This is a genomic window from Paucibacter aquatile (genome assembly GCF_002885975.1).
Classification (GTDB): Bacteria; Pseudomonadota; Gammaproteobacteria; order Burkholderiales; family Burkholderiaceae_C; genus Paucibacter_A; species Paucibacter_A aquatilis.
The window spans coordinates 114808-171207 of the sequence record NZ_POSP01000003.1 but is presented as its reverse complement, the minus strand read 5'-3'; the positions used below and the strand labels follow the sequence as shown (position 1 = coordinate 171207).

Genomic DNA, 56400 nt, shown 5'->3' with positions numbered 1-56400 from the left:
TTTGAGGGCCTCGTCTTGAGCGGACTCGTACATGCGACCGAGCATGAAATCCGGTGTAGGACCTTGAAGAAGAAATCGAACTCCGATGGGTACTTCTGAAGAGACATCTTTACGATCAATCTTTTGTGCTTGGAGCGCAGTTATGAACGCGAGACCATCTTTGTAGCCAGCATTGAACAGGCGCTCTTGCTCCTGGGGGTCTTTCATCTGTGAGGCGAGCGATGAGCACTCGAACGCGGACCAAGCGGAGCGGCCCATTACTGCGTACTCCTTAGACGTTTGTGCGCCACAAGAAGCGGCAGCGAACAGCGCTGCAGCGCATAGGAGCCTTCTATCGATTCGCATGGGAGGTTCCTTCTTGGTGAGGCCTAACGTTGGAGCTGAGGGGCCGAAACCGGCTGGCCGCGCGAAGCGATGATCAACTGCTGAGCGCAGCGCGGCCAGCCGGTTGAGGTCCACTCGAGCGACTGGTTAGACGTCACCGCTGGGCAGACCTTTGTCCGAGTGTGGGGGGTGTGGAAACAATTCGACCAACTCAAGTGGCTCCCGAGATTCCGCATAGATGAACTTGGTGCCCTTCTCTGCGAGGTAACCAAGCAGTTGGTGCTGCAAGTTGAAAGCGAGCTGGATAGCTTGCCATGCGTCAACACCATGGATTGGTCCCAGGTTCTCGTGATACCCATCCATCGTGCACGCGCAGACCCATTCATCTGGAGAGACTTCGAGCGGGATCCCGACACGAAGCGTGATCATCCGCTCCGTGCCGTTTGGCTCGATAGCGATGATGGTCCGGGCAGCGAGCCACTGTGGCCTAGTATTCATGGGGTCAACGTGAGGTGGCCGAAGTCTGTGACGTCTAACGTTGAAGCTGAGCCGCGAGCGGCGGCCCGCCGACGCGAGTCGGCTCGAGCGAATGGTTAGAGTTCACTTTCGCACCCCGCGCTCATAGGTGTGATTGAGACAAAAGGCCGACTTAAGAAGCACCGGGGCCGAGCAACCAGCACAGATACATTCTTCGGCCCCGACGCCGCCACGGCGCTCCAGTAGAAGCTCCTTTTCGAGCGCGGAAGAGTCGAATGAATCCCAGCTGCCAGTGTCATCAATTTGGACGAGGTAGCGCTGCTGAAACTTGTCTTCAGTGTCAAGCCGCCAGTGTGTTCCATCTTCGATCCGGCGATAGAGTTCGTACCAGTTCTTGCGATCGAGCAGCTCAAGCTCGCCCATCACCTCTCTGGCCGCGGCAGTGCCTGAGTTGAAGTAGCTGACGGTTGGCCAAGTGCGCGGCATGTGATCTCTAACGTTGAAGCTGAGCCGCGAGTGGCGGCTTGCCGACGCGAGTCGGCTCGAGCGGAATGCGAAGGGACTTCCCACCTTCAGGCAACGGCGTCAAGGCGCCAAGATTGGTGGTGTTGGTCATCAATCTGCAGCCATTTCGAAAGGGGAAGTCCATGGACAAGAATACCCAAGTTCCAGCGGTGCGCGTAGGCGTGGATCTCTCTAAGCGAGTCATCCAAGTGCACGCCGTTGACGGCGGTGGCCGCGTGCTGACGAACCGGGCGCTGGCCCGCGACAAGTTCCTGGCTTGGTGTGCGCTGTTGCAGGTCGGCTGCATGGTGGTGATGGAGGTCAGCTCCAGCGCACATCACTGGGCCCGGGCCCTGCGCGCGATGGGGCTGGATGCTCGCATCATCTCGGCTCACCTGGCCGCCCCCTATCGCGCCGAGGGCCACTGCGGCAAGAACGACGCCAACGACGCTGCGGCCATCTGCGAGGCGGCGAGCCGCCCTCACATGCGCTTTGTTCCGGTCAAGAGCGTCGAGCAGCAGAGCTTGCTGTGCGTGCATCGCTTGCGCGAAGGCCTCAAGGCGGACCGCACGGCCTGCATCAATCGCATTCGCGGCCTGCTGCTGGAGTTCGGTGTCGCCGTGCCCAATGGATCCAGAGCCCTGCGCCTGGTGCTGGACGAGCTGCTGGAGGACGGCGCCAACGAGATGAATGGCTTGGCCCGCATGACGCTTCGCCGGGCGCAGGCGCAGTGGCGTGAGCTGGACGAGCACCTAGCCTGGTGCGACGAGCGACTGGCCGCGCATGAGCAGGAGAACCCGGAGGTGCGTCGCGCCGGGCAGCTCATGGGCATCGGCCCCGTTGGCGCATCAGCGGCCGTCGCCACAGTCGGGGACTTCAGACAATTCAAGAGTGGAGCCCAGTTCAGCGCCTGGCTGGGTCTAGTGCCCAAGCAGCACTCCAGCGGTGGCAAGCCTCACCTGGGCACCATCACCAAGCGCGGCGATGCCTATCTGAGGACCTTGCTGATCCAGGGCGCCAAATCCGTGGTCAACACCGCCCACACGCGTAGCGATCCGATCTCGCGTTGGGTCTTGGCCCTCAAGGAGCGCTCGGGCTGGCAGAAGGCGGTCGTCGCCCTGGCCAACAAGAACGCCCGCATCCTCTGGGCCGTCATGACCCGCGGCGAGCGCTTCGATCCCCATCACATCAGCCTCAAGCCCGGCGCCACCATGCCGAGCTGAGTCTCCAACTTCCATGCACGACGACACACAGAAGATGCACTGACAGGTCAGACCGGCAGCAGGCAAGCTCGACTAACCAGTGGTGGCGCGCGGTCTTCGGACCCAGTCCACGCGAATGGAATGGAGCCCTGCTGAGCGGTTCGTATCTGGGTCCGCAGCGCCAGGGCACCTGCCAGCGACTGCAACAAGGCCGTCTGTAGAGTGGCAGTCTGTTCTCTGTTCAGCCCTTCGTCCGAGTCGGCGTGTGCAATCCAGATCAATCGGGGTCAGGTCTTGCGGGGGGATTCAATGAGACGGTGTTGACGCGGTGGGAAGTCCCTGTAACTGGTTAGGCCTATGCGCGCGAGAGCGAAATGGCTTACGCATGGACTGCATCAAGTACCCGCTCAAGCTCGAAGCAAGCGCTCATGAGGATATGTGCTTCGGGGATTGAAGAATGGTAGTCGTACTGTCGAAGGGCGGCGAGACCTACTCGGTATTGCGGCAGGTCAACGAGGCTTAGGACCTCGACTGCGCGGGAGACCTTCGGCAAGTACTCGAATTGCAACCAACTCTCGAAGGTGGCGCCACCGTAGAGTTCGTTTGGGTTGAATTCGGGACACGGCTCGGCGGACCAATAGCCAACTCGCTTCATCTCCTCCTCGACCACCCGGGCGGCAAGAGCGATCTTCTCAAAAGGTTGTGAAGTCATTGGATGAGGCGACGGGAGGATTATTTCGATCGAAGGCAAGCGAAAAGATTCCGATAGGCCTAACGTTGAAGCTGAGGGGCCGGAGCCAGTTGGCCGCGCGGAGCTGAAAATATACAGGCAGCGTAGTGCGGCCAACTGGCGCAGGTCCACTCGAGCGACCAGTTAGAGCGCATGCCACTATCTTTTCGTGCCAGCATTGTTTGCATCGTGCACATATCTAAGGGAAAGGCTCTCGAGGTCAGGCCCCTCCGCGAAAACCAAGCCGTTGTTTCTGCGGACAAAGCGCCAGTTGGCGAGCAGTTGGCCCGACTTCGAGAAATCAACATAAAAGTCGCCCGACCTTTGCCACGTGCCCGCGCCAGCAAGAGATCCGCACTCCTTCCCTGAGCAAACGTATTCGCCATTGGATTTGAGCGAGAGTATCGAATCGCCCTCGCGCCAGTTACCTTCAAGTTCTTCGCTTGTACGGACCAGTGGATTCCAATCCGTTTCACGCAGGTCTGCAAGCATCCAGGACGCCAACATTGCGGCAATTGCCCCGCCACAGATCAGCTTCAATCGGCTCGAGATAGCCATTACTACTAGTGCGCTCTAACGTTCGAGCTGAGGGGCCGCAGCCAGCTGGCCGCGCGGAGCTGAAAATATACAGGCAGCACAGCGCGGCCAGCTGGCGGAGGTCCACTCGAGCGCTGGGTTAGGCTGCGATTTTTCAGTGCTTTGGCTGTGCAAGGAGTTTCTCCGCCACCAGGGCTACGGCGCTGACGATGCCGCCAACGAATTGAAGTTCCTTATACACAGCACAACTAACACTTGGAAAGTCTCGTTCGATGGCGGCTGCAGTGTAGTAACGGACCCAAGGAACCGGATGCTCCCGGGCGAGCCGAAGTACACGATCTTCGCCGTCGGGCAGCATCTTGCGAAGCACATTGACGAGCGCCATGCACTCCGGACCGATAAGGTCGCGAATCTCGTAGCGACCAGAATCCTCTAGATACCCAACGCACGAAGCGCAAAGCACCAACTGCGATTCGATTTTTTCAGCGGTAAGCAGGACAGGATCTTCCAAAAGCGGCCTAACGTGAAAGTGAGCGGACGCCGAAGGCGGTCCGCTCGAATGGCAGGTTGTGCAGAGCCACTTCGGAGGCACTGCCGTCGAACTGGCCCACAGCATATCGAAGCGGTACCCACGCGGCGAACGCCCGAGGCGCCAAGCGCCTTGTTCGCCTGTCCGCTGGCGGCGCAGGACGAAACGGAACACAAGCGGCCTTGCTCAGCCAGGCAACATCACGGCGGCCAGGGACTGACAGAGCTTGAACTGCGACCGACTCGAACAAGCGCGATGAGGATTCCCCCGCGAGACCGCGGCGAACGACGGACCGAAGGCGAATCTTCATGCGTTGCTTAGCTTGCTGCACAACGTTTGAGCTCATCGGTCGGCGAAGCCGTCCGATGCAGCGAAGGGTTGAACCGCATCCGGCCACAACTCAGCCGCGCGATCAAGTTCACCTTCATGCGCAACGTACAGTTTGTGATCACGAACTTCTGCGAAGAACGCAGCGATAGCGGCCTTCTGCGCCGAGTCGAAGAGGCCGAAGCGATTACTGAAATACTCGGGCGTGGCATTCACGCTCTTCTTGCTTGGCGTTAGGTGAATCACGGCGAACTCCAAGACGTTGCTGTCCGGGTTCTCCAAAGCGTACGCAAGGAATGCCGGCAGGTAGTAGTGAAATCCCAACGGTCCCAACAGGGGGAGATCGCCGAAGTGGGCCTCAACGAGTTCGCCGGGAACCTCGCGGAAACAGTACGGCAAAAGGTCCGCTGCTAGTTCTTCGCATTCGGGGCACTCGTGGGGCGCTAATGATCGAGCGTTCACTGGCTTGGCCACGTTCGAAAAGGCTCTCTCGATGATCTCGACAGTGCTGCTCATGAGGTTCAACGTTCGCGGTAAGCGGACCAGCCAGCGTAGCTGGCGCAGGTCCGCTTGACCAAAAGGTTAAAGCACATTCCCGCGACTCCAACAAATGAACTTGGCGTTGCTTGTACTTCCCATCGCTTGGATCACAGACTCATTGTTGAACCCAGGCAACTGCTGAAGGCGTGTCAACAATTCCTTCATTCCAGCCGACTCGCTCGGTACAGCACAACCCCGGCCATTGCCGCTTAGGACCCAGAAAACATCGTCTTCGAATGGCCCCTCGCCGGTCGTAACGATTATGACTTCCTGGAGTTCATGCCAGGAGACGGCCTCTACCCGCCCATCTGGCATGTTGCGTGTAACGCCATGCTCATCGAATGAAACGAGGCTCTTGAATCGCCCCGGGTTCCGAGGAGGCCTGTTGGTTTAAGTCAGGCGGTCGCGGCCTGACCAGCGCGGTGACGATGGTAATTGGCTTCGAACTCAGCAGGCGGCACATGGCCCAGTGGGCCCATCAGCCGGTGATGGTTGAACCAGGCGACCCATTCCAGGGTCGCCAGTTCCACCGCCTGCTTGGTCTTCCAAGGCCCGCGCCGGTGAATGACCTCGGCCTTGTACAGCCCGTTGATGGTCTCGGCCAGTGCGTTGTCGTAGCTGTCGCCCTTGGAGCCCACTGAGGGCTCGATTCCGGCCTCGGCCAATCGCTCGCTGTACCGGATTGACAGGTATTGCGAGCCGCGGTCGGAGTGATGCACCAGGCCATCGGACGGCTTGCGGTCGTACAGCGCCTGCTCCAATGCGTCGAGTACGAACTCGGTGTGCATCGAACTGCTCTGACGCCAACCCACGATGCGCCGGCTGAACACGTCGATGACGAACGCTACATACACCCAGCCCTGCCAGGTTGAGACATAGGTGAAGTCCGAGACCCACAGCTGGTTCGGCCGCTCGGCCCGGAACTGCCGATTGACGCGGTCCAACGGGCATGGCGCCTTGGGATCGGGAATGGTGGTGCGCACGGCCTTGCCTCGGCGCACACCCTGCAGCCCGAGCTGGCGCATCAGCCGCTCGACGGTGCAGCGCGCCACGGCGACGCCTTCGCGGTTGAGCTGGCGCCAGACCTTCTCGGCGCCGTAGACCTGATGGTTGGCCTGCCAGACGCGCTGCACCTGCGGTAGCAGTTGCACATCGCGCTGGGCTCGCAAAGAGCGCAAGGCCGGGCTGCGCTGACAAGCGACGTGGCGCCAGTAAGCCGATGGGGCAATCTGCAGGACGCGGCAGATCGGCTCGACCCCAAGCTGCTGGCGGTGCTGGTCGATGAACGCCTTCAGGACTTGATGCGGCGGTCGAGCTCCGCCTGGGCGAAAAACGCGCTGGCCAGCTTCAGAATCTCGTTGGCCTTGCGCAGCTCGCGCACCTCTCGTTCCAGTTCCTTGATGCGCTGAGCCTCCGCAGTCGAGACACCGTCTCGCTGGCCGGCATCGACCTCGTGCTGCTTGACCCAGGTGTGCAAGGTCTGCGGCACGCAGCCGATCTTGTCGGCGATGGATTCGATGGCCGCCCACTGCGACGGATGTTCTGCTCGGTGCTCCAGCACCATGCGCACGGCACGCTCACGCACCTCGGGCGAAAACTTCGGGGACTTCTTCATGGCTCCATTCTCCAGAGTTGGAGCCTCCTCAAAACCCGGGGCGATTCATCTTGCCGCCGAGATTCTGTGGTGGCTTACGTCCGAAGATGCGGGAAAGGAAACTCATGCGCTTTAACGTTTGAGCTAACCGGACCGCTACGGCAGGACGACTTGGCCCGGTTGGCGAAAATAGTGTGAGTGCAGCCGACCGGGCCAAGGCGGCCTGCCGTAGCGGGTCCGGTTGAGCGAGGGGTTAGGCGTCACCGCGGTTCCTGGGCCAGACTGGCCATAGCTTGCCGAACAATGCGCGGCGGCGAATATTGACGATGTCTGACGACTGGAAGGGTAACGGACCCTCGCCGTTCGGATCTTGGTCTCGACCAGTAAGATAAGTGCCCCCTCGCAGCACAACATTCGTCAAGCAGCGGCCGTCCTTAAGTTTCACGTCTACCCAGTGGACGTCCATCTTCATTTCCGGTCCCAGGTTGCTGAGTAGGTGTGCTGGCACGGGTAGCTTGCTCATGAGATCGTGTCGTGGTCGGCTGTTCCGACTGGCTTCATGTTTGTGTGAATCAGTTCAGTAGGTTCGGAATCACCAACGCGCCAACAATGGCGAGAAGAAGGATCACTGCGGGAATGAGAGCCATCAGAATGGCTTCTTTCTTGAAGTGCTTCACGAGTCGCAACTCGGTTCGTTTGTGACGCCTAACGTGAAAGTGAGCGGACGCCGAAGGCGGTCCGCTCGAATGACAGGTTGTGCAGAGCCACTTCGAAGGCACTGCCGTGGAACTGCCCAAGAGCATACCGAAGCGGTACCCACGGGGCGAAGGCCCGAGGCGCCAAGCGCTTTGTCCGCCTGCCCGTTGACGGCGAAAGACGAAAAGGAAGCCAAGCGGCCGCGCCCAAGCAGGCAAGATCACGGCAACCTGAAGCTGGCCACCTTCGCCGGCCACCCGACTCGAACGCGCGCAACGAAACTTGATCCTCGAGATCGCGGCGATCGCCGAACCGAAAACGGATCTTCATGCGTGGCCTAGCTTGCTGCACAACGTTTGAAATCACCGGCCGCCGGAGGCGGTCCGGTGGAATGAATGGTTAAGCCGCACTTTGCTCAAATTCCGCGACTAGGGCCTGAAGATTGACGAGCTCTTCAGCCGACAAGTTGCTCGCGGTGTCAGCGACGAGAGCGACTGCGAGGTAATACTCAACCTCTCCACGTATGCGCCCGCGTTTCAGAATGGCGGCAAGACGTGTTGAGTAACGTCGGCGGATTTCAGACAAGGTGACGATGCCAGCTTTGCGGAGGGCGGCATCCATGCTCATAACCTGATCGGCTGACCAGTGGCTCGACATTTCAATGCAATCGTTGACTGCCATTCGCCAGCCTTTAAGTGCGGTCTTCGGCGCGCGCAGTTCGCTCTCATCGAGTTCTGTGCACGGTGCAAAAGTCAGCTCCTCGACTTTCGAACCAGCAGAGGACATCACCGCCAAGGCGAACGATTTGAGCTCTAACAGTTGTTCGCGGACTGAGGTGGCCATGGTAGCTGGATGACTGTGCGGCTTAACGTGAAAGTGAGCGGACGCCGAAGGCGGTCCGCTCCAATGACAGGTTGTGCAGAGCCACATCGGAGGCACTGCGGTGGAGCAAGCCGGCAGCATAACGAAGCGGTACCCACGTGGCGAACGCCCGAGGCGCCAAGCGCCTTGTCCGCCTGCCCGCTGGCGGCGCAAGACGAAATGGAAGAGAAACGGCCGCGTTCAACCCGGCAAGATCAATGTAGCCGGACGTTGTCTGCCCACGAACAAAGCCCGACTCGAACAAGCGCGATGCGGATTGCTCCGCGAGATCGCGGCGAACGACGAACCGAAGGCGGATCTTCATGCGCTGACTAGCTTGCTGCACAACGTTCGAGGTAAGCGGGCGACGACGGCAGGACGCCAAGCCCGTGCGATGCAGGATAAACCACAGCAGCGCGCGGGCTTGGTGGCCTGCCGGCGGCGGTCTACACCCAGTGATTGCACGTCTCTATCAAGTGCGGAAAGCGGCAACACATCACTTCCCCCTCTCAATCATGGCTTCTGGGAGAAATCTTCCTGATGACTTTCACCTCGGGAACATGAAAGGAGAAGGCGAACCCTTGCTTGCGCTATGCCGCGAGGCGCTTGCCGTTATCAAGCAGGTTCAAACCGAACTCGACACATGACCACGACCCAAACGGCGACGCCTAACCCATCGGTCAAGCGGAGCGCCAGTCTTGACGTAGTACGGCTTCTTCTCGTTCTGAAAAACTCGTACGTAGTTGCGCAACGTCTCAACTGCCTCGGTGTCTTCGATCGGTTCTCCACTTTCTGGATCAGTGAACGCTACGGCAGCGTAGAGAGCAGTCGTCTCGAAGTAGCTGTAGACGGCGTTCAGATACGCGCTGATCAGCCACCGAAAACGACTGAGGTCAGATTCATCGGATGCGAGGGCAAGGAAAAACTCGCACTCGCGAATCTTGTCGCCGGGGTCAGCGATCGCACTAAGATCAATGCGGTCGAGAATGTCTTGAGGGGTGGAGTCGGGAGGTTGTGGCATGCGACGCCTAACGTTGAAGCTGAGCCGGAGCCGCAGGCGATCGGCTCGAGCGACCAGTTATGCAGAGCCATTTCGAAGGCACTGCAGTGGAAGTGGCCGACAGCATACCGAGGCTGTACCCATGTGGCGATCGGCTGAGGCGGCAAGCGCGTTGTTCTTCTGCGGGCCGCCGGCGGACCAAGAAGAGAGTACGAGCAGCCTGGCCAAGACCGGCGAAATCACGGCGGCCGGAGGCTGGCACTGTGCGGGACGCCCCCGACTCCGAGGAAGTCACGGCGCAATGCGCAGAGCAGTCGTGGCGGTCGCCACACTGAAAACCGCTCTTCAAGCGTTTCTTAGCTTGCTGCATAACGTTGAAGCTGAGCCGGAGCCGCAGGCGATCGGCTCGAGCGACCGGTTATGCAGAGCCACTTCGAGGGCACTGCGGTGGAAGTGGCCGACAGCATACCGAAGCTGAACCCACGCGGCGAACGGCTGAGGCGGCAAGCGCGCTGTTCTTCTGCGGGCCGACGGCGAAACAAGAAAAGAGAATGAGCAGCTTGGCCAAGACCGGCAAGATCACGGCGGCCGAATGCTGAGCCGGATCGGATGCAGCCTGACGCCGAGGAAATCATGGCAGATTGCTCCGCGCAATCGAGGCGAGCGCACGACCGAAAACGGACCTTCAAGCGATGCTTAGCTTGCTGCATAACGTGAAAGTGAGCGGACGCCGAAGGCGGTCCGCTCGAATGACAGGTTGTGCAGAGCCACTTCGGAGGCACTGCCTTGGAACAGGCCCACAGCATACCGAAGCGGTACCCATGCGGCGAACGCCCGAGGCGCCAAGCGCTTTGTCCGCCTGCCCTCTGGCGGCGAGCCAAGAAAAGGCGAACAAACTGCGAAGCCAAAACAGGCAAGATCACGGCGGCCGGAAGCTGGACTCGCTTGCCTGAAGCCCGACTCGAATATGCGCATTCCGGTTTGATCCGCGAGATCGCGGCGTTCGCCGAACCAAGACCGGATCTTCATGCGCGGCCTAGCTTACTGCACAACGTTTGAGCTAACCGGCCCGCGACGGCATGACGCTGCAGGGCCAGAATGAAATGAGGCCCGAAAGCGGCATGCCGTTGCGGGTCCGGTTGAGCGATGGGTTAGGTCTCATTGCTCGCCCCAGTAACCACGCTCAAAGGGTTTAAATGCAAGAGCATCATCGGCACCAACACCAAGCCGAGCCATGAGATCCAGGTATACAGCTTCGACTTGACCCCGCGCGGACTCTTCAACCGGACCGAACGCTCCCGCAGATGTGGCGCCCATGCCAAAAACGAAGTCAATCTCGCCGCCCCAAGTGTCGTACTGCATGAACAGCCAGGGGGCGCCGTTTGCAATTCCAAGATCGCGGGCAAAGTCGGCGATTTGGTCGGCCTTGAGGATCTCGCCGATCGTATGCGGAAGCAGAACGCCAACGCCGCGGAACGGGAGCGAAATCTCTCGCCACACTGCACCCGCCGGCAATTCAACCGGGCGGGGTAGTGGCATCGCAACGAGGAACCCAGAGAACTGGTAGGACATGGTGATGGTGAGACCTAACGTTCGAGGTAAGCGGGCGACGACGGCAGGACGCCAGGGCCCGGTTGGCGACAATGTACCGCGTACCGCCAACTGGGCCCTGGTGGCCTGCCGGCGGCGCTCCGCTTGACCGAGGGGTTAGGCCGCACTTGATGAGATCGCTTGGTGAACGCTTGGGCCGCTCCTACCGCTAGCCAAAGTACATGGCAACGACGGTTGCGGTGGGCACCGCGAACGCGGCTGCGCAAACGCAGAGGGTGAGCGCCTTGCGCCTAAAAGACCTTCTCGGAAGCAAGACTAAGCCTAACAGGCCAAAGAATGCGACTACGGGCGCTGCAATCACCAGCCCAAATAGCGAGTTGTAGTGAAGTAGCACCCCTAACGCTGTGACCCAAGAGTCAGATTGAGGTGGTGCAAAAGCGAGCAAGACGGCACTGAAAGCAAACAGGCTGAGCACCAAAGCAACCGGGCCAATGATTGACCAGAAAACGATGTACTGAAGATCCTGGGCTTTGCTCACGGTCTTTTGAGTGTGTGGCTGTCGCGTCTGGCTAAGGCCGACGCTGAGCGAGGAGAGGACTTTGGCTCCGTCACTGGCGCAGTGGTCGTTTGTGCGGCCTAACGTTCGAGGTAAGCGGGAGACGGCGGCAAGGCGCCAGGCCCGCGCGATGCAGGATAAACCACAGCGGCGCGCGGGCCTGGCGACTTGCCGGCGGCTCTCCGCTTGACCGAGGGGTTAGGCCTCACTCAGTTGTGCTCGGGAATGGGCGCAATGTCGGGCTCCACAAATTCCGACCTCGCTACTGGCGAGAACAGAAGGCTTGCCGAGTAGTGCTTGAGCATGATGTCGCTGTCGAGAAGCCGTGGATTCAATGCGATGAACTCGGCGGATGACTCTGAGTGACTGGACAGTTCCATAAAGTGACGGACTGCCCTTATCCACGCTTTCGTGATCGTCTCGTGGAACTTTACCGATCCGACTCCCAGGTGGTCTAGAAATGCCAGCAACGACGCCTTCAGTCGCAGCGCTGCCTCGTCGGGCGAGCTCTGGCACAAGTACACATAGGCCAGGCGAACGTGAGCAGCGTGGCCAAATGCGGATGGCTCGACCTTAAAGGCTTCGAAGGAACGCTGAAACTGAAGGTCTTCCGGCGAGAGGGAGTGCTTCACAGTTTTCCTTTCAGTACGCGTCGCGACACGGCTGGCGCGTGAGGCCTAACGTGAAAGTGAGCGGACGCCGAAGGCGGTCCGCTCCAATGACAGGTTGTGCGTTGCGCGTGAAAGGCAGCCAGATTCAAAGAGCATGCTTGGCCTCGTAGTCGTGTAGCGCTTCCGCCAATCCCGCCGCAACATCGTCACAGTCTTTGCGCCAAACATAGTCCGTGTCCTGACGCGTGATGACAACCGTGCCGCGAACGTTCGGCCTCTCCCCGTCCCACTTGAGCAAGACAACGGCTCCTTGCGTTTGAGCAGCCTCAATCTGCGGAATGAATCGGTCGATCATCTCGGTCACCAATCTAGCGACGCACAACGTTTGAGCTAACCGGACCGTTGCGGTATGTGGCTAAAGGCCCAGAATGAAATGGAGGGCCTTTAGCCGCATGCGGCAATGGGTCCGGTTGAGCGAGGGGTTAGGCCTCATTGCTGACGAAAATATAAAAACTACCCTCTTCATCTTTCTCGGTAGCTAAATAGGCGAAGCCTGCTCGGTGCAACATGGATATTGATCTTAGGTTGTCAGTGTCGACTGACGCATAAACGCAAGCGCTGTTGAGTTCGCGTTTAGCAAATCGCTGGATTTCAGCAGTTGCCTCTGGCCCAAATCGACTGCCCCAGTGATTCTTTGAAATTAATACCCCTACGTCAGGCTGATATAGCCTGCCTTGGTGGAGTAGCCAAGCGTGTCCGATGTACTCACCGTTCTTTGAGTTCTCAATCGCCCACGCTCGCAGTTCGGTGGGTTCTGTCGTGGCGGCGAAGTCATGCAGGTACTGCGAAATGCGCTGTGTCGGTAGAAGGCCGCCGACGTGCTCACGTACGTCGGGGTCGGAGTTCAACGCCGCGAAGTGTGGAAGATCGCCCACTCGGTACTGGCGAAGCCGAAGTCGGGTCGATTCCAGAAGCGGGACGATCATGAGGCCTAACGTTCGCGGTAAGCGGACCAGCCAGCGTAGCTGGCGCAGGTCCGCTTGACCAAAAGGTTAAAGCGCATTCCCGCGACTCCAACAAATGAACTTGGCGTTGCTTGTACTTCCCATCGCTTGGATCACAGACTCATTGTTGAACCCAGGCAACTGCTGAAGGCGTGTCAACAATTCCTTCATTCCAGCCGACTCGCTCGGTACAGCACAACCCCGGCCATTGCCGCTTAGGACCCAGAAAACATCGTCTTCGAATGGCCCCTCGCCGGTCGTAACGATTATGACTTCCTGGAGTTCATGCCAGGAGACGGCCTCTACCCGCCCATCTGGCATGTTGCGTGTAACGCCATGCTCATCGAATGAAACGAGGCTCTTGCCGCCGAGATTCTGTGGTGGCTTACGTCCGAAGATGCGGGAAAGGAAACTCATGCGCTTTAACGTTGAAGCTGAGCCGCGAGCGGCGGCCTGCCGACGCGAGTCGGCTCGAGCGAATGGTTAGAGCGCAGACTGTGGGTAGGCGTCATGACGCTAATGGGGCCAAAGCTCAGGCTTGGGGTTAGATGGAAGAACGAAGAACCTCAGCATGGCCAGCATGGACACAAGAGTACTTGGCACCCGGTACTGGCTGATGTGATCTTCAAGCTCTTGAAAAATCAATGGGTCGCCTGGTGCACGCATGACAAGGCATGCATTCACGAAAGGTGTTTGCAAGCAAAACATCTGGCCTTTGTAGGTGAAGTACGCTTCAAAGTCATCAGTGAGTGCCCATGACTTTTTGGCTAGTACCGTCACACCAGGCAGCTGCGCTATGTGCCAAAGCAAGCGTGAGGCTGGTGTCACCGGATCGATCTCCTCGATCTCCAGCGAGTACTGACCCCTTGCTGGATCAGAAGCACGAGTGATGGTCAGCGGCATTTCTGCGCTCTAACGTCGAAGTTGAGCCGCGAGCAGCGGCTGGGCACGGAAGGCCCAGAGTGAAATGAGGGCCTGGAGTGACCAGCCGTTGCGAGTCGGCTCGAACGCCGGGTTAGGCGGCATTTTGCTTCCTAGCCGCGGCGAGTACGCGGAGAAATGCGAGCCGATGATTGCACTTGGGGCAGCATGCCTCCCTGGCAATTGCCGGTGCCTCGACTGGCCCCACCAAATTGAGCGGATAGTCTGGCAGCGGCCCCGGAGGCAACCCCCAATGCTCTGGGAAATAGGAGCCAAAATCTGCATCGCAGAAATCGCAGAGAACGAGCTCGTGGCCCCAGAGCTGAAAGGAGTTGTATTCATGCTCGTTTCGCCTGAACTCATCCAACTCAGACTCGGAGTGGCCGCAGTCGAAACACGGCGCGACGTCGCTTTCTATCATCGCGGTCGAGCAGATTGGGCAGTGTGTGGTGGGCATGACGCTTAACGTTGAAGCTAACCGGCCAGCGACGGCAGGACGCCGAAGGGCCAGAATGAAATGAGGCCCGAAGGCGGCTTGCCGTAGCGGGTCCGGTTGAGCGAGTGGTTAGCCATCAGATTCCGCTGCGACATGGACGAACTCCGGATTGGGGCCAATTACGGAGGCCTTGACTGAGCATAGCCACGCCAGAAGAGCGCCGAGTAGCGCCATACCAATGGCCAGCGGCAACGCAAACGCAAAGACAACCAAGAACCATACGGATTCAGTGATTCCGGGCCAATACCAAGCGCAAATATAGCCAAGAGCCCATACAACCATGAACTGGACCAGCCAGCCAAGCGCGAAGACGCACTGCCTTCGATAGAAATGGCTCTTTGTCTCGCCATGCTGCGGGAATGGGCCATGCCAAGTGAATGCGATTCGGGAAACTAGCGAGTCTGGGTAACGCGCGGCCCACCAGAGCGCTGCGACCATTCCAGCGCCGAACAGCGAGAGCTTCGCTTCGAATGGCATTTCTGAGGGCTAACGTAAAGGTCAGCGGACGCCGCAGGCGGTCCGCTGCAACGACCGGCTATGCAGAGCCACCATCGGAGGCACTGCGGTGGAAGTGGCCGAGAGCATACCGAAGCGGTACCCACGCCGCAGGCGGCTGAGGCGACAGGCTGCATCCGTACCATGCGGCAGGCTGCGAACCGAGGAAAGCAGAAGGCCAGCCTGGCTTGAGCCGGCAAGATCACGGCGACCGAAAGCTGGGTCCGTTTGCGCCCAGCCCAAACCGGAGAAAGCACAGGCCCGTCGCGCCGCGTGATCGCCGCGAACGCGCAACCAGAGACGAATCGTCGAGGTTCTCCTAGCCTGCTGCATAGCGTTCGACGTAAGGGGCTGGCCGCAGGCCAGTCCCCTTGACGGAGCGGTTAGACCCCACGGCGGATGAAGAAGGCATCGAAGGCCTTTGGCAATTGCTGCACAGTGACGGCGCCCTTTGCGGCGGCATTGGGAGCCTTGACTTCAATGAACCCAACACGGGTCTCCACGTCGTACTCACCCAAGGCTTGATCGAGTACGAGATACGCGACACCCATGTATGTGTTGCGTTGTGCTTCCGTATAGCCAGGGATGAGTACCGTGAGCCCCGCTTTTGCTCCGTCTCCTTGGATGATGACGAGTACGGTGCTGGCCTTCACTGAGATGCCGCCGTACTCGATATCAAACGGATCTCGCCGCGGACGGAACTTTATGACCTCCCACTTGGGAAGAGTGGGGGCTGCGGCAAAGAGGTCTTCGACTTTAGGAAACGCCTCCCGAATGCCGTCCGCGCTGATGATGAACTCCCTCTTGCCACCTCGGACGGGGCCAAACTCAAACGTGAGGCTTGGATGAACCCTTTGCATCTGCGCGGCCAACAGATCAAACGTCCTCTCCTGATTTGCTTCGAAGTTGAAGAGCATCTGTTCGTTCCGCTGAAACCACTTCCAGAAGTCTGACTCGGGTGTGGCGTTCGCTTTCCCGCCGAAGAGGCTGAGGATCGAAGTCAGCATCGCTAGCGCTGCGTGTTTGAGTTTCATGGGGTCTAACGCCCAAGTTCAGGGGCGCCCGCTTGGTGTAGCCGAAGCGAGCACTGGTGGAGGCGTCCCCTGCAACGCACAGTTAGGCGCTGCCGTCACGATGCGAGGCCACGTAACGCGCAAGCAGAAGCGGAAGACTTTCAGGAGGCGGCTCCGGTTGAACCAATCGATGCTCCCTCCAGTCGAGCCAGATCTGCCTCCAGCGGGGAATGGCTTCCAGGTGCTTGTTGCGCTCCTCCATTGACTGCGGTGGAAGCTTCTGGGGAAAGGCTTTCAAGTAACTGCTAAGTAGCGCAGCCCACCGGCGTGCTTTGATTTTTTTGAGTAGCTCTACACAGGCTGGCGCTGTAGGACCCGATGGATTGAAGAAATACTGATGTATGCCGCCGTTGAGAACTTGAAACTCAAGGTATCCAATGTGGTAGTTCATGCGCTCAATTTCGGTCAGCGTATGAGTGCCACCGCTCGCTTGGACTGTTTCATAAATTTGATAGTGCTGGGAATAGAGCCAGCGATACAGCTGGTCTGAGTCCCATGTCTCTACGGGCTGTGTGAAGAACTTGTAGTCTCGGTTGCACTGTACGCAAGCTGGGGCGGTGAATGGGCTTTTCTGGCCACAATAGTCACATTCGAGTAAATAGCGTTCGCTAAGCATATTTCGAGAGCCTAACGTAAAGGTCAGCGGACGCCGCAGGCGGTCCGCTGCAACGACCGGCTGTGCAGAGCCACCTTCGGAGGCACTGCGGTGGAAGTGGCCGACAGCATACCGAAGCTGTACCCACGCGGCAGTCGGCTGAGGCGACAGGCTGCCTCGGTGCCATGCGGCAGGCGGAGAACCGAGGAAAGCGAACGCCCAGCGTGGTTTGAGCCGACAAGATCACGGCGACCGAAAGCTGGGTCTGCCTGCGCCCAGCCCGAATACGAGAAAGACGCAACCCTTTGCTCCGCCTGATCGCCGCGAACGCGCAACCGAAAACGGATCTTCGAGATTTGCTTAGCCTGCTGCATAGCGTCAAAGCTCAGCGGTCGGCGAAGCCGTCCGCTGCAGCGAAGGGTTGGGCATCACTGACGCGCCCAGCCAATCGACTGCATGCATGAACGATTTCCCATTGGTGGCCACGATTACCGCGCTGCACCGCCTGCAAAAGTAGTCGGGAAGCTCAGGGGAAAACTCGAAATGGAGTAAAGCTCGATGCAAGTCGCTGGGCGCAAAACCTTCCGACGTGAGTATTGCGCCGAAGCGATCCCGGAGGGCAGTGAGCGCCAGAGCTAGCGGCTCCAGCCGAGGAAGCGAACTGGGGTAGATGTCTTCAGCCAGCAGATCGACAGCGCTGGACTCAACTCCAGCAGCGTCGCAGGCTTGTCCGAGATGCGGATGAACATATGACAGCGCGCTCACAGCGTGGTGCGCTGCACTGTGGCAAACACTGCTGAGGCGCTTGATAGATGGCATGAGTGATGCTCAACGCAAAGGTCAGCGGACGCCGAAGGCGGTACGCTGCAATGACAGGTTGGGCCTCACAAACGCCCCCGTAACTCCGCAGGCTCTTCCCAGAGTTGCTTATAGCTCTCAGGGGCGACGAGGAGACCTTCGGTAGCGATGCGCGTGATCTCCAGAGTTCCCACTTGGCGTGATCCCTCCAATACATCCAATACCCGGCCTTCCCAAAGGCAGTGCGGGTAGACCTCGGGGGAAATTAGGTGCACTTCGACCCTTGCCATTTCGCCGGGGCGAACGAGGCCATGATCCGGATAGGTGTGCCGCCCGCTGCTCTGATAGTTTTCATGCAGGGCGTGCTGAGGTTGATAGCCTGAGGTCACGACTCCATGCGACGCGGAAAGCGTGAACAGGCCTTCAAAGTCGAACGGTCGATTCATTGTGATGCCCAACGTTTGAATTCAGCGGACCAGCCGGCGCAGCTGGCGCAGGTCCGCTGCAATGAAGGGTTAAGGCGCACCGCGCTTACCCCCTGCCAGCGCTAGGAATATCGAGGCCAAACCGAGCAACGCTGCGAGCAAGGCTTCAACGTAAGCGCCCATTTTCGATTCGCCAAATAGGACGAATGCAATATCCAGTTGCGGCGGGAACCCGGCAAACAACTTGCCATCGTGGGCCGTAAGTGCGGCACCGAAGAGCAAATAAGCACCGAACAAGAAGAACAAGGCTCGCCCGCCGGCTCCCAACTCACCTTTCTTGGCGTCGCGCGTGCTCACTTCTGTGCGCCTTAACGTGAAAGTGAGCGGACGCCGAAGGCGGTCCGCTCGAATGACAGGTTGTGCAGAGCCACTTCGGAGGCACTGCCGTGGAACTGCCCGAGAGCATACCGAAGCGGTACCCATGGGGCGAACGCCCGAGGCGCCAAGCGCCTTGTCCGCCTGCCCGCTGGCGGCGCAAGACGAAAAGGAAACCAAGCGGCCGCGCCCAAGCAGGCAAGATCACGGCAACCTGAAGCTGGCCACCTTCGCCGGCCACCCGACTCGAACGCGCGCAACGAAACTTGATCCTCGAGATCGCGGCGATCGCCGAACCGAAAACGGATCTTCATGCGCGGCCTAGCTTGCTGCACAACGTTGAAGCTGAGCCGCGAGCGGCGGCCCGCCGACGCGAGTCGGCTCGAGCGAATGGTTAGAGTTCACTTTCGCACCCCGCGCTCATAGGTGTGATTGAGACAAAAGGCCGACTTAAGAAGCACCGGGGCCGAGCAACCAGCACAGATACATTCTTCGGCCCCGACGCCGCCACGGCGCTCCAGTAGAAGCTCCTTTTCGAGCGCGGAAGAGTCGAATGAATCCCAGCTGCCAGTGTCATCAATTTGGACGAGGTAGCGCTGCTGAAACTTGTCTTCAGTGTCAAGCCGCCAGTGTGTTCCATCTTCGATCCGGCGATAGAGTTCGTACCAGTTCTTGCGATCGAGCAGCTCAAGCTCGCCCATCACCTCTCTGGCCGCGGCAGTGCCTGAGTTGAAGTAGCTGACGGTTGGCCAAGTGCGCGGCATGTGATCTCTAACGTAAAAGTGAGCGGACGCCGAAGGCGGTCCGCTCCAATGACAGGTTATGGCGCAGCAAGCAGCTTCGCATAGATTTCTTCCTTCGCCTGAGGCGAACTTGAATTGTCGAACCTCTCGAAAAGCCCAAAGTGAAAGAGCCGCTCGTTCATACTCATTCCGCCGATGCGATCAATCGCCGTCTCGCGGAACGCCGACCAAAGGCCAAAAACGGCTGAATGCGTCGAATCGTCGGCAATCCAACTATTGCCAATGTAGCGCTCGACCTGAACTCGCAGTTCATCCACGTTGTCCGCATTGAGCTTCCAATCGGCCAACAAACTAGCCAACCCTTGAACAGCAACATCCGGCGATATGCGACCGATCGCCAACGCCATCTCGTCAATCGTCATTTGCGCCACAACGCCAAATTAACCGGCGCGCGTCAGCGCGTCCGACGGAGGCCCAAAGGGCTGGAGTGTAGTTGAATGCCGTGTTATGTGTTTTTGAGGATTTCTTCATAGTAGGTCATTATATTTTGGTCAACAAGGTGTGCGTATTTGTAGAGATAGTCTTCGATTGACTGTGAATCTGATCGATTCTGATTTATGAACCACACAATTTCAGTATTAAAATTTCCTCTGATCGATCTTGTGACTTCAGGCTCGATTACATTTAGCAATTCTGGTTTAGATACATACGTATAGCTTAGAGATTCCATAGCTTCTATCCAGCCCCAACCTTTCGCTACAGAGCACAGCCAAGTTAAAAATGGTAATGCTTTTTCTTCTGTAGCAGCAGAGAGAGCATGCACAAGCAATCGCATTTGTCCTTCAGTAAGTTGCTCTTTTCGGTTAAAAAGACTAACCCAGTCTTCTTCGCGAAAACTACCGATTGTACTTTCTGCCCATTGAGCACCAACATCACACCACCCCTGACCTGTGCTCTCAAGATCGCCGTCGAATGTGGAGAGAATTTCTTCAAGTTCTTCGTATGGTGCTTTCATAGAGTGTGATTACACATAACGTGTTGTATATCGACGGCACACGCCGCATATCACGGCAAGTGTCGTAATAACCGACCACGAATCAATCCGGGCAAGTGCTTGTCGGGGAAGGCTTTTTTGTTCAAGCATTTGCTTTCCTCGGCTCATTAATTCGGGCGACAAAAGCCGCGCTTGTTACAAATGCACTCTCAGCACGGATGGCGGTCGAAACCGGCTGGCCGGTCGAATATTGCCATCAAATTGTGGCGGCTTTGACTCTTTGGCACTGAACCGCGGGGGCGCTGATCGTTCGCTGCGGCTTGCAGCTGGTTTCTTGATGATGCCCAGCTTCGCTACGCTTCGGGCCATCAAAGATTGCTCGCAAACAACCTTCGCAGAAACAACTGCTTGAAGCTGTGCGCTTCATTCAAGCCCAGGCGCTCCAGCCAGGCTTCGGGCACCGGGGCTTGCGGTCCCAGGCTCTTGACGATCAGCTTGACCAGCTCGACCGGGTGGTGGCTGGCGTGTTTGAGCTTTTTGAGCGCGCGCACGATCTGCATTTCTTCGTCGCTGAGGTCGGTGCCAAAGGGGAAGTCGGGCAGCACGCCGCTGTTGCGCCAGGGGCGCAGGCGCTCGCGCAAGGTTTCGGGCAGGTTGCGCCGTGCCGCAGTCGGCAACTGGTAGTCGGCCGGCAGCTTGCCGTGGGCCTTGGCTTCGTCCATCAAGCCCTGCTGGAAGCGTGAATCGCAGACCTGCAGCAGGCGCGAGATCACCTCGGCATCGCTGCAGCCGCGCAGATCGGCCACGCCATACTCGGTGACGACGATATCGCGCAGGTGGCGCGGGATGGTGCAGTTGGCGTAATGCCAGGCGATGGAGCTGCTCAGGCCCTGGGCGTTGTCGTGCGTGGCGCGCAGCAGCAGGATGGAGCGGGCGTCCGGCAGCGCATGGGCCATGGCCACGAAGTTGTACTGGCCGCCCACGCCCGAGACCATCTGGCCCGACTCATAACCGTCTGATGATGCGGCGCCCAGCAGCGTCATCTTCATCGTCGTGTTGATGAAGCGGGCGTCGCGGCGCTGGGCGCGCTTGAGTGCTTCCGAACCCCGGACGTCGCCATAGAGCTCGTTGATGTAGTGGATGCGCGTCATGGCGATGCTCTGGCGCAGGGCTTCGGGCAGCTCGCGCAAGCGCTGGTAGAAATCGCGCGGGCCGAGGAAGAAGCCGCCGTGCATCAGCGCCGCGCGGCGCCAGCCCAGGCCTATCAGTTCGGGCGCCAGGGCCTCGGGCTGGTTGGACCAGGTCTGGCCTTGCCAGAAGAGCAGATGGCCGTCCGCGGCGAGCGTCACGCCGGCCTGCAGCAAGCCCTGCGATTGCAAAAAGGCCAGGTCGCTTGCGCGAAGCGGCGAGGCGATACGCCCGCGCTCGCACAGGGCGCGGATCACGCCGGCATCGGGCGCGGCGCCCAGGCGCCCCTCCAGGGCCAGCTGCTGCAGCGCCAGATCGTCGAACACCAGGCGGCGGATCAGGCCGGCATCGATCAAGCGCATGAAGCCGTTGACGAACATCTCCGAGCAGCCGTACAGGCCTTGCTCGAAACGGCCCAGCTCGCGCCCCTCCTGCCAGCCGTCGGGCGCCTCGGCCGCGCCGCCGCTGCACAGGCCGGCCAGGATGGCGCGGTAGTCGTGGTTGCGGCTGTCGCGCACGATCAAGGCCTGGGCGATGGCGTCGCCGAGCGAGCCGATGCCGATCTGCAGCGTGCCGCCGTCCTTGACCAGGCTGGAGGCATGCAGGCCGATGGCGTAGTCAGCCCAGGAGATGGCCGCGTTGGGTGGCGCAAACAAGGCATGGCTGCAGCCCGGGCCTTCAACCATGAGATCGAACAAGCGCGCATCAGCAACCGCCGGGCCGGGCATGAAGGGCAGGGCCTCGTTGACCATGGCCACGGTCAGGACCGGCTGTCCCGCGGCGCGCTGGTGTTCCAGCAGGTCAAAGCTCAGATCCGGGTTGCAGGACAGCGAGAACTCGCGCTCGCCCGTTTCCGGATTGACGCGCGCCGCCACCGCCTGGATCAGCAGATTGACGCCCTGGGCACAGATGTCGCGCACGGCAAAGCTGTAGTTGGTGCAGATGAAGCCCTGCTGTGCGGCCTCATTGCCCAGGTAGTCGGCGGTCTTGAGAAAGAACTCCTGCACCGAGATATTGGGCGGCAGCTGGCCGGCGCGCAGCGGGCCGACATAGGCCAAGTCCGGGTAATCGCCAAACACCCGCTCGACCAGGGGCGCCAGGAAATGCTGCTCCAGCTCGGTGCGGCCCTTGGGCTTTTCCAGCGACAAGGCGGTGTAGATGCGCAGGCGCCGCTCGGGCAGGGCGGCGACGCGGCGGTAGAGGGCGTTGACCAAGGGATTGGGCTTGCCGATGCCCAGGGGCAGGGCCAGGCCGATGTCGCCGGGGATGCGGCGCAGGATCTCGTCGACGGTGGCCTCCAGATCGGCGCAGTGCTGGGGCTGTGGCTTGGCGCTCAGGTCGTCGCCGGGGGCTTGGGGGGCGTTGCGATGCAGCAAATCAGTCTCCTGCGGTCTTGTCTTTGTTGTCGTTCCACTCGGGTGGATGCCACAGTTTCCGGCCCGGCGGCAAGGTGAGTCTTGACATTCAGCAAGATCACCACAAAAGCCGGCCAAAGCGGCGAAAAGGCCTAGTGGCTTCCCCTCAAGCTACGGGGTGAGCGCCCTGGCGGCCGGCCAGCCTGTGCTGAAATGCGGGCAGCTGTGCGATCTGCGGCGCAGGCGGGCCCGTCCGGTGTCTTTCTTTGCGCCGATCTCTGCGCCGTCGCCAGCCTACCGCTCCCGCGTCCCCCAGTCTCTGATCCCTGTAGTTTTGGCTCCTGATCCCATGCAAGACGACCTGAATGTGCCGGCCTGGCTGCCGCCGCTTCGCCTCGCCCTGCAGCGCGTGGGCCCGGGGCCGCTGCGCTGGCTGTTCTGCGCCTTTGTCGGCCTGGTCTGCGTGGCGGTGTCGCAGCTGCTGGTGTCCTTGATGGGGCAGGGCGACCGTCTCAGCGCGGCCGTGATCGCCGCCGTCTGCGGCCTGGGCTTGGCCGCACTCTTCAGCGCCAGCCTGCTGGGCCTGCTCAGCCATCTGGACCGGGCGCTGCGCTACTCGGTGCGCTACGCCACCCGCGACAGCCTGACCGGCCTCTACAGCCGCCGCCATTTTCTGCATCAGGTGGAGCGCGAATGGTCGCTGGCGCGGCGCTACGAAACCCCCTGCGCCCTGGTGCTGATCGATATCGACCATTTCAAACGCATCAACGAGGCCTACAGCAGCCGCTGCGGCGACCTGCTGCTGCGCGAGGTGGCCGGGGTCTGCGGTGAAACCCTGCGCCACGCCGATGTGCTGGCACGTTACGGCGGCGAGGAGTTCATGCTGTTTCTGCCCCACACCGATCCGCTGGGCGCGCTCGATGTGGCCGAGCGCATCCGTGAGCGGGTCGAGCGCATGGGCTATGGCTGGAACGGGCACAGCATACCCACCAGCGTCAGCATCGGCGTGGCCGTGCTCAAGCTCAACCACACGGGTCTGGACGATCTGCTCAACGAGGCCGGCGAGGCCTTGCACCTGGCCAAGGCCGATGGCCGCAACTGTGTGCGCGCCGGCCCGGGCCTGCTGCCCGATTCGCTGAGCGCCATCCGCGGCTGAGCGGGCCGCCGGCTTCAGATCTTCAGGGCCTCGGCATAGCCGGTCAGCTCCAGATAGCCCAGGCCGCTGCGTCGGCCACTGGCGTCCAGCAGCTCGGCCGCGCCCTCCCAGTAGCGGATGCCGGCGCCGGCGCGGCCGTGGATCTCCTGATCGTCCATCAGGGCGCGCAGGCGCTGCTCACCCTGCGGCGTGCGCAGCCGCCATTCGAGGGGATAGCGTGCGCCACCGCGCGGGCTGGCCCACAGGCGCCCGGGCTGCAGCTGCACCTGCTCGGGCCCCAGCGCCTCGGTCCGGCCATCGGGCCGGCGCCAGCTGCCGCCGCTCCAAAGCGTGCTGCCGTCGGTCCGGCGCAGGCGAAACACGGTCAGCGCGCCACCATCGCTGAGGTTGATGCCGGCCCAGTCCCAACCCACAGCGGCATCCTGGCTGGCGCCGCCTTCGGCGCCGGGCTTGCCCAGCAGGTTGTCGCTCCACTCATGGTCCAGCCAGGATCGGCCTTGCAGGCGCAAGACCTGACCCTCCAGCCTCAACTCCGCCTGGCTCAGCAGCTGCACCTGGCTGTAGTAGAGGCTGAACTGGTCGGGCTGCGGCCCTTTGCGCGAGTAGCCGCCGTCGCCCTGCAGCAGCAGGGTCTGGCTGGTCTGCAAGTTCAGGCGCAGCTCGAAGCCGGCGCTGCGGCTGCGCAGCTGGGCTTGGTAGGCGTGGCCGCCCGGCAGGTTCTGGCGTTGCAGTGACCAGTCGCCCATGCGCAGCTGGCAGTCTTGCTCACTCGCTTCATGGAGGCCGGCCACGGCCCGGCCCAGGCGCTGGTCGTGGCGCAGCCGCCCGCCGGGGCGCAGATCGCTCAAAGCGCCATGGGCCAGCATCAGCTGGCGCGCGGCCAGGGCGCTGGGGTGATCGAGCGGCGCCGGGCCGCGGCGGCGGAAAAAGGTCAGCTGGTAGCCAAACTCGGGCTCGCTGCGTCCCTCGCGCGCCAGGCAGCCGGTCAGGTACCACCATTCGATGGCGGTCTCCGGGTGGGCGCCGAAGTCGCGCGGAAACTGCAGGCGCGTGGCCGGGGCTTGCGGCGCCGCCCAAGCCGTCCGGCCCGCTACCGGCCCCAAGCTGGCCGCTGCCGCTTGCAGCAGCCAGGCGCGGCGGCGCCGGAGCAGGGCGTGTGCTTCAGCCGTCATCACCAGTCCTCCTTCACGGCCTGCACCGCCTGCTGGCCAATCGCCTGGCGCCCGGCCAGCACGGCCGCCAGCACGCCGGCCACGAACACCGCGGCCACCAAGGCCGCCAGGCGCGCGATCGGCAAGCTCATGTCCATGCTCCAGTGAAAACTCTGCGGGTTGACCACCCAGATCAGCACCGCGCTCAAACCCAGGCCCAGGCCCAGGCCGGCCAGGGCGCCGACCCCGCAGAGCAGCAGCGATTCCAGGCCCAGCAGGCGCAGCACATCGGCGCGCCGGAAGCCCAGGTGCAAGAGCAGGCCGAACTCGCGGCGCCGCGCCAGGGCCTGGGCCGACTGGGCCGCGGCGATGCCGAACAGGCCGATGGCCAGGGCCACCGCCTGCAGCCAGACGGTGACGGCAAAGCTGCGGTCGAAGATTTGCAGCGAGAGGCTGCGCAGCTCGCCCACAGCCGCGATCTCCAGGTCTTGCGGCGCCGCGGCCAGGGCGCGCAAGGCCTCACTGCGGCTGCTCGCATCGGCGCCGGGTGGCAGCCAGAGGTAGAGCTCGGTGATGCGGCGGTCGCCACTCCAGGCCTGGTAGGCCGCCAGCGGCATCAGCAGGGCGCCGCTCTGGCGCGCGTAATCGCGCCAGACGCCGCGCACAAAGACGGGCAGGGCAGGGCCCTGCGGGCTCAGGCGCAGCTGGCTGCGCTGGCCCGGCTGCAGGCGCAGGCTGTCGCGCAGGGCTTCGCTGATGTAGATCGGGGTCAGGTCTTGCGAGCCGGCCGGCGGCGCTGCGAGCGGGCCGGCCAGGGGCAGGTCTTGCTCGCGCAGCTCACGGGCTTGCAGGGCCGGCAGCTCCTGCTCGGGCGCGAGCCCATCGATCCAGACATCGCGGCTGCGCTGCAGGCTCAGGCGCTGGACCTGGCCGCTCTGGCGCACCGCTTCGATCAGTTCGGGCGGCAGGGGCGCCTGGTGCCCCCCCTCGCCCCGCAGGGCCGAGCGCAGGTAGAGATCGGCCGGCAGCATCTGGCTCAACCACTGGCTGAGCGAATCGCGGAAGCTGCCCACCATCACCAGCATGGCCACCGACAGGCTCAGCGCCACCAGGACGCCGGCCAGGGCCCGGCTGGCCTCGCCGGCCTGGTCTCGGGCGCGCTCACGCATCAGCAGCAAGCCAGCACTGGGGCGAAGCCAGGCCAAGGCGCGCAGGCTCAGCCGCAGCAGCAGGGGCACGCAGGCCATGCCCCCGGCCAGCATGGCCAGCATGGCGGCATAGGCCGCCACCGGCACGCCGGCCAGCCAGGCCGGCCAAGTCGGGCTGGGCAGCAAGGCCAGCAGGCCACCGAGCGCCAGCAGACCCGGCCCCAGCCACACCGGCGCGCCGCCGCCCAGGCGCTGGCCCAGGCCTTTGAGCACCTGGGCCACTGGCATGCCTTGCACGCTGCGCGCCGGGAACCAGGCGCTGAGCAGACTGACCGCCAGGCCCAGGCCGCCGAACACCGCGGCGGCCGGCAGCTGCTCAGCGCTGAAGCGCAGAGTGGGCCGCATGCCGCTGACGGCCGCCAGGCCCAGATCGCTGCCCAGCAGCTGCAAGCCCAGGCGGGCCAGCTGCCAGCCCAGCAGCAGGCCGAGCGCACTGCCCAGCAGGCCCAGGGCCAGGCCCTCCATCAAGACCAAGGCCATGCGCTCGCGCGCACTCATGCCCAGCACACCGAGCAAGGCCCATTGCGGCAGGCGCTGCGCCACCGAAAGCGAGAGCACGGCAAATACCAGAAAGCTGCCCGTGAACAAGGCCATCAGCGAGAGCACGCCGAGGTTGACGCGGTAGGCCTGGGTCAGCCGCCCAAGGCGCGCGCCTTCATCGGGCGGTGGCCTGAGTGTGAGGCCGGGCCCCAAGCGCTGCGCGGCCCGCCATTCCTCCAGTGACAGGCCTGGCGCCAGGCGCAGGTCCACACGGTCGAGTTGGCCCAGGCGGCCGAACAGGGCCTGCGCCGCGGCGATGTCGAGGATGGCCCGTGGCGGCCCGCCATCGGGGCAGGCGGCGCCGAGCTGAAAGCTCAGGCTTTGCACGGCCCCGCTGTCGGGGGCCGCCGCACGCAAGCGCAAGACCTGACCCTGCGGCATGGGCTCGCTGAGGCCCAGCCGGCGCAAGGCGGCGGCGTTGAGGTGGATGCGGCCGGGGTCCAGGCCGTCCAGCGGCGAGGCCAGGCGCGGCAGCAGATCGGGCTGGATGGCGCCGGCCTGCAGCAGGTCCAGGCCCAGCACGGTCAGGTTGAAAGGGTGGCCCTGCGCGTCGAGCGCCTGGGCCTGGCCTTGCAGCACGGGCGAGGCGTGGTCGACCCCGTCCAGGTTCGCGACCGCCGCGTAGTCTGCATCACGAAGCGACGTACCCGCCTGACTGCGCAGCACCAGATCGGGCTGGCCATTGAGGCTGGCTGCGGCGCTGCCAAATTCGGCCAGGGCGGCGCCGTTGAGCAGGTGCACGCCGTAGGACAGGGCCACGCCCAGGGCGATGGCCAGCACGGCCAGGGCCTGACGCCCGGCCTGGTGGCGCAGGGCTGGCCAGGAGAGCGCACGCAGCCAGACGAACAGGCGCATCGCGTGGCGCATCAGGCGGAGGGGCTGCCCATCAGGTCTTCCAGGCGCAGGCAGCGGTCGGCCCGCTCGGCGGCGCGTTCGGAATGGGTCACCAGCAGGCAGGCCGCGCCTTGCTCGCGCACTTGGGCCAGCAGCAGATCGAGCACGGCGCTGGCACTGCGGCTGTCGAGATTGCCGGTGGGTTCATCGGCCAGCACCAGGGCCGGCTTGTGGACCAGGGCGCGGGCGATGGCCACGCGCTGCAGCTGGCCGCCCGAGAGCTGGCGCGGCAGCCGCTCGCCCAAACTGCCCAGGCCCACGGCCTCCAGCATCGCCTGCACCCGCTCGGCATCGGGCCGGCCCAGCAGCAGCAAGGGCAGGGCGACGTTGTCGCGCACGCTCAAGTAGGGCAGCACATGAAAGGCCTGGAACACAAAGCCGAGCTGCTGGCGCCGCAGCAGGGCACGCTCGCCCTCGTTCAAACCTTCGAGCTGCTGGCCCAGAAGCTGCACGCTGCCGCTGTCCAGCTCGTCCAGACCGGCCAGGCAGTTGAGCAAGGTGCTTTTGCCCGAACCCGATTCGCCCAGCAGGGCCACCAGCTCACCCCGGCGCAGCAGCAAGTCAATGCCCGAGAACACCGGCGTGTGCCCATAGCTCTTGCTCAGGCCGCGGGCCAGCAGCAGGGGCAGCTCGGTCATGCCTTCAGCTCCAGGCCATCGGCCTGCAGGATTTTCTGCAGCAGGGCCAGCACTTGCAGCTGCGCTTGCGGGTGATCGCAGGCCACGATCTGGCGCTGCGGCATGCTGCGCAGCCAGGTGATCTGGCGTTTGGCCAGCTGGCGGGTGGCAGCGCTGCCGCGCTCGGCCAGGGTGCTGAAGTCACCGCTGTCCAGCGCCTCCCAGGTCTGGCGGTAGCCCACGCAGCGCATGGAGGGCAGGTCCAGGCTGAGGTCGCCGCGTGCGCGCATGGCTTTCACCTCCTCGATCAGGCCGTCCTGCAGCATCTGCTCGAAGCGCTGGTCCAGGCGGCGGTGCAGCCAGGCCCGGTCGCTGGGCTCGAGCGAGATCAGCGGCCAGTCCACGCCTTCGCTGCGCTGCTGGTGCAGCTCGCTCATCGGCCGACCGGCCAGCTGGCAGACCTCGAGCGCGCGCTGGATGCGCTGCGAATCGAGCGGTGCCAGCCGGGCAGCGGTGACGGGGTCCAGCCGGGCCAGCTCTTCATGCAGGGCCGGCCAGCCCAGGCGAGCGGCGCGCTCGTCGATCTCACGACGCAGGGCCTCGTCGGCCTGCGGCATGTCGCTCAGGCCATCGAACAAGGCTTTGAAGTAGAGCATGGTGCCGCCCACCAGCAGGGGCAGGCGGCCGCGCGCCAGGATCTCGGCGCTGAGGCGCCTGGCGTCCGCCACGAACTCGGCCGCCGAGTAGGCCTCGGTCGGCTCGATCACATCGATCAGGTGGTGCGGCACGGCGGCCAGCTCGGCCCGCGTGGGCTTGGCCGTGCCGATGTCCATGCCGCGGTAGACCAGGGCCGAGTCGACGCTGATCACCTCCACCGGCAGAAACTCGGCCGCGGCCAGGGCGGCCGCGGTCTTGCCCGAACCGGTGGGGCCGGCGATGCAAATGGGCCGGCGAAACACCGCAGGGGCCTGGGCCTGGCTCATCATCAGTCGAAACGCTCCCAGGGGGTCAGGAAGCGCCACTGGCCGACCGGCAGATTGCCCAGATTGATGCGGCCGATGCGCACGCGCTTGAGGCCCACCACCTTGAGGCCGACCAGCTCGCACATGCGGCGGATCTGGCGCTTGCGGCCTTCGCGCAGCACAAAGCGCAGCTGGTCTTCGTTCTGCCAGCTGACCTTGGCCGGCTTCAGCTGCACGCCGTCCAGCTCGAGGCCATGGTTGAGCAGGGCCAGGTCTTCGGCCGGCAGGCGGCCGTCTTCGCTCTTGACGCCGTTGCGGCCCTGGTACTCGACACGCACCAGGTATTCCTTCTCGACCGTCGAATCCTCGCCGATCAGCAGCTTGGCGATGCGGCCGTCCTGGGTCAGCACCAGCAGGCCGGTGGAGTCGATGTCCAGGCGCCCGGCCGGGGCCAGACCGCGACTGTGGCCGATGTGGTACTTGATGCCCGAGCTGTCTTCGCTCCACTGCGCATCGGACTTGATTAGCACCGAGGCGGGCTCGTAGCCGTCTTCGGCCTGGCCGGAGACATAGCCGATGGGCTTGTGCAGCAGGATGGTGACGCGCTTGGCCTGCTCCTTGTGGGCCAGCGGGTCGACCTCGATCTTGGCATCGGGCTTGACGCGCTGGCCCAGCACGGCCAGCTTGCCGTCCACGCGCACCCAGCCGGCGGCGATCCATTCATCGGCTTCGCGGCGCGAGGCCAGGCCGAGCACGCCCATCTGCTTGGACAGGCGCACGCCTTCGCTGTTGGCGTCGACCAAGACCTCGTCGCGGTCGTCACCGTCATCGCCCTCGTCCAGCTGGCGGCGCAGCTTGGCCGCTGCTTCGCGCAGATGCGCGGGCAGCTGTTCGCCGGCGCGGGTTTGCGCGCTGGGCCGGGGGGTGTTGTAGCCAGGGCCGCCGCTGTGGCGGCGCTGGTCCTGGCGGGCGAACTCGGGCCGAGCCTCGTTGCTGCCCGGGCGCTGGTTCTCGCGCGGGGCGTCACGGTAGCCTTCTCGGGTGCTGTCTCGGTAGCTGTCTCGGTAACCGCCGCGGGGCTCGCCGCGTGGGCCGCCAAAGCCACCACTTTCGCGGCGCGGCTCCTGGGCGTAGCTGGGGCGCTGGCCTTGCCAACGGTCTTCGCGCGGGCCCGGGGCGCCGCGCTCATCGGGGTGGCGGCGCGGGCCTTGCGGCGCCTGGCCGAAACCGGGGCGGCGGTCCTCGTAACGCGGGCGCTGCGCGTCCCGTGAGTCCCGTGGATCGCGTGCATCACGGAACTCGGGTCGGCCGCCGCCGTCGCGGCGCGGGTCGGGGCGACCCTCGTAACGGGGGGCAGAGCGGTTGTCGAAACGGTTGTCGCCTCGGTTGTCGCCTCGATGGTCGAAGCGTCCCTCGTTGCGGCCCTCATTTCGTCCGTCACCGCGGCCTTCGCTCCGGCCCTCATGCCGGCTCTCGAATCGCGGGCCTTCGTTGCGCCAGCCATCGCGTGCCGGCGGGCGTTGACCCGGGCCACCGGGGCGCGCATCAGGGCGCGAATCAGGGCGACCACCCGGGCGCCCGCCAGGGCCACCGGAGCCGCTCGGCCGCTCAGCACGCGGGCGGTCTGTGTCGCTGCGGCGCTGCGCTTTGTTTTGCTCGCGTTGTTCGAACTGGGCCTGGCGCTGCTCGCGCTCGGCCTTGGCGGCTTCCAGGCTTTGGCGCGGGCGAGACACGCCCTTGCCGCGGATGGGCGCGCGGCGCTCGCCATCGGCATTGCGTTTGTTGCCGGAACCGGGCGGGCCTGCAGTCTTCTTGTTGAGTTTCAAAGTGGCCATGATGCCTCCGGGGTTCCGTCGAAAAAGAGAGAAAGAAAGTCAAGGAAAAGCGAGCCCTCGCGCGCACTGGGCGCCAGCGAGGGGGCTCAGCGCCCGCGCAGGAAGAGCGCGTCCAGCTCACGCATGCTGAGCTGGCGCCAGGTCGGTCGCCCATGATTGCATTGATCGGCGCGTTCGGTGCGCTCCATATCGCGCAACAAGGCATTCATTTCGTCCAGACTGAGCTGGCGGTTGGCCCGAACCGCGCCGTGGCAGGCCATGGTGGCCAGGATTTCGTGCTGGGCGCGCTCGATGGCATGGCTGGCATCGAACTGCGCCAGCTCGGCCAGCACGCCTCGGGCCAGCTCGACCACATCACCGCCGGCCAGGGCCGCCGGGCGCGCGCGCACCGCCAGCATCTTGGCCGAGAGCGGCGCCACATCGAGGCCCAGGCGCTGCAGGGCCTCGGCGTGCGCCTCGGCCGTGGCGATCTCCTGGGCCGTGGCGGCGAAGGTGACGGGGATCAGGAGCGGCTGCGATTCAATCGCCGCCGCACCCAGGCTGGCCTTGAGCCGCTCGTAGACTACGCGCTCGTGGGCCGCATGCATGTCGACGATGACCAGGCCCTGGGCGTTCTCGGCCAGCACATAAACGCCCTGGATCTGGGCAATCGCCCGGCCCAGGGGCCAGTCGTGCTCGGGCAGGGGCGTGCCGCTGCGAACAGCCAGGGCGTCGGCGTTGGGCCCCACGGGTGCGGGGTCAGGTCTTGCGGGCTCGGCATCAGCGTTGGCATTGGCGTTGGCATTGGCGTTGGCATTGGCATTGGCATGGCTGGCCGTGCTGTAGCTGAAGGCCGGTGCCGTCTGGCCGTAGAGCGTGGCCACCTCGGCCAGGCCCAGCGAGGCCTGCTTGTTGCTGCGCCAGCTGGGCGTGCCCGCGTAGAGCGGCGGGCTGGCCTCAGCGGCCTGCTGGCTTGCGGCGTGTTGAGCAGGCTGGAACCAGGCGGGGGTGCTGCCCGGCGCGGTGCGAACGGTCGGCGGCTCGGCGTCGCCAGCCGCTGGTGACGCGACTTCCGCTGAACGCGAGGTGGCCAGCGCGTCCTGCACGGCATAGCGCACGCGCTGGTGCACCTCGCGGCCGTCGCGGAAGCGGACCTCGATCTTGGTCGGGTGCACATTGACATCGACCCGGTCCGGGGCGATCTCGATGAAGAGCACATAGCAGGGCTGGCGGTGGCCGTGCAGCACGTCCTCGTAGGCGGAGCGGATGCCGTGGGCGATCAGCTTGTCGCGCACATAGCGGCCGTTGACGTAGACGTACTGCATGTCGGCGCGGCTGCGCGCCGCCTCGGGCAGGCCGGCGCGGCCGTAGATGCGCAGCGGGCCGTTCTCGGCATAGACCGGCCGGCTCTCGGCCATGAATTCGTCACCGAGCACATCGGCCAGGCGCGCTTCCGAGCTGCCGGCGCGCCATTGCTCGACCAGCTTGCCTTCGTGCCAGACGGTGAAGCCGACATCGGGCCGGGCCAGGGCGTGGCGGCGCACCGATTCCAAGCAATGGGCCAGCTCGGTGGCGTCGGTTTTCAGGAATTTGCGGCGGGCCGGGGTGCTGAAGAACAGCTCGCGCACCTCGACGCTGGTGCCGCGCGAGCGGGCAGCGGGCACCAGCTCGCCCGAGCGCGCATCCAGACGGTGGGCATGGGCGGCACCGGCAAAGCGGCTGGCCACCGACATCTCGGCCACCGAGGAAATGGCGGCCAGAGCCTCGCCGCGGAAGCCCATGGTGGCGACCGATTCCAGCTCCTCCAGCGAGCGGATCTTGCTGGTGGCGTGGCGCTTGAGCGCCAGGGGCAGCTCTTCGGCGGGGATGCCCAGACCATCGTCCTCCACCACGATGGCGCGCACGCCGCCCGCCATCAGCTTGACCTGGATCTGGCTGGCGCCTGCGTCCAGGGCGTTGTCCACCAGCTCGCGAACAACCGAGGCCGGCCGCTCCACCACCTCGCCGGCGGCGATCTGGCTGATCAGTTCATCGGGGAGCTCGCGGATGGCGCGGCGAGGGGCCGCCGGAGCGGGGCTGTCGGGGGCGGGCGCAGCAGAGGAGGGAGAAGACTCGGGGGTGGAAACATCCATGCCGCTATTGTAAGAAGGCCCCGTGCCTCAGCCGGGCAGGCCGGCCAGAAAGGCCGCCAAAGCCGTGTTGAAAGCCTCGGGCGCCTCCAGCGAGGGCAGGTGGGCCACGCCCGGCATGACCGTGCCGCGAGCACCCGGGATGCGTGCCACCATGGCCTCGCAGCGTGGGAAGAAGTAGCCCAGATCCAGATCGCCCCAGAGCAGCTCGGTCGGGGCGCTGATCTGCTCCAGCCGCGGCCAGCTGGGTTCGGCTTCGAGGGCTGTGCCCGGCGGCGTGGCGCGCAGCATGCGATCGTCCATGTCGAGGAAGAGCGCGCGTGCCGCGCCGCTGACGCGACCGGCCGGGCTGCTCGGGCCATCCAGCCAGAGGGCGGCCAGGGCTTCGTTGGCGGCAGCGAGATCGCCGGCTTCGTAGGCGGCATCGGCTGCCGCGTCCATGGCCTGTTCCTGCGCGTCGAGTTCCGGTGCCGGGACGCCATTGACCGCCGGCGCCACCAAAAAAAGACCGGCCACGCGCTCGGGGCGATCGAGCGCCGCCTCCAGCGCCAGGCGCCCGCCCAAGGAGCAGCCCACCAGCACGGCGCGAGACAAGCCCGCGGCGTCCATCACGGCCCACAGATCGGCCAGGTGAGAGAACGGCGCCGCCTGTTCGATCTCCACGCCGCCGTAGCCGCGCCGGTCATAGGCCAGCACCGTGCGCTCGGCGGCAAAGGTCTCGAGCTGGGCCAGCCAGAGCCGGTGATCGCAGACACCTGCATGCAAGAACACCAGCGGCGGCAACTCGGAGCTTGGGTGGCGCTGCAGGTGTGCGGGCAGTCGGGCACCTGGTACCTGAAAAGTGACGGAAGTAGTCATGGCAGGCTCGTGACGATCAAGGGACGGATGGGCATTCTGGCCGAGCTGCGGCGTTCTGAGGCTTGCTGTGATGCCGCTTGTGCGCCTGGCGCGAGCGCCGGTGGGCCGAGCACGCAGGCCCTGGGGTTGGAAGACCACTGCCTCACCACCTGCCCCCTGCGCGCGTTCAGTGCACCATGTGAACGCCATGAGCGCGCCATGAGCGCGCCACATGGCGGCCCCATAATGCGCCGCCATGGAACTGCTCACCTTCTTGATCGACTTCATCGTCCATGTGGACAAACACATTGCCGCCTTCGTGGCCAGCTATGGCGCCTGGGTCTATGCGCTGCTGTTTGTGATCCTGTTCGTGGAGACCGGCGTTGTCGTGATGCCTTTTCTTCCTGGCGACTCGCTGCTGTTTGTTGTCGGGGCCTTGTGCGGTGCTGGCCTGATCAGCCTGCCCCTGGTCCTGGTGGTGATGCTGGTGGCGGCCATTCTGGGCGACCAGTGCAACTACATGATCGGTCGCTACTTCGGGCCCAAGGTGTTTCAGTGGGAGCAGTCGCGCTTTTTCAACCGGCGCGCCTTCGATGCGGCCCATGCGTTCTACGAGCGCCACGGCGGCATCACCATCGTGCTGGCGCGCTTCATGCCTTTTGTGCGCACCTTTGCGCCCTTTGTGGCCGGCGTGGCGGCCATGAGCCGCGCCAAGTTCAGCGCCTACAACATCATCGGTGCCCTGATCTGGGTGCTGGGCATCACCTTACTGGGCTATGCCTTTGGCAACCTCGCCTGGGTGCAGGCCAATTTCTCCAAGATCATCTGGGCCATGATCCTGATCCCAGGTCTGTTGGCCATCGTCGGCGGATTGCGGGCCAAGCAGCAGGCCTGATTTCAGGCAGCTCGCCCTTGCTGTGCTCGCTGTTGCAGCCAGCGCAGCAAGGGCTCGAAACACACCTGGGGCGAAAAGTGCTGTCGGGCATAGGCATGGGCGGCCATGCCCATGGCGGCGCGGGCCCCGCTGTCTTCAAGCAAACGTGCGCAGGCCTCGGCGAACATGAGCGGATCGTCGCAGCGGACCAGGGCCTGGCCGCCGTCCTCGGGCAGGCCGCGCGCGCCCTCCAGCGTGCTGACCAGGGGCAGACCATGGCCCAGGGCTTCCACGCTTTTGATCTTGAGCCCGGCACCCCAGCGCACCGGGTTGATGGCGACGTCGATGCCACCCCAGGCCTGCTTGAAGTCGGCCACAAAGCCGTGGCGATGGAAGCCGGTGAACTCCGGCCGCCAACGCTCGCTCAGCCAGCCGAAGAGGTGGAGTTCGATGCCAGCCACCCGGGTGCCCAGATGGGGCCAGACTTGGTCGGCGAACCAGTCCATGCCATGCAGATTGGCCGACCAGTCGCTGCCGATCAGCCCCAGGTGGCGGCGCTTCGCCTGCATCGGCAAGGCCGCGAACTGCACCGGGTGCGGCGCCAGCAAGGCGCGCTCACCCAGGGCTGCTTGTACCCGCGCATGGTCCTCCGATTGAATCAACAACACGCGCTGGTAGCGGCTGAAAAGCGCCAGCTCCTGCTCCCAGCTCAAGCGGGTGTGCGCCGCGACGCCCTGCGCCCGGCGTGAGGCGGCGGCCTGACTCTCCAGGTCATGGGTATCCAAGACGGCGGCCACGCCTTGCGGCAGCAGATCACGCAAACCATGCACGCTGAGACGTTGGAAGATGCAGGCATCGAAGCGCTGGCTGGCGCAGATCTGCTGGAATCGCGCCCGTTCGGCGGCTTCGCCCTGCAGGCCAGGCGCCGCAGCATCCACGTCATGGAGCTCGGCCTGCACGCGCAGACGTGCCAGGAGCTGTCGCTCTTGCGCGCTCAGCGAGCCCAGGTAGAGCAGGCTGAGCTGGCAATGGGCTCCCAGCAGCCACACCATGGCCAGAACCCGGGTGCGTTCGCCGGCACCCATGCGCCAGAAAGGGATGCGCGTCACCATGAGCACGCGGGGCTTCATGGGAGGCCTTCGCCGCAAGAAGGGCGGGTGGCCTGTGCGGCCAGCAGGGCCTGGCACTGAGCCAGGACGGTGGCGACGGTGTCCTCCTGACGGTAGCTGCGGTGAGCTTCGGCAAAAGCTTGCGCGGCCAGCCGGTAACGCGGCTCCGTCAAGACATGCTGCAAGAGCTGAGGCAGTCGCCCGACCTCGTCGATCAACAGACCGGCGGCAAGGCCTTGGGTCTGCAGGCGGTGGGCGCTCATCCATTGCTCGGTTTGCATGGGCAGCAGGGCCAGCGGTTTGCCGGCCAGCAACATCAAGGCCGTGGTGCCGGCGCCGCCGTGGCACAAGGCCAGATCGCACTGCGCGCTGACCTCAGCCATGGCCAGCGGCTCGGCACTGATGTGCACCGTTCCATGGCTGTGCTGGTCCAGGGTTTTGCGGGCCACGCCGGGCACATGCACCAGGCAAGAGGCGGGCATGCGGTGGAGGGCCTGCAAGACCGTCTCCAAGGGGGCATAGCCCGGCTTCAGATAGGCGAAGATGCGCGGGCCGGGCACCTTGGGCCAGGCCGGGCTTCGGCCCTGGTTCAGCAAGAACACCGGACCCAGTCGCGCGGTCTCAGCCGCACGCAGCGCGGGCGGATAGGGGTCCAGCGCTTCAAAGCTGCACAGCGCTTGCGCCTCCACGTCGAACAAGTGGGCCAGCGTCTTCAGCGGTGGTTCACCCAGGGCGGCCAGCACCCGGTTGGCATGGCCCAGGACATGGGCTTCGGAATCGGCCAAACGCGCGCCAAGGGCCGGCTGCCACCAGGCGAACTGAGGCAAAGGGTGGCGGGCCGGCGGGATGCAGAACCCATCGCCAAAATGCAGGCGGGGCAGGCCGAGGCCGCGGCTGGCCAGCAAGGCGGTCGGTGCGTGGTCCAGCACCAGCAAGTCGGGTTTCAACAGCTGCCACAGCTGCCGCCAGGCCCGGCAGATGCCGGTCAGGGCCTGCGGCTTGAGAAAGCCAGCTGGCATCAGCAACTCGGCATAGCTGATGGGGCTGGGCAGTTGCGTCAGGCGGCCCAGCCACAAGGGTGCTTGCAAGGCCGTGAAGCCATGGGGTTGCAACAGGGCTTCGGCGCCGAGCAGGTCTCTGACCACAAACACCGGGCGATGGCCCTGGGACCGCAAGGCCTGGGCCAAAGGCAGGAGGCGCGCCAGATGGCCGTAGTCCCCGCCCAGCTCCCAGGCAATCACAACAGTGGCCATCGACCGATCACTCCACACCGACAAAAAACTTTGCGAAGACAGACACGGCGCCCGGAGGCGCCGCGCTTGAAAGAGCGCGAGGCTTCCCTCAGGAAGCCTCGATCTCAAAGGCTCTGGCTGATCCCAGGGGTGGCTCAGTCTTGAGCTTGACCGCCCTTCTTGCGGCGGCTGGTGGCCGCGAGGCCAGCCAGGCTCAGACCCAGCAGGGCCAGCGAGCTGGGCTCGGGGATGTTGGCCGTGGGGCCGATGTGGAAATTGGCCGGATTGCCCCAGCTGAAGGGGTCACCCGAGCGCGCCGTGGCCGAACCGGCGCCGCCGCCACCACATTCCCACAGCGCGACTGGGCCATCGCCCTTGGCAGCCAGGGTCGGGCAATCGCCGTAACCGCCACCGCCGTCGCTGGCGAGGTCGCCGCTGACCGTGGCGATGATGTCGTAGTCCAGGGTGAAGCTTTCACCGGCGCCGATCATGCCCAGGCTGACATTGAAGTTGGCGTCATTGGCATAGCTGCTGGCGCAATCCATATAGCCGCCCAGGCTGCCCAGATCGTCGCTGACGCAGCTCTGGTTGCCGTTGATGTCCTGGCTGCGGGTGGTGCGGTCGCGGGCAATGGCCTGACCGTTCTTGCTCACTTGCAGCAGCAGGTCGGCGAAGCCCAGGCCGGTGCCGTTGATCGAGGTTTCACCGCTGTCCACATGGAAAGAGAAATTGAACAGCTGGGCCACACCGGTGGTGTTGGTGAAGGTGCGGCTGTAGCGGGTGCTGGTGGTGGCGCTGAAGTTGCCCGTACCGGTCACGCGGGCGCCGAAATAGCTGGTGGCACCGGCATCTCCATAGGTATGGAAGAACACGGAACCTTCCGCCTGGCTGCGATCCAGGTAGAAGTCGGCGCCGGTGGCAGTGGTGCTGGGCGGGCTCTCGATCATGCCGTCTTGCGTGCTGCCGTTGCCCGGCAGGGCATAGGTGGCGGCGAGCGTGATTTGCCCGTCGTTGGGATTGCCCACCACCACGGGGCCGGCCAGTGCGGCGCCGGAGAGGAACGCCAGAACCCCGGCGCTGACGGTCTTGATTGGGAAATGTTGCTGTGCCATCTGAGGAATGCTTTCTGCTGCGAAATGTGAAATAGGGCACGGGTCAAGGCAGCAAGTTTCAGACCAGCTGTGGCAAATCCAGCAGTTACAGCAGGGTTTCGTTGCGATGGGCGCTCAATGGCAAGTCCACCGACATTCGGGTTTCTACGAGCTATTGCGTGATGGGCGCAGGCTGACGAAACCTCAACTCAGGGCGCGATGACGCGCCAGCGGCGGGTTCTTGGCGAAATAGCGTGCGATGCCGGTGGCCAAGGCCTCGACCAGCTTGGCCTGGTATTCGGGGTCACGCAGCTTGGCCTCTTCCTCGGGGTTGGAGATGAAGGCGGTCTCGACCAGGATGGAGGGCACATCGGGTGCCTTGAGCACGGCAAAACCCGCTTGCTCGACCCGGCGCTTGTGCAAGGTGCCGACCCGGCCGATCTGGCCCAGCACCTCACTGCCGAGCTTGAGGCTGTCCTTGATCTGAGCGGTGGTGCTCATGTCCAACATGGCCTTGAGCACGCTGGCATCCTTCACCGCCGCGTTGACGCCGCCAACCAGATCGGCCGCATTCTCGCGGTTGGCCATCCATTTCGCGGCTTGGCTGCTGGCCGCACCATCGCTGAGCGCGAACACCGAGGCGCCGCGTGCCTGCGGCGTGAAGAACGCGTCGGCGTGGATGGACACGAACAGATCGGCCTGCACGCGCCGTGCTTTCTGCACCCGCTCGCGCAGCGGCACAAAGAAATCGGCATCGCGGGTCAGCAGCACGCGCATGTTCGGATTGCGGTTGAGGCGTTCGCGCAATTGCTGAGCAATGGCCAGCACCACATCCTTCTCGCGCAGGCCGCTGGGGCCAATGGCGCCAGGATCCTCGCCACCATGGCCAGGATCGAGGGCAATGACAATGAGCCGGTCCAGCTTGGCTTGCGAGGGTTCAGCCGGAGCCGGGGCGGGCAGGTTGACCTGCGGGGCCGGGGTGTTCTGCGCTGCAGGTGCAGACGCCGCACTGGCGCCGGGCTTGGCGGCGCCGGGTGCATTGAGCGCCGGTTTGTCGAGCTTGGCAATCAGCTCACCCAAGGCGTCTTGCACCGACTGCGCGGCCTCGCGCTCGGCCTGATCTTTTTCCTTGATCAAGGCCAGCAGGGGGTCGACGGCCACCTTGGGGTAGAGGTCAAACACCAGCCGGTGCTGGTAGGCGGCCACCGGCGCCAGGGTGAAGATCTGCGGCGCCACCGGCTGCTTCAGGTCCAGCACGATGCGCACCACGCGCGGCGTGTTCTGGCCCACGCGAACGCCGGCGATGAAGGGGTCGTCGGCCTTGACCTTGCCCAGCAGGCCGCGCAGATTGGGGCTGAGCTCCAGGCCATCGACATCGATGACCAGGCGGTCGGGCGCTTCCACCATGAAATGGGTGGCGGCCAAGGCTTTGTCGGATTCCAAGGTCACCCGGGTGTAGGCCTCGGCAGGCCAGACCCGCACGGCGACGATGGTGCTGTTGGCGCCATGGCTGCTCGGTGCTGCCGCAGCCGCGGGCAGGCGCAGCAGCAGGGCCAGGCCGCCCATGGCCCGGAGGGCGCGGCGACGCTCGGCGCTCATACCGGGCCTCCCGGGATTTCGAGGGCCTGAAGCTCCTGCAGCAAGACCTGACCCCGTGCCGTGCCAGCGCGCAGCTCGACGGTGCGGCTGTCATCGTTCTCGGTGTTCAGGTGCACCTGCAGATCGGCATCGGGCAGCATGCCGGCGGCTTTCTCGGGCCATTCGCTGAGCTTGAGGCCGGGGGCGGTGAAGATCTCGCGAAAGCCCGCGTCTTCCCACTCGCGCGGGTCGCTGAAGCGGTAGAAGTCGAAATGGCTGACCAAGCCCTGGCCGCCCCAGTCGGCGAGGTCGTAACTCTCCAGCACGGCGTAACTGGGGCTCTTGATGCGCCCGGCCACCCCCAGCGCTCGCAGCAGGTGGCGCACCAGACTGGTCTTGCCGGCGCCCAGGCTGCCGTGCAGCTCCAGATTGGCATCACGCAAAGAAGGGCAGCGCGCCAGGCGCTCGGCAAAGGCCTGGGTGGCGGCCTCATCGGGCCAGCGCAGAGAGCGGGTTTCTAGAATGCGCAAATGACGCAGGCTCCACAACAGTCGAACACAAACAGCAAGCCGGGCACAGCGGGCTTGGATGCCGACGGCCTGATGGCCGCGCTGCGCCGCTGGGCGCTGGAGCTTGGATTCTCACAGATTGGCGTGGCCGATATCGATCTGCACAGCGCCGAAGCCGGTTTGCTGGCCTGGCTGGAGGCGGGTTTCCACGGCTCCATGCACTATATGCAAAGCCATGGCCTCAAGCGCGCGCGGCCGGCGGAGCTGGTGCCAGGCACGCTGCGGGTGCTGAGCTTGCGCATGGACTACCTGCCGCGCGACAGCGGCGCCGACTGGCAGGCCGTGGAATGGCAGCGCCTGGCCGATCCGCAGCGCGCCCAGATCTCGCTCTACGCCCGGGGGCGCGACTATCACAAGGTACTGCGCGCCCGCCTACAGCTGCTGGCCACGCGTTTGAGCGAGGCCGTGGGCCCTTTCGGTTACCGCGTGTTCACCGATTCGGCGCCGGTGCTGGAGGTGGAGCTGGCCTCCCGCTCCGGCATCGGCTGGCGCGGCAAGCACACCCTGACCCTGCACCGCGATGTGGGTTCGATGTTCTTTCTGGGCGAGATCTACATCGACCTACCTCTACCGCTGAGCGAGCCGGTCACGGCCCATTGCGGGCAATGCAGCGCCTGCCTGGAGGCCTGCCCGACGGGCGCCATCGTCGCACCCTACCGGGTCGATGCGCGGCGCTGTGTGTCTTACCTGACCATCGAACATGAAGGCGCCATTCCCATCGAGTTGCGGCCCTTGATCGGCAACCGCCTCTACGGCTGCGACGACTGCCAGCTGATCTGTCCATGGAACAAGTTTGCCCAGAAGGCCCAGCTGGCCGATTTCGATGCCCGCCCGGCCATGGCCGGCGGAGATTTGCTGAGCTACTGGTCCTGGAGCGAGGAGCAGTTCCTGCGCCAGACCGAGGGCTCGGCCATGCGCCGCATCGGCCATGGCCGCTGGCAGCGAAATCTGGCCGTGGTCTCGGGCAATGCCTTGCGTCAGCGCGAATGGCCAGCCCTGCGCGCGGTCTTGCTGGCCCAGCGCGCCCAGGCCGGCGAGTTGCTGGCCGAGCATCTGGACTGGGCGCTGGCGCAAAACGCCGACGTGGCCGCTACAGAAAACGCAGCACCACCAGCCACAGCGGCAGGCTGAGCATGCCCAGCAGGGTAGACAGGGTGACCAGGCCGGCGACAAAAGGCCCGTTGCCGCCCATGCGCACGGCCAGCACATAGGCACTCGAGGCGGTCGGCAGGGCGGTGAACATCAGCAAGGTGGCGCGCTGCGGCGCCGGCAGCTGCAGGGCCAGTGCCAGGCCCAGGCCGACCAGCGGCAAGGCCAGGTGGCGGATGCCGAGCAGGGCGGCCGCCAGGCGCGGCGCATCTCGCAGGGCGCCGAAGCGCAGGCCGGCGCCCACCGCCATCAAGCCCAGGGGCAGGGCGGCCAGGCCGATGCGGTGCAGGGTCAGGGCGGCCGGTTCGGGCAGCTTCAGGCCGAGGAGATTGCCGGTCAGGCCGGCCAGGGTGGCCAGGATCAGTGGGTTGCGCGCCAGCTCGCGCACATAGCCGTGGCCGCCATGCCGGGCCAGTGGCCAGACGGCGGCGATATTGCAGATCGGCACGCACAAGGCGATCAGCAGCGCCACCCAGGCCACGCCCTGCGCGCCGTGCAGGCGTTCGGCCAGAGCCAGGGCGATGAAGGAGTTGAAGCGAAACGCCGTCTGCGCGCCCGAGGCATGCAAACGCGCATCCACGCCGGGCAGGGCGCGCAGGCTGTAGGCCAGCAGCACGCCGGCCAGGCAGCTGAGCACGCCGCCCAGGGCCAGATCGGCCGTCGCGCCGGGCTGCAGCGGCGTGCGCAAAATGGAGTTGAAGAGCAGGACCGGGAACAGCAGGTAGTAAACCAGGCGCTCGGCCGCCTCCCAGACCGGGCGGTCCAGGCCGCTGTAACGGCAGAGCAGAAAACCGCAAAGAATCAGCAGGAAGTCGGGCAGCAGCAAATAGACGTCGGGCATGGGTGCCAGTGTGCCAGCGCGACTGAGCGGGCGAAGGCATGCGCCGGCTTGAGCAGAGCCGGAAGGGCGCATTTCCTGCTACCTCTCAGCGCGCCGGGCCAGCCACTCGGGGCGCGCTCGGTAACAGGTATCGTTGAGGCCTTGTCGCGACTACCGGCTTCTTGCCCGCACCATGGCTGTTGTTGTTCCCTCGTCCCACCCGGCCCGCATTGCTTCTTCGACCCTTGTGACGGGCGCTGCGCGCCGCCGCTTCTTGCTTTCGCTCGGTGCGGCCATCGTGGGCAGTGCCTCGTTGGCTCGCCCGGCCCAGGCTTTCAAGTACGAGGACCAGGAGTTCGAGGACAAGATCCAGCTGGCCGGCAGCAGCTTGGTCCTCAATGGCGTGGGCAAGCGCGCCGTTTCGATTCTTCGCGGCTATGTGGCAGGTTTGTACCTGAGCCACAAAGCCACCTCACCCGAGGCCGTCTATGCCACATCGGGACCCAAGCGGGTGCAGATCCGCATGTTGCTGGAGGTGGGCGCTGAGGAGTTCGTCAAGGCTGTCAACAAAGGCGTGGGCCGCAACTGCAGCGAGGCCGAGAAAGAGGCGCTGAGCACGCGGCTGCCCCAGTTCACGCAAAACCTGCAGTCGGTGGGCAAGGTGCGCAAGAACGACCTGATCAACATCGATTTTCTGCCCGAGCAGGGCACGGTGTTGATCGTGAACGGCAAGCAATGGGGTCAGGCCGTGCCTGGGGCTGATCTGTACACCGCATTCCTGAAGGTGTTTTTGGGCGAGAAACCCGTGGACAAGCGCCTCAAGGCCGGCTTGCTGGGCGAAACCACCAGCTGATCTGCGCAGGCTACGTAGAAATGCGAGCCGGACTGCTCGGCGGCCGGGCTAGGATGGTGAGAAATTCACCCTCGGAGTTTGGCATGACCTTGAAGCACCCGAAGCGCAATACCTCGCAGAGCCTGAACATCAACCGCCGCCGCGCCTGCCTGCGCGCCAGCGTGGCGGCCGCCGGCAGCCTGATGCTGGGCCTGGGGGCGGTGAGTTCGGCCCAGGCCCAGGCAGCCTATCCCGGCGCCAAGCCGGTGCGCCTGATCGTGCCCTTCGCTCCGGGCGGCACCACCGACATCATCGCCCGCGTGGTGGCTGAAAAGGTCAACCAGGCCCTGGGTCAAACCATGCTGGTCGAGAACAAGGCCGGTGGCGGCGGCAAGATCGGGGCCAATGAAATCTCCAAGGCGGTGGCCGATGGCTACACCCTGGGCGTGGCCACGGTGTCCACCACGGCGGCCAACCCGGCCATCGACCCCAAGATCCCCTACAACCCGATCAGCGACTTCACACCCATCATCAATATGGCGGCCACGCCGAACGTGATTGCGGTGCACCCGAGCTTTCCCGCCCGCGACTACAAGAGTTTTGTGGCCGAGCTGAAGAAGAGCCCGGGCAAACACAGCTACGCCAGTTCGGGCACCGGCGGCATCGGCCATCTGCAGATGGAGCTGTACAAGAGCTTGTCCGGCGTTTTCGTGCTGCACATCCCGTACCGCGGCGCGGGCCCGGCCCTGAACGACACCGTGGCTGGCCAGGTGCCCATCATTTTCGACAACCTGCCTTCGGCGCTGCCCTTCATCAAGGATGGCCGCTTGATCCCCATCGTCGTGGCCGCACCCAGTCGCTTGGCGGTGCTGCCCAATGTGCCCACGTTCAAAGAGATGGGCCTGGAGCCTGTCAATCGCATGGCCTACTACGGTGTGCACGGTCCCAAGAATCTGCCCAAGGACGTCGTAACCAAGGTGCATGATGCAGTCAAGAAGACGCTGGAGCTGCCCGACGTCAAAAAGCGCATCGAGGACACAGGTTCCCTGATCGTTGCCAATACCCCCGAGCAGTTCGCCGCCCAGATCAGTGCCGAGTTTGATGTCTACAAAAAGGTCGTCGAGAAGCAAAAGCTCAAGCTCGACTGAGCTCGCGACTGAGCTCGCGACTGAGCTCCCCACCGAGGCGCTCGGCCCGCTCTCGCCGGCGCAGCTGGCGGCCGAGCGGGCCAGCCAGCAGGGCATTGAGGCCTTTGTGGAGGCCTTGTGGCTGGAGGATGGCTTGGCCGGCAACTCCCTGCAGGCGTATCGGCGCGATCTGAACCTGTTGGCCCAGTGGCTGGCCCGGCATGCCGATCGCTCGCTGGACGCCTGCGGCGAAGCTGATCTGCAGGCCTACGCCATGGCCCGCCATGCCGGCAGCAAGACCAGCAGCTCCAACCGGCGGCTGAGTGTGTTCAAGCGCTACTTCCGCTGGGCCCTGCGTGAGCAGCGCCTGGGGCAAGACCCGACCCTCAAGCTGGCCAATGCCAAGACCCCGCTGCGCGTGCCCAAGCTGCTCAGCCAGGCCCAGGTCGAGGCCTTGCTGCAAGCGCCCGATGTGGGCAACGAACTGGGCCTGCGCGACCGCGCCATGCTGGAGCTGATGTATGCCAGTGGCCTGCGCGTGACCGAGCTGGTGACGCTCAAAAGCGTGCGTGTCGGCTTCCGCGAGGCAGTGTTGCGCATCACCGGCAAGGGCAGCAAGGAGCGCCTCGTGCCCTTTGGCGAAGAAGCGCATGGCTGGCTGATGCGCTACTTGCAGGAGGCGCGGCCGTTGCTGCTCAAGAGCCATGCCTGCGATGCCTTGTTCGTGACCGTGCGCGGCGAAGGCATGACGCGCCAGATGTTCTGGACCTTGGTCAAGAAGTACGCGCTGCAAGCAGGCATCCTGAGTCCCATCTCACCGCACACCTTGCGCCATGCCTTCGCCACCCATTTGCTCAACCATGGCGCCGATCTGCGCGTGGTGCAGCTGTTGCTGGGTCATGCCGATCTGTCCACCACGCAGATCTACACCCATGTGGCGCGCGAACGCCTGAAGCTGATTCACGCCCAACACCACCCGCGCGCGTGACGGCCAGGCTCTTGGGTGTCAGCGAGCCACTGGCAAGGGGGAGGGCGGCTTGATCTCTTCCAGGCAAATCATCGAGCGGATGTCGGCCACACCGCGGATCTGCATCAGCCGGTCGGTCAGGAATTGGGACAGCGACTTCAGGTCGCTGGCCACCACCTTGAGCAGGTAGTCGCAGTCGCCCGAAACGGTGTGGCATTCCAGGATCTCGGGGAAGTCGCGGATCAAGCCCTCGATCTCGCGCACCCGGTCGAAGGCTTCGCCGTCGATATTGAGGCTGACAAAAGCCGTCACGCCCAGGCCAAGGCTTTGCGGCGTCACCAGAGCGCGGTAGCCGCGCAGCACGCCGCGCTCTTCCAGGGCCTTGACGCGCCGGAAACACTGAGGGGGCGAGAGATGCACCTGCGCCGCCAGCTCCACATTGGAGGCCCGGCCATCGCGTTGCAGGGCCTCGATCAGGCGGCGGTCGATGGTGTCCAGCTTGGTGGCGGCGTCGGTCATGGCGGGCTCTGGGAGTGGGCTTGGGAACGGGCGTGCGAACGAGCGTGGTCAAGGGCAAGACAGAGATTGGCGGGCATTTGCGGCGCAAGTTCAGTCTTGTGTCACGGCAGGGGCGCGACAATTGCGGCCATGGATCATAGTTTTCTCTCCGCCTTCATCCTGCTCTTGCTGGTGCTGGACCCGCTCGGCAGTTTGCCCATCTTCATCGGCATCATGCGCGAAGTGCCCAAGGAACGCCGGGCCCGCGTGGCCACCCGCGAGGTGGGCCTGGCCGCCATCGTTCTGCTGGCCTTCATGTTCTTTGGCGACAGCTTTTTGAGCGTCATGCACCTGTCTGAGCGTTCGCTCGAAGTGGCCGGAGGCGTGATTCTGCTGATCATCGCCATCAAGATGATCTTCGGCAGCGCCGGTGAATCGGCCTACGGCCTGGAGCCGGGCAAAGAGCCCTTCATCTTCCCGCTGGCCGTGCCCTTGCTGGCCGGCCCCTCGGCCATGGCGACCGTGCTGCTGCTGGCCTCGCGCCAGCCCGAGCGCATCTGGGACTGGATCGGCGCGCTGTGCGCGGCGATGTGGGTCTCGGGCCTGACCTTGCTGATGGCCGATCGCATCCGCCGCCTGCTCGGCGATTCGGTGATCTCGGCCATCGAGAAGCTGATGGGCCTGGTGCTGACGGCCATTGCGGTAGAGATGTGCCTGGCCGGCCTCAAGCGCTATTTCATCGGCGGCCTCTGAGCACTGCTCTCGAAGACACAAGCCCGGCGCGCCGGGCTTGTGCTTTTTTCAGCCAAGCACAGAACCTTTTCTTCGTTCAAACCCTTAAGAGCAAACCCTAGAGTTGCGGCTCCACAAAACGGTGCGGTCGGCGTGAGCCGAACAGACCGACACCCGACATGCCAGCCACCGCAGCACCGCGCTGCCGTCGGACTGGCGGAAGTTTGCAACCGAGGGAAATTGCTCCACATGAAATCTCCGACCCTGTTCCGCAGCAGGCCGGCGCCGCTGGCTTTGGCTGTCATCCTGGCCTATGGCCTATGGCCTGCCGCACGCCGCCCTGGCCCAAACTCCAGCCCAGCCTCCTGCCGCCAGCAACGACACCTTGCCCCAGGTGCAAGTGACCGGCTCGCGCATCTCGCGCGCCCAGGCCGAGGGCCCGGCCGCCGTCACCGTGCTCAAGTCCGAGGACATCACCCGCCTGGGCTTCAAAAATGTGGGCGACGCGCTCGCCTCGCTGACCGAGAACACCGGCTTCACCCAGGGTGAGGACTTCGGCAACACCTTCACCCCGGCGGCCAATGCCATCAGCCTGCGCGGCCTGGGGCCCAACCACACGCTGACCCTGGTCAACGGCCGCCGCGTGGCGGACTACCCGACGGCCTACGAGGGTTCGGTCAATGTCGTCAACACCGCCAGCATCCCGGCCGCCCTGATCGACCGCATTGAAGTGCTGAACGGCGGCGCTTCGGCCATCTATGGCTCGGACGCGATCGCTGGCGTGATCAAAATCATCCTCAAGAAGCAGGTCGACAGCACCCAGCTCAACCTCAAGCTGGGCGGCACCTAGCGCGGTGGCGGCGAAAACGCTCGCGCGCAGCTGACCGGCGGCCTGGAGTCCGGCGCCCTGAGCCTGGTCTATGCCGTGGAGCTGAGCAAGCGCCAGCTGATCTGGAGCCGCCAGCGTGAGTTCATGGCCGACACCACCTTGACCGGCGCGGCGCCGACCGTGGTCTTTGGCCGCAAGGATGCCAAGAGCAACAAATACATCACGCCGGACGCAGGCGCTTGCGAAGGCGCGGCCGGGCTGTTCGACGGCTCCGTCAAGTCCTTCACGGTCAAGTCGGGCACCTACGGCGGCAGCGGTCGTGGTTCGCCGAGCTTCCGGACCACCCAGACCGGCAACCAGAATGAGAACTTCGCCGGCCAGCTGAACTATGGCTTGAACGCCCACACCGAGTTCGACGCCGAGGCCCTGCTCGGTTTCACCCGCACCGAGAACAACACCCGCGGCCCGAGTTGGACCTCGCTGAGCGCCAGCAACGGCTACTTCCTCAATGCCAACAGCGGCAAGCTGGAAACCTGGAGCCGGCGCTTTGCACCGGAGGAAATCGGCGGCGCCGAAGCCTTCAACCGCGAATGGAAAGACCGTGCCCACAATCTCGTGCTGGGCGTGCGTGGCGATCTGCAAGGCACGAGCTGGAGCTATGACCTGGGCTTGAACAGCTCGGGCTACAAGAGCAAGCTGAACCGACCGCGCCTGCTGGCCACGGTGGACAGCTTCTTCCTCGGTGCCCAGCAGGGCGTCAATGCCGACGGCGTGCCGATTTGCAAACCCGACAGCGCGCGCCTGTTCAAGGCCCTGACACCGGCCGAGTACGCCAGCATCTCGTCCAGCAACCAGGCCGATGACCGCGCCTGGACCCGCAACTTCAGCGCCACCGCCGACGGCGAAGTGCTGCAGCTGCCCGCGGGCCCGCTGCGCGCCGCGGTGCTGGCCGAGGTGGGCAGCCAGGGCTTTGAGAACAAGGCCGATCCGCGCCTGGGCCAAGGCCTGTTCTACGCCACCAGCGAAGTGGCCAATGTCAGCGGTGATCGCACCCGCTGGGCTTTGGGCACCGAGCTGAACGCACCCCTGACCCGCGAACTCACGGGCACGCTGGCGGGCCGCTACGACAGCTACAAGTTTGCCGGTCGCGACACCAGCGCTTTCACCTACAACGCCGGTCTGGAGTTCCGCCCCAGCAAGGAGCTGCTCGTGCGCGCCCAGCACGCGACCAGCTTCCGCGCCCCGGACATGAGCTACATCTTCACGGCCGAGAGCCGCGGCAATTACGCCTCGGCCAACGACTATTACCGCTGCGCATTGGCGGGCCAGGCGCTGGACAAATGCGACTTTGCAGGCATCCAGCCGAACTACATCAAGAACGGCTCCAAGGATCTGAAGAGCGAGAAGGGCAAGTCCTGGGGTCTGGGCCTGGTCTGGTCGCCGAGCAGCGAGTTCGATGCTTCGTTGGACCTGTGGAAGATCTCGATCAGCGATCTGGTCACCGACCTCAGCAGTGACAAGATCTGCGCGACGAGGCCGACTGCCGCACCGGCGAGCAAAACATCAGCAGCCCGACCTGCGTGGACGCGATTGCCCGCGTGCGCCGCAACCCGGCCGACGCGGTGCTGCGCCCGGGCGAGATCAAGGAGATCGTGGTCAACCCGATCAATGCGGCGGTGCAAAGCACCTACGGCTTCGACATCAGCAGCCGCTACAGCCTGAAGACGGCCACGGCCGGCAACTTTGTCTTCTCGGCCAAGTACACCCAGGTGCAGAGCTACAAGTACGCTCAGTTCGAAGGTGACGAGGCGAGCAACCAGGTCGGCACCCGCAGCTTCAGCGACTGGCCCAACAAGCTCATCACCAGCGTGAACTGGCGTTACGGCGCCTTCAACACCACCCTGGCCGGCCTGCGCAACGGCAAGATCGTCAGCAGCGACGGCAAGGGCTGGATCTCGCCGAAGTGGAGCTTCAATGCCAGCAGCAGCTATGAGCTGAACAAGAGCAGCAGCGTCACTCTGATCGTCAACAACCCGGCCAACAGCGTGCGCAAGGATGACAGCGGCGGCTGGCCCTACTACCCGGTGGGCTACTACCTGCCGCATGGCCGCCAGTTCTGGCTGGAGTTCAACCACGTGCTCGGCAAATAGGGGCAGGGGCGGGGCGGTGCGAGTCGCGGCTCATCGGCTCGCTGCGGCCTCGCCTGCGCAGGCCGGTGTGGGCCCACGCGGTGAATGGGTTGGCCGCGGCTGAGTCGGCTCAAGCCGTTTCGCCTTTGCTCACCGCTTCTGCGCAAGCCTTCATCGACACCGCAGGCTCTCCGTGAGGAGTCCTGCGGTTCTTTCTTTCTCCCGTTGGGCCTGGTCTCGCCATGCCTTGCACGATGCGGAAACATGTTTTCACATTGTGAACTTCGCACATGCTGCGCCGCCGCAAAATTTCTCATGATGGTGAAATGCTTTTCACGATCAGAAATTCAAAACTTAAGTCATTGATTTTTATTGGTAAAAAATTAAGTCTTATATAAGACATAAGTGTTCCGCAAGACGGCTCGGAGGACTAATCTTGAGCCCAACAAAGCTTCTTCTTTGTTCGGCCCCTTCAGCCGCAGGAACTGGATGCCAAAGGCAGCCCGCCCTGACGCTGAAATCGGTGCCAGCAGATCAGGCCTTGGTTTCCAAGTTTCGATATCGCACCACCCACTTGCAGGAGCACACCATGAGCATCGCCACCCGTGAACAGCAAATCGCCGCCCTCGAAAAAGACTGGGCCGAGAACCCGCGCTGGAAGGGCATCAAGCGCGGCTACACCGCCGCCGACGTCGTGCGCCTGCGGGGCTCGCTGCAGATCGAACACACCCTGGCCAAGCGCGGCGCCGAGAAGCTCTGGGGCCTGGTCAACACCGAGCCCTTCGTCAACTCCCTGGGCGCCCTGACCGGCAACCAGGCCATGCAGCAGGTCAAGGCCGGCCTCAAGGCCATCTACCTGTCGGGCTGGCAGGTCGCCGGTGACGCCAACAGCAATGGCGAGATGTACCCTGACCAGTCGCTGTACTCGGTCGACTCGGTGCCCAAGGTCGTCAAGAAGATCAACGCCACCTTTGCCCGCGCCGACCAGATCCAGTGGAGCGAAGGCAAGAACCCCAGCGACCCGGACTACCGCGACTACTTCGCCCCCATCGTGGCCGATGCTGAAGCCGGCTTCGGCGGCGTGCTGAACGCCTTCGAGCTGATGAAGGCCATGATCGAGGCCGGCGCCGCTGGCGTGCACTTCGAAGACCAACTGGCCGCTGCCAAGAAGTGCGGCCACATGGGCGGCAAGGTGCTGGTGCCCACCCGTGAGGCCGTGGCCAAGCTGGTCGCCGCCCGCCTGGCAGCCGATGTCATGGGCACGCCCACCGTGCTGCTGGCCCGCACCGATGCCGAAGCCGGCGATCTGGTCACCAGCGACATCGACGACAACGACAAGCCCTTTTGCACTGGCGAGCGCACCGTCGAAGGCTTCTTCCGCACTCGCAACGGTCTGGACCAAGCCATCAGCCGCGGTCTGGCTTACGCCCCTTACGCCGACATGATCTGGTGCGAAACCGGCAAGCCGGATCTGGCCTTCGCCAAGGCTTTCGCCGACGCCATCCACGCCAAGTTCCCGGGCAAGCTGCTGGCCTACAACTGCTCGCCGTCCTTCAACTGGAAGAAGAACCTGGACGACGCCACCATCGCCAAGTTCCAGCGCGAGCTCGGCGCCATGGGCTACAAGTACCAGTTCATCACCCTGGCCGGCTTCCACAGCCTGAACTACAGCATGTTCAACCTGGCCTACGGCTACGCTCGCAACAATATGAGCGCTTTCGTGGAACTGCAGGAAGCCGAGTTCGCCGCCGCCGAAAAGGGCTTCACCGCCGTCAAGCACCAGCGCGAAGTCGGCACCGGCTATTTCGACGCCGTGACCACCACCATCGAACGCGACGCCTCCACCGCCGCGCTCAAGGGTTCCACCGAAGACGAACAGTTCTTCGAAGCCAAGCACGGCTGATCTCTCTGATCGCGTCCTGAACGGCAGGCCCGGCTCCCACGAGGAGACCGGGCTTTTTTGTTGTCAGCTGCTTGGACTGACTGTTCTCGGCATATTCTGTTGAAAAAGTCGCTGATCGGCTCGAAGGCGACGTTGCGGAAGGGAAGGCGAAGGCGCTCAACTCACCTTTTCTTCGTCTGAACCAGGTCTTTCGACCCGGTTTTGAGGTTAATCGATGGGGTTTCGCCTCAAGCGGGCGTAGCTGTGCCTTGAGTTGGTGGACCTTGCGGCACCCGCATCGCCAAACGACGCAGGTTTTGTACTGCCGCAGCCATCGTGAACTCGTCCATCGCGCCACTAAGTCCTCGCAGGCGCAAGCGATCCAGCCGCAGGATTCGCTTCAGGTGGGCAAACAGCATTTCCACCTTCTTGCGTTGGCAACGTGAGCGCTCGTACTGTTCGGTGGTGGCAATCTTGCGCCCTACGTCCCGTGCGGCTTCGTGAACGCTGCGAACGATCTTGCGCATAGGGGTGGTGGGGCAGCAGCGCTGCTTCTCGGGGCAGTTGGCGCAATCTTGTTGGCTCGCACGGTAAATCACAGTGTCGGCCTTGGTGATGTGACTGCGCTCAATCTTGAAGACTCGCCACTGGCTGCGCAGCGGGCGACCTTGTGGGCAGGTGTATTCCTTGGCCTGCTCGTCCCAAGTGAACTCGTTGCTTGAGAGCGTGCCGTCATCGCGCTGCGTGCGATCCCAGACGGGCACATGGGGTTCGATGCCCTTTTCGTCCACCATCCAACTCAGCATGGGCGCCGTGCCGTAGGCCGTGTCGCCGATCAACCGCTCGGGCTTGAGGCCGAACTGCTCCTGCACTCGATCAACCATCAGTTTGGTCGACTCGACCTCGGCGGTGCGGTGGGCCGGCGTGGCCTGGACATCCATGATCACGCCATGCTCGGCATCGATGAGGTAATTCGTCGAGTAGGCGAAGAACGCGGGGCCGCCCGTCGCCGCCGTCCAACTTGCTTGTGGGTCGGTCAGCGAAATCTTCTTGGCTAGGACCTTGCCAAGGGCTTCGGCATCTAATCCTTCCAGGTACTCGCGCACGGCGCGTGTGCTCAGTGCTGGATCTTTCCAGTCAACCGACTCGGTGCCAGCCACACCACGCTGGCTGCTGGCATCGGCCTCCACGATGCTGGCATCTACTGCAAAGCCCTCAGCCTTGACGAGGCCGGCTGCCATACAGCGACGCACGACCTCATCGAACAACCAACGGAACACGCCGCTGTCACGGAAGCGCCCATGGCGATTCTTCGAGAAAGTGGAGTGATCGGGTACGGCGTCTTCCAGGCTCAGTCGGCAGAACCAACGGTAGGCCAAGTTCAAGTGCAACTCCTCGCACAGGCGGCGCTCGGAGCGGATGCCATAGCAGTACCCGACGACCAACATGCGCAGCATCAACTCAGGGTCGATGGACGGGCGGCCGATCTGGCTGTAATGCTCGGCCAGGTGCTCACGCAGGCCAGCGAAGTCAAGGCAGCGATCAATGCCGCGCAGCAGATGATTCTGGGGAATGTGGTCTTCGAGGTTGAACGAATAGAACAACCGATCTTGCCCGCTCGCTTGTCGTCCCATCATCTCGGCGCCCTCCAAGATTCGACCGGCTAACACTCAAATTGTACGGTGCACAAGCGGGTCGAGGTAGGGACTTTTTCAACAGAATAGGCACAGAGCAGCCCTTGGTTTTGCTCGTGAGGCCCTGCAGCCCGTGCCGCCACCGGACTCATGGTTCCGGGGTCGGCCCTGACGGGCCGACTTCCCTGCGCTGCTCGCGCCTCGGGGCTGGCGCATAACTCACTTCGCTCCCTGCGTTCGCTTCGTTCAGACAGAAGCGCCAAGTCAGAACTTGAAGCGCACGAGTACGTGCACGCCCCGAGGCGCTGCGCTGCTCGGCCCGGCACAAATCGCCCGGCAGCGGCACGGGCTGCAGGGCGCTTGCATCGCGGTCGATGTGCCCCATCAACGGTGAAACACGCCACCTCCGGAGGTGGCTCGGCCCACCGACTGGCGATTTGTGCGCGGCCGAGGGCGCAGCGGAGCGGCTCAGGCGCGTGTACTCACGCGCTTCAAGCTCTGACTCGGCGCCACTGTTTGACCATAGTGAGCGCAGCGAACGGAGGGAGTTTGGCGCCGCTGAGCCGCGCAGTGAGCAGCGAGGGAAGTCGGCTCGAAGAGCCGACCCGCGAACCATGAGCCCGGCGGCGGGACGAGACACCGAAGCGAGAAAGATCAAGACAGCGGAGGTCCGCAAAGTGCCGAAACCCGCCTCACAACGATGACGCCAACATAGCCAGATAGTCCTCCCGCGTGGCCAGGCGCGGGTTGCTGCGGTGGCAGTGGTCGGCCAGGGCGCCGGTGACAACGCGTTCGAACATGCCCGGGTCCACGCCCAGTTCGGCCAAGCCGGCCGGTAGGCCCAGGCGCTGGTTCATGGCCAGCACGGCCTCGGCCAGCGTGTGGCCGGCCGGGTCGCAGTGGCCCAGACCCATGGCTTCGGCCATGCGCAGCAAACGCCATTCGGCCTGCATGCTGGGAGCGCTGGCGTTGAAGCGAATCACGGCGGGCAAGAGCAGGGCGTTCAGACAGCCATGGTGCAGGCCGGGGTCCACGCTGGCCAGGGCATGGCTGAGCGAGTGCACGCAGCCCAGGCCCTTCTGAAAAGCCATGCCGCCTTGCATGCTGCAGCTCATCATCTGCCAGCGTGCTTCACGGTCCTGGCCGTTGCGGGTGGCGCGCTCCAGATGCGACCAGCCGCGGCGCAGGCCATCGAGGGCGATGCCATCGGCCGGCGGGTTGACCGCGGCAGACATGAAAGTCTCCATGCAATGCGCGATCGCGTCCATGCCGGTGGCAGCCGTCAGGCGCGGCGGCAGGCTCAGGGTCAGCTCGGGGTCGCACAAGGCCGCTCGCGGCATCAGTTCCTGGCTGTGAAAGCCCAGCTTGCGGCCATCCTCCACCGTGATCAATGCGCCGCGCGCGACCTCGCCGCCGGTGCCGGCGGTGGTGGGCACGGCGATCACCGGCGCCGTGGCCTTGCTGATGGACAGGCTGCCGCCTTCGATGGTGGCAAAAGCCTTGAGCGGCCCCGGATGGGTAGCGGCAATGGCCACGCCTTTGGCAAGGTCCATCGGTGAGCCGCCTCCAATGGCGATCAGGCCATCGCAATAGTGCTTTTTGTACTGCTCCACCGCGCGCCGCACCGCCGCTTCATTGGGGTTCGGGGGTGTCTGGTCGAACACGGGCGGCGGATGGGTGCCCCACGCTGCCAGAGCCCGCGTCAGCACCCCGGCAGCGCGGACTCCGCTGTCGCTGATCACCAGCGGGCGCAGCATGCCCACACGTTGACATTCCTGAGGCAAGAGCGCGGCGGCGCCGAACTCCAAATGCACCTGGGTCAGATATTGGATCAATGGCATGGCGGGCCTCCCTGGCTGCGCTGCAGGTGATCGTGTCCGCCAGTGTGCGTCGAGGCAGGCCAATGGGCAAAGGCCTTTTGCCAACAGAGGTGAGAAAGTGATGCGCCTTTCGGCGGTGCACCCCATAAAGTTCACTGTGGGACGTCCGAAAAGCCGTTATTGCGTGCCGGTCGCTCGCGTCTGAGCGCGGCTTTCTTGCTGAGCCGAGATGCGCCTGCTCAAGTGGCGACGCCTCGTGTCACCCAGGGAGTAACTACATGCCACGCTGCCCCTACGTTTCTCGCATGGCCCGATGGCTGGCCTTGATCGGCCTTGTGCCGGCCGCCATGACCGTCCAGGCCGGGCGCCCACTGTCCAGCGATGACGCCGCCACCGCGCCAGTGGGCAGTTGTCAGCTCGAAGGCTGGGGCGAGAAAGCCGGATCCAGCCGGGCCTGGGTGCTGGCCCCGGCCTGCGGCCTGTCCGAAAGCCTGGAGATCGGTGGCGACTACAGCCGCCCCCAACCTCGCGATGAGATTCGGGGCGAGGCCAGCGTCGCCGTCAAGTGGGTGCCCAAGAGCTGGCAGGTCCCGACCGCCTGGGGTTCCTTGAGCTTTGGCCTCAAGGCCGGCCTGAGCTTCGAGCGCCCGGTGAGCAGCGGCTGGCGCCGCAGTGCCAGCGGTGTGCTGGGCCTGGCCACGCTGGCGATCAGCGAGGAGGCGGCGGTTCACCTCAACATCGGCCCGCACAAAGAGCGGGCCAGCGGCCAGACCGGCACCGTGCTCAATCTCGCCGGTGTCTGGGTGCCCGATCCGCGCGCGCTGCTGTTTGCCGAGATCCAGACCAATGACCGCCGCGCCTTGCTAGGGACCACGGTGCGCACGGTGGGCGGCCTGTGGTGGCTGAGCCCGGACAAGCTGGGCCTCAGCCTCACCGCCAGCCGCCAGAGCGGCAGCTCGCAAACCTTGTGGACGGCAGGGTTTGGCTGGTACGGCCTGGAGTTTTGAACCCTGCCCAGCGGGAAAAGCCGCCAGGCCTGCGAAAATACCGGGTTAACCCCTGGAGCCCTTGTTGAGCCGCACCCACTTGTTGACGCCGCGCATGGCCGGCGTGCTGGAGAGAATCCATCGCGCCAAGCGACCGGCCTTTCACAGCCTGAGCCCCAAGCAGGCCCGCATCGCCTACCTGATGGGCGCTGAGATCCTGGACCTGCCGCGCGCGCCGGTGGCGCGGGTGGAGAACGTGCAGGTGCCCGGTGCCGAGGGCCCGCTGGCCGCCCGCCTGTACGCGCCGCAGACACCCGATGAGGCCCGCCTGCCGGTGCTGCTCTACCTGCACGGCGGCGGCTTCACCATCGGCAGCATCGACACCCACGACAGCCTGTGCCGCCAGCTGGCCCTTCGCAGCGGTGTGGCGGTGCTTTCGCTCAACTACCGACTGGCACCCGAACATCGCTTCCCGGCCGCGGTGGATGATTGCTGGGCGGTGATGCGCTGGCTGGCGGAGAACGCCGGCAGCCTGGGCCTGGACGGCCGCCGCCTGGCCGTGGGCGGCGACAGTGCCGGCGGCACGTTGGCCGCGGTCTGCGCCCTGCATGCGCGCGACATCGGCCTGCCTCTGGCCCTGCAGCTGCTGATCACGCCGGGCACCACGGCCCATGCCGACACCGCCTCGCACAAGCTGTTTGCCAACGGCTTTCTGCTCGACGCCGCGTCCATC

General features: G+C 64.2%; 53 protein-coding genes and 1 other annotated feature (2 of these 54 cut by a window edge). Of the genes, 13 read left to right on the top strand and 40 right to left on the bottom strand.

The annotated features are described in order from the left end of the window. Together C1O66_RS23580 and C1O66_RS04155 are read right to left on the bottom strand one after the other, a co-directional pair. Nucleotides 1–345: the 5' portion of a hypothetical protein gene (locus tag C1O66_RS23580; protein ID WP_133155097.1), read on the bottom strand. 108 nt of this gene lie to the left of the window's left edge; the window shows 345 of its 453 coding nt (coding positions 1–345); the start codon lies at nucleotides 343–345; its stop codon lies beyond the left edge, outside the window. 579 nt (nucleotides 346–924) lie between these two features. Next, the gene (locus C1O66_RS04155) at nucleotides 925–1287 is read right to left on the bottom strand and encodes a hypothetical protein (RefSeq protein WP_102766730.1); all 363 of its coding nucleotides are present in this window, start codon (nucleotides 1285–1287) and stop codon (nucleotides 925–927) included. 161 nt (nucleotides 1288–1448) lie between these two features. Between C1O66_RS04155 and C1O66_RS04150 the strand changes: the two genes are divergently transcribed. Next, nucleotides 1449–2528 (top strand): IS110 family RNA-guided transposase, encoded by a 1080-nt coding sequence (locus C1O66_RS04150; protein ID WP_102769460.1) that lies wholly within the window; start codon nucleotides 1449–1451, stop codon nucleotides 2526–2528. A 358-nt stretch (nucleotides 2529–2886) separates the two neighbouring features. On the opposite strand, the gene C1O66_RS04145 is transcribed toward C1O66_RS04150, so the two are convergent. The 22 genes from C1O66_RS04145 to C1O66_RS04040 all read right to left on the bottom strand — a co-directional run bounded on the left by C1O66_RS04145 (nucleotide 2887) and on the right by C1O66_RS04040 (nucleotide 22522). Then, on the bottom strand, nucleotides 2887–3219 hold the full coding sequence (locus tag C1O66_RS04145; RefSeq protein ID WP_102766729.1) for a hypothetical protein: 333 nt from the start codon (nucleotides 3217–3219) through the stop codon (nucleotides 2887–2889). A 177-nt stretch (nucleotides 3220–3396) separates the two neighbouring features. Beyond that, a complete protein-coding gene (locus C1O66_RS23575; protein WP_133155064.1) occupies nucleotides 3397–3777 on the bottom strand; it encodes a hypothetical protein in 381 nt (126 codons plus the stop codon). A 151-nt stretch (nucleotides 3778–3928) separates the two neighbouring features. Beyond that, the gene (locus C1O66_RS23570; protein ID WP_133155096.1) at nucleotides 3929–4285 is read right to left on the bottom strand and encodes a hypothetical protein; all 357 of its coding nucleotides are present in this window, start codon (nucleotides 4283–4285) and stop codon (nucleotides 3929–3931) included. Between the two features lie 360 nt (nucleotides 4286–4645). Continuing rightward, nucleotides 4646–5146 carry a DUF6714 family protein gene (locus C1O66_RS04135; RefSeq protein ID WP_102766727.1) on the bottom strand — a complete coding sequence of 167 codons (501 nt, stop codon included), beginning with the start codon at nucleotides 5144–5146 and terminating at the stop codon, nucleotides 4646–4648. A gap of 419 nt (nucleotides 5147–5565) precedes the next feature. Continuing rightward, nucleotides 5566–6785 (bottom strand): IS3 family transposase gene (locus C1O66_RS04125; protein ID WP_102766725.1). Its coding sequence is split into 2 segments (ribosomal slippage): nucleotides 5566–6497 and nucleotides 6497–6785, totalling 1221 coding nucleotides; the frame shifts between segments, so codons are not numbered across the junction. Further along, nucleotides 6391–6507: a sequence feature (AL1L pseudoknot), on the bottom strand. (Overlaps the previous gene by 117 nt.) A gap of 1074 nt (nucleotides 6786–7859) precedes the next feature. After that, nucleotides 7860–8303, bottom strand: coding sequence for a hypothetical protein (locus C1O66_RS04120; protein WP_102766724.1), 444 nt, complete (start codon nucleotides 8301–8303; stop codon nucleotides 7860–7862). 643 nt (nucleotides 8304–8946) lie between these two features. Further along, nucleotides 8947–9342, bottom strand: coding sequence for a hypothetical protein (locus tag C1O66_RS04115; RefSeq protein ID WP_102766723.1), 396 nt, complete (start codon nucleotides 9340–9342; stop codon nucleotides 8947–8949). Between the two features lie 1137 nt (nucleotides 9343–10479). After that, nucleotides 10480–10893, bottom strand: coding sequence for a hypothetical protein (locus C1O66_RS04110; RefSeq protein WP_102766722.1), 414 nt, complete (start codon nucleotides 10891–10893; stop codon nucleotides 10480–10482). Between the two features lie 744 nt (nucleotides 10894–11637). Further along, the gene (locus C1O66_RS04105; RefSeq protein ID WP_207795900.1) at nucleotides 11638–12060 is read right to left on the bottom strand and encodes a hypothetical protein; all 423 of its coding nucleotides are present in this window, start codon (nucleotides 12058–12060) and stop codon (nucleotides 11638–11640) included. A gap of 124 nt (nucleotides 12061–12184) precedes the next feature. Continuing rightward, nucleotides 12185–12394, bottom strand: coding sequence for a hypothetical protein (locus tag C1O66_RS04100; protein ID WP_102766721.1), 210 nt, complete (start codon nucleotides 12392–12394; stop codon nucleotides 12185–12187). 127 nt (nucleotides 12395–12521) lie between these two features. Continuing rightward, a complete protein-coding gene (locus C1O66_RS04095; RefSeq protein ID WP_102766720.1) occupies nucleotides 12522–13025 on the bottom strand; it encodes a GNAT family N-acetyltransferase in 504 nt (167 codons plus the stop codon). 66 nt (nucleotides 13026–13091) lie between these two features. Further along, nucleotides 13092–13460, bottom strand: coding sequence for a hypothetical protein (locus C1O66_RS04090; RefSeq protein WP_102766719.1), 369 nt, complete (start codon nucleotides 13458–13460; stop codon nucleotides 13092–13094). Nucleotides 13461–13559: 99 nt separating this feature from the next. After that, on the bottom strand, nucleotides 13560–13946 hold the full coding sequence (locus tag C1O66_RS04085; RefSeq protein ID WP_102766718.1) for a hypothetical protein: 387 nt from the start codon (nucleotides 13944–13946) through the stop codon (nucleotides 13560–13562). Between the two features lie 1392 nt (nucleotides 13947–15338). Next, nucleotides 15339–15989: a hypothetical protein gene (locus C1O66_RS04070; RefSeq protein ID WP_133155095.1), complete on the bottom strand. Its 651-nt coding sequence runs from the start codon at nucleotides 15987–15989 to the stop codon at nucleotides 15339–15341. A gap of 82 nt (nucleotides 15990–16071) precedes the next feature. Further along, nucleotides 16072–16644, bottom strand: a complete 573-nt coding sequence (locus tag C1O66_RS24545) for a DMP19 family protein (protein WP_102766714.1) — start codon at nucleotides 16642–16644, stop codon at nucleotides 16072–16074. Between the two features lie 357 nt (nucleotides 16645–17001). Next, the gene (locus C1O66_RS23565; protein WP_133155094.1) at nucleotides 17002–17442 is read right to left on the bottom strand and encodes a hypothetical protein; all 441 of its coding nucleotides are present in this window, start codon (nucleotides 17440–17442) and stop codon (nucleotides 17002–17004) included. 65 nt (nucleotides 17443–17507) lie between these two features. Continuing rightward, on the bottom strand, nucleotides 17508–17867 hold the full coding sequence (locus C1O66_RS04060) for a hypothetical protein (protein WP_102766713.1): 360 nt from the start codon (nucleotides 17865–17867) through the stop codon (nucleotides 17508–17510). A gap of 69 nt (nucleotides 17868–17936) precedes the next feature. Beyond that, entirely contained in the window at nucleotides 17937–18203 is a 267-nt protein-coding gene (locus C1O66_RS04055; protein WP_102766712.1) for a hypothetical protein, read from the bottom strand. Between the two features lie 419 nt (nucleotides 18204–18622). Then, nucleotides 18623–18985, bottom strand: coding sequence for a hypothetical protein (locus C1O66_RS04050; RefSeq protein WP_102766730.1), 363 nt, complete (start codon nucleotides 18983–18985; stop codon nucleotides 18623–18625). Between the two features lie 56 nt (nucleotides 18986–19041). Further along, nucleotides 19042–19386, bottom strand: coding sequence for a hypothetical protein (locus C1O66_RS04045; protein WP_102766710.1), 345 nt, complete (start codon nucleotides 19384–19386; stop codon nucleotides 19042–19044). A gap of 83 nt (nucleotides 19387–19469) precedes the next feature. After that, the gene (locus C1O66_RS23560) at nucleotides 19470–19979 is read right to left on the bottom strand and encodes a hypothetical protein (RefSeq protein WP_133155093.1); all 510 of its coding nucleotides are present in this window, start codon (nucleotides 19977–19979) and stop codon (nucleotides 19470–19472) included. A 347-nt stretch (nucleotides 19980–20326) separates the two neighbouring features. Next, nucleotides 20327–22522: an acetyl-CoA hydrolase/transferase C-terminal domain-containing protein gene (locus C1O66_RS04040; protein WP_243392703.1), complete on the bottom strand. Its 2196-nt coding sequence runs from the start codon at nucleotides 22520–22522 to the stop codon at nucleotides 20327–20329. Nucleotides 22523–22850: 328 nt separating this feature from the next. Here C1O66_RS04040 and C1O66_RS04035 point away from each other — a divergent pair, with 328 nt between their 5' ends. After that, entirely contained in the window at nucleotides 22851–23657 is an 807-nt protein-coding gene (locus tag C1O66_RS04035; RefSeq protein WP_102766709.1) for a GGDEF domain-containing protein, read from the top strand. 14 nt (nucleotides 23658–23671) lie between these two features. Here C1O66_RS04035 and C1O66_RS04030 read toward each other — a convergent pair whose 3' ends face one another. The 7 genes from C1O66_RS04030 to C1O66_RS04000 all read right to left on the bottom strand — a co-directional run bounded on the left by C1O66_RS04030 (nucleotide 23672) and on the right by C1O66_RS04000 (nucleotide 33830). Then, nucleotides 23672–24829 (bottom strand): lipocalin-like domain-containing protein, encoded by a 1158-nt coding sequence (locus C1O66_RS04030; RefSeq protein ID WP_102769457.1) that lies wholly within the window; start codon nucleotides 24827–24829, stop codon nucleotides 23672–23674. Next, the gene (locus C1O66_RS04025) at nucleotides 24829–27423 is read right to left on the bottom strand and encodes an ABC transporter permease (RefSeq protein ID WP_243392702.1); all 2595 of its coding nucleotides are present in this window, start codon (nucleotides 27421–27423) and stop codon (nucleotides 24829–24831) included. Before C1O66_RS04025 ends, C1O66_RS04030 begins: the two co-directional genes overlap by 1 nt. Further along, nucleotides 27423–28088 (bottom strand): ABC transporter ATP-binding protein, encoded by a 666-nt coding sequence (locus C1O66_RS04020; RefSeq protein WP_207795899.1) that lies wholly within the window; start codon nucleotides 28086–28088, stop codon nucleotides 27423–27425. Before C1O66_RS04020 ends, C1O66_RS04025 begins: the two co-directional genes overlap by 1 nt. Then, nucleotides 28085–29050, bottom strand: coding sequence for a tRNA (adenosine(37)-N6)-dimethylallyltransferase MiaA (gene miaA, locus C1O66_RS04015; protein WP_102766708.1), 966 nt, complete (start codon nucleotides 29048–29050; stop codon nucleotides 28085–28087). The genes C1O66_RS04020 and miaA overlap by 4 nt, the downstream gene beginning before the upstream one ends. 2 nt (nucleotides 29051–29052) lie before the next feature. Next, on the bottom strand, nucleotides 29053–30864 hold the full coding sequence (locus C1O66_RS24210) for a pseudouridine synthase (RefSeq protein ID WP_165794465.1): 1812 nt from the start codon (nucleotides 30862–30864) through the stop codon (nucleotides 29053–29055). An 86-nt stretch (nucleotides 30865–30950) separates the two neighbouring features. Then, nucleotides 30951–32975, bottom strand: coding sequence for a DNA mismatch repair endonuclease MutL (gene mutL / locus C1O66_RS04005; RefSeq protein ID WP_102766707.1), 2025 nt, complete (start codon nucleotides 32973–32975; stop codon nucleotides 30951–30953). Between the two features lie 27 nt (nucleotides 32976–33002). Next, nucleotides 33003–33830, bottom strand: a complete 828-nt coding sequence (locus C1O66_RS04000) for an alpha/beta fold hydrolase (protein ID WP_102766706.1) — start codon at nucleotides 33828–33830, stop codon at nucleotides 33003–33005. A gap of 235 nt (nucleotides 33831–34065) precedes the next feature. Here C1O66_RS04000 and C1O66_RS03995 point away from each other — a divergent pair, with 235 nt between their 5' ends. Next, nucleotides 34066–34704, top strand: a complete 639-nt coding sequence (locus C1O66_RS03995) for a DedA family protein (RefSeq protein ID WP_102766705.1) — start codon at nucleotides 34066–34068, stop codon at nucleotides 34702–34704. Nucleotides 34705–34706: 2 nt separating this feature from the next. Here the strand turns inward: C1O66_RS03995 and C1O66_RS03990 are convergent, their stop codons facing one another. The 5 genes from C1O66_RS03990 to tsaE form a co-directional block, all read right to left on the bottom strand. Then, nucleotides 34707–35813, bottom strand: a complete 1107-nt coding sequence (locus C1O66_RS03990; RefSeq protein ID WP_102766704.1) for a glycosyltransferase — start codon at nucleotides 35811–35813, stop codon at nucleotides 34707–34709. Continuing rightward, nucleotides 35810–37045 (bottom strand): glycosyltransferase, encoded by a 1236-nt coding sequence (locus C1O66_RS03985; protein WP_102766703.1) that lies wholly within the window; start codon nucleotides 37043–37045, stop codon nucleotides 35810–35812. Before C1O66_RS03985 ends, C1O66_RS03990 begins: the two co-directional genes overlap by 4 nt. A 134-nt stretch (nucleotides 37046–37179) precedes the next feature. Next, complete coding sequence (locus tag C1O66_RS24055) at nucleotides 37180–38136, bottom strand: PEP-CTERM sorting domain-containing protein (protein ID WP_207795898.1); 957 nt, start codon at nucleotides 38134–38136, stop codon at nucleotides 37180–37182. A gap of 183 nt (nucleotides 38137–38319) precedes the next feature. Beyond that, nucleotides 38320–39714: an N-acetylmuramoyl-L-alanine amidase gene (locus C1O66_RS03975; protein WP_102766702.1), complete on the bottom strand. Its 1395-nt coding sequence runs from the start codon at nucleotides 39712–39714 to the stop codon at nucleotides 38320–38322. Continuing rightward, complete coding sequence (gene tsaE / locus C1O66_RS03970; protein ID WP_223696581.1) at nucleotides 39711–40223, bottom strand: tRNA (adenosine(37)-N6)-threonylcarbamoyltransferase complex ATPase subunit type 1 TsaE; 513 nt, start codon at nucleotides 40221–40223, stop codon at nucleotides 39711–39713. The genes C1O66_RS03975 and tsaE overlap by 4 nt, the downstream gene beginning before the upstream one ends. A gap of 72 nt (nucleotides 40224–40295) precedes the next feature. On the opposite strand from tsaE, the gene queG reads away from it, so the two are divergent. Further along, complete coding sequence (queG, locus tag C1O66_RS03965; RefSeq protein WP_207795991.1) at nucleotides 40296–41393, top strand: tRNA epoxyqueuosine(34) reductase QueG; 1098 nt, start codon at nucleotides 40296–40298, stop codon at nucleotides 41391–41393. On the opposite strand, the gene C1O66_RS03960 is transcribed toward queG, so the two are convergent. Continuing rightward, a complete protein-coding gene (locus tag C1O66_RS03960) occupies nucleotides 41353–42252 on the bottom strand; it encodes an AEC family transporter (RefSeq protein WP_102766701.1) in 900 nt (299 codons plus the stop codon). The genes queG and C1O66_RS03960 overlap by 41 nt on opposite strands. A gap of 172 nt (nucleotides 42253–42424) precedes the next feature. On the opposite strand from C1O66_RS03960, the gene C1O66_RS03955 reads away from it, so the two are divergent. From C1O66_RS03955 to xerD, 3 genes are all read left to right on the top strand, one after another. Beyond that, nucleotides 42425–43084, top strand: coding sequence for a chalcone isomerase family protein (locus C1O66_RS03955; protein WP_102766700.1), 660 nt, complete (start codon nucleotides 42425–42427; stop codon nucleotides 43082–43084). Nucleotides 43085–43266: 182 nt separating this feature from the next. Next, entirely contained in the window at nucleotides 43267–44211 is a 945-nt protein-coding gene (locus C1O66_RS03950) for a tripartite tricarboxylate transporter substrate binding protein BugE (protein WP_102769450.1), read from the top strand. Further along, nucleotides 44165–45178, top strand: a complete 1014-nt coding sequence (xerD, locus tag C1O66_RS03945; protein WP_102766699.1) for a site-specific tyrosine recombinase XerD — start codon at nucleotides 44165–44167, stop codon at nucleotides 45176–45178. The genes C1O66_RS03950 and xerD overlap by 47 nt, the downstream gene beginning before the upstream one ends. Nucleotides 45179–45196: 18 nt before the next feature. Here xerD and C1O66_RS03940 read toward each other — a convergent pair whose 3' ends face one another. Then, complete coding sequence (locus C1O66_RS03940) at nucleotides 45197–45676, bottom strand: Lrp/AsnC family transcriptional regulator (protein ID WP_102766698.1); 480 nt, start codon at nucleotides 45674–45676, stop codon at nucleotides 45197–45199. A 129-nt stretch (nucleotides 45677–45805) separates the two neighbouring features. On the opposite strand from C1O66_RS03940, the gene C1O66_RS03935 reads away from it, so the two are divergent. The 4 genes from C1O66_RS03935 (at nucleotide 45806) to aceA (ending at nucleotide 51248) form a co-directional block, all read left to right on the top strand. Continuing rightward, a complete protein-coding gene (locus C1O66_RS03935; RefSeq protein WP_102766697.1) occupies nucleotides 45806–46408 on the top strand; it encodes a MarC family protein in 603 nt (200 codons plus the stop codon). A gap of 292 nt (nucleotides 46409–46700) precedes the next feature. Next, complete coding sequence (locus C1O66_RS24205; RefSeq protein WP_243392700.1) at nucleotides 46701–47237, top strand: TonB-dependent receptor plug domain-containing protein; 537 nt, start codon at nucleotides 46701–46703, stop codon at nucleotides 47235–47237. Nucleotides 47238–47312: 75 nt separating this feature from the next. Beyond that, on the top strand, nucleotides 47313–48938 hold the full coding sequence (locus C1O66_RS24200) for a TonB-dependent receptor (protein ID WP_243392699.1): 1626 nt from the start codon (nucleotides 47313–47315) through the stop codon (nucleotides 48936–48938). A 996-nt stretch (nucleotides 48939–49934) separates the two neighbouring features. Further along, nucleotides 49935–51248 (top strand): isocitrate lyase, encoded by a 1314-nt coding sequence (gene aceA / locus C1O66_RS03925; protein ID WP_102769449.1) that lies wholly within the window; start codon nucleotides 49935–49937, stop codon nucleotides 51246–51248. A gap of 227 nt (nucleotides 51249–51475) precedes the next feature. Here the strand turns inward: aceA and C1O66_RS03920 are convergent, their stop codons facing one another. Further along, complete coding sequence (locus C1O66_RS03920) at nucleotides 51476–52864, bottom strand: transposase (protein WP_102769448.1); 1389 nt, start codon at nucleotides 52862–52864, stop codon at nucleotides 51476–51478. 689 nt (nucleotides 52865–53553) lie between these two features. Then, on the bottom strand, nucleotides 53554–54702 hold the full coding sequence (locus C1O66_RS03915) for an iron-containing alcohol dehydrogenase (protein ID WP_102766696.1): 1149 nt from the start codon (nucleotides 54700–54702) through the stop codon (nucleotides 53554–53556). A gap of 284 nt (nucleotides 54703–54986) precedes the next feature. On the opposite strand from C1O66_RS03915, the gene C1O66_RS03910 reads away from it, so the two are divergent. Together C1O66_RS03910 and C1O66_RS03905 are read left to right on the top strand one after the other, a co-directional pair. Continuing rightward, a complete protein-coding gene (locus C1O66_RS03910) occupies nucleotides 54987–55688 on the top strand; it encodes a hypothetical protein (protein ID WP_102766695.1) in 702 nt (233 codons plus the stop codon). A 94-nt stretch (nucleotides 55689–55782) separates the two neighbouring features. After that, a protein-coding gene (locus tag C1O66_RS03905; RefSeq protein ID WP_102766694.1) for an alpha/beta hydrolase crosses the window boundary here: on the top strand, nucleotides 55783–56400 show its 5' portion. It continues 300 nt past the right edge of the window; only the first 618 of its 918 coding nucleotides appear in the window; the start codon lies at nucleotides 55783–55785; its stop codon lies off the right edge, out of view.

Coding starts and splice junctions, on each gene's coding strand:
- C1O66_RS24205 (WP_243392700.1), top strand. CDS start 46,701: ATGGCCTATGGCCTGCCGCACGCCGCCCTGGCCCAAACTCCAGCCCAG.
- C1O66_RS03935 (WP_102766697.1), top strand. CDS start 45,806: ATGGATCATAGTTTTCTCTCCGCCTTCATCCTGCTCTTGCTGGTGCTG.
- C1O66_RS04020 (WP_207795899.1), bottom strand. CDS start 28,088: ATGACCGAGCTGCCCCTGCTGCTGGCCCGCGGCCTGAGCAAGAGCTAT.
- C1O66_RS04120 (WP_102766724.1), bottom strand. CDS start 8,303: ATGGCCACCTCAGTCCGCGAACAACTGTTAGAGCTCAAATCGTTCGCC.
- C1O66_RS03955 (WP_102766700.1), top strand. CDS start 42,425: ATGGCTGTTGTTGTTCCCTCGTCCCACCCGGCCCGCATTGCTTCTTCG.
- C1O66_RS04060 (WP_102766713.1), bottom strand. CDS start 17,867: ATGAATCGACCGTTCGACTTTGAAGGCCTGTTCACGCTTTCCGCGTCG.
- C1O66_RS24055 (WP_207795898.1), bottom strand. CDS start 38,136: ATGGCACAGCAACATTTCCCAATCAAGACCGTCAGCGCCGGGGTTCTG.
- C1O66_RS04025 (WP_243392702.1), bottom strand. CDS start 27,423: ATGCGCCACGCGATGCGCCTGTTCGTCTGGCTGCGTGCGCTCTCCTGG.
- C1O66_RS23560 (WP_133155093.1), bottom strand. CDS start 19,979: ATGAAAGCACCATACGAAGAACTTGAAGAAATTCTCTCCACATTCGAC.
- C1O66_RS04090 (WP_102766719.1), bottom strand. CDS start 13,460: ATGAGTTTCCTTTCCCGCATCTTCGGACGTAAGCCACCACAGAATCTC.
- C1O66_RS04155 (WP_102766730.1), bottom strand. CDS start 1,287: ATGCCGCGCACTTGGCCAACCGTCAGCTACTTCAACTCAGGCACTGCC.
- C1O66_RS24545 (WP_102766714.1), bottom strand. CDS start 16,644: ATGCTTAGCGAACGCTATTTACTCGAATGTGACTATTGTGGCCAGAAA.
- C1O66_RS04135 (WP_102766727.1), bottom strand. CDS start 5,146: ATGAGCAGCACTGTCGAGATCATCGAGAGAGCCTTTTCGAACGTGGCC.
- C1O66_RS04045 (WP_102766710.1), bottom strand. CDS start 19,386: ATGACGATTGACGAGATGGCGTTGGCGATCGGTCGCATATCGCCGGAT.
- C1O66_RS04150 (WP_102769460.1), top strand. CDS start 1,449: ATGGACAAGAATACCCAAGTTCCAGCGGTGCGCGTAGGCGTGGATCTC.
- C1O66_RS24210 (WP_165794465.1), bottom strand. CDS start 30,864: ATGGCCACTTTGAAACTCAACAAGAAGACTGCAGGCCCGCCCGGTTCC.
- C1O66_RS03915 (WP_102766696.1), bottom strand. CDS start 54,702: ATGCCATTGATCCAATATCTGACCCAGGTGCATTTGGAGTTCGGCGCC.
- queG (WP_207795991.1), top strand. CDS start 40,296: ATGGCCGCGCTGCGCCGCTGGGCGCTGGAGCTTGGATTCTCACAGATT.
- aceA (WP_102769449.1), top strand. CDS start 49,935: ATGAGCATCGCCACCCGTGAACAGCAAATCGCCGCCCTCGAAAAAGAC.
- C1O66_RS04030 (WP_102769457.1), bottom strand. CDS start 24,829: ATGACGGCTGAAGCACACGCCCTGCTCCGGCGCCGCCGCGCCTGGCTG.
- C1O66_RS03990 (WP_102766704.1), bottom strand. CDS start 35,813: ATGAAGCCCCGCGTGCTCATGGTGACGCGCATCCCTTTCTGGCGCATG.
- C1O66_RS04000 (WP_102766706.1), bottom strand. CDS start 33,830: ATGACTACTTCCGTCACTTTTCAGGTACCAGGTGCCCGACTGCCCGCA.
- C1O66_RS03985 (WP_102766703.1), bottom strand. CDS start 37,045: ATGGCCACTGTTGTGATTGCCTGGGAGCTGGGCGGGGACTACGGCCAT.
- C1O66_RS04110 (WP_102766722.1), bottom strand. CDS start 10,893: ATGTCCTACCAGTTCTCTGGGTTCCTCGTTGCGATGCCACTACCCCGC.
- C1O66_RS04115 (WP_102766723.1), bottom strand. CDS start 9,342: ATGCCACAACCTCCCGACTCCACCCCTCAAGACATTCTCGACCGCATT.
- C1O66_RS03910 (WP_102766695.1), top strand. CDS start 54,987: ATGGCCCGATGGCTGGCCTTGATCGGCCTTGTGCCGGCCGCCATGACC.
- C1O66_RS03960 (WP_102766701.1), bottom strand. CDS start 42,252: ATGCCCGACGTCTATTTGCTGCTGCCCGACTTCCTGCTGATTCTTTGC.
- xerD (WP_102766699.1), top strand. CDS start 44,165: ATGTCTACAAAAAGGTCGTCGAGAAGCAAAAGCTCAAGCTCGACTGAG.
- C1O66_RS03950 (WP_102769450.1), top strand. CDS start 43,267: ATGCTGGGCCTGGGGGCGGTGAGTTCGGCCCAGGCCCAGGCAGCCTAT.
- C1O66_RS04070 (WP_133155095.1), bottom strand. CDS start 15,989: ATGAAACTCAAACACGCAGCGCTAGCGATGCTGACTTCGATCCTCAGC.
- C1O66_RS04145 (WP_102766729.1), bottom strand. CDS start 3,219: ATGACTTCACAACCTTTTGAGAAGATCGCTCTTGCCGCCCGGGTGGTC.
- C1O66_RS04035 (WP_102766709.1), top strand. CDS start 22,851: ATGCAAGACGACCTGAATGTGCCGGCCTGGCTGCCGCCGCTTCGCCTC.
- C1O66_RS03920 (WP_102769448.1), bottom strand. CDS start 52,864: ATGATGGGACGACAAGCGAGCGGGCAAGATCGGTTGTTCTATTCGTTC.
- miaA (WP_102766708.1), bottom strand. CDS start 29,050: ATGAGCCAGGCCCAGGCCCCTGCGGTGTTTCGCCGGCCCATTTGCATC.
- C1O66_RS03995 (WP_102766705.1), top strand. CDS start 34,066: ATGGAACTGCTCACCTTCTTGATCGACTTCATCGTCCATGTGGACAAA.
- C1O66_RS04095 (WP_102766720.1), bottom strand. CDS start 13,025: ATGATCGTCCCGCTTCTGGAATCGACCCGACTTCGGCTTCGCCAGTAC.
- mutL (WP_102766707.1), bottom strand. CDS start 32,975: ATGGATGTTTCCACCCCCGAGTCTTCTCCCTCCTCTGCTGCGCCCGCC.
- C1O66_RS03940 (WP_102766698.1), bottom strand. CDS start 45,676: ATGACCGACGCCGCCACCAAGCTGGACACCATCGACCGCCGCCTGATC.
- C1O66_RS04100 (WP_102766721.1), bottom strand. CDS start 12,394: ATGATCGACCGATTCATTCCGCAGATTGAGGCTGCTCAAACGCAAGGA.
- C1O66_RS03975 (WP_102766702.1), bottom strand. CDS start 39,714: ATGAGCGCCGAGCGTCGCCGCGCCCTCCGGGCCATGGGCGGCCTGGCC.
- C1O66_RS23565 (WP_133155094.1), bottom strand. CDS start 17,442: ATGCCATCTATCAAGCGCCTCAGCAGTGTTTGCCACAGTGCAGCGCAC.
- C1O66_RS04085 (WP_102766718.1), bottom strand. CDS start 13,946: ATGCCGCTGACCATCACTCGTGCTTCTGATCCAGCAAGGGGTCAGTAC.
- C1O66_RS04050 (WP_102766730.1), bottom strand. CDS start 18,985: ATGCCGCGCACTTGGCCAACCGTCAGCTACTTCAACTCAGGCACTGCC.